The sequence below is a fragment of the Pseudomonas sp. MN1F genome, assembly GCF_009391885.1.
GTDB lineage: Bacteria > Pseudomonadota > Gammaproteobacteria > Pseudomonadales > Pseudomonadaceae > Aquipseudomonas.
In genome coordinates this window covers 166,983-224,653 of the sequence record NZ_VZII01000008.1, presented here as the reverse complement: position 1 = coordinate 224,653, position 57,671 = coordinate 166,983, and the positions used below count along the sequence as shown (strand labels likewise).

General features: G+C 63.2%; 48 protein-coding genes (2 of these 48 cut by a window edge). 28 read left to right on the top strand and 20 right to left on the bottom strand.

What is annotated here, in order from left to right:
* Window positions 1-367, bottom strand: partial view of an efflux RND transporter periplasmic adaptor subunit gene (locus F6X59_RS05655; RefSeq protein ID WP_152955208.1) — the start only. 803 nt of this gene lie to the left of the window's left edge; only the first 367 of its 1,170 coding nucleotides appear in the window; its start codon is at window positions 365-367; its stop codon lies off the left edge, out of view.
* A gap of 183 nt (window positions 368-550) precedes the next feature.
* On the opposite strand from F6X59_RS05655, the gene F6X59_RS05650 reads away from it, so the two are divergent.
* Both F6X59_RS05650 and F6X59_RS05645 read left to right on the top strand, forming a co-directional pair.
* Window positions 551-1,252 carry a response regulator transcription factor gene (locus tag F6X59_RS05650; protein WP_060507321.1) on the top strand — a complete coding sequence of 234 codons (702 nt, stop codon included), beginning with the start codon at window positions 551-553 and terminating at the stop codon, window positions 1,250-1,252.
* A gap of 6 nt (window positions 1,253-1,258) precedes the next feature.
* Window positions 1,259-2,557, top strand: a complete 1,299-nt coding sequence (locus F6X59_RS05645) for an ATP-binding protein (protein ID WP_152955205.1) — start codon at window positions 1,259-1,261, stop codon at window positions 2,555-2,557.
* Here the strand turns inward: F6X59_RS05645 and F6X59_RS05640 are convergent.
* Genes F6X59_RS05640 through wecB form a run of 5 tightly spaced genes read right to left on the bottom strand, consistent with a single transcriptional unit; the run spans window position 2,460 to window position 10,829 of the window.
* Entirely contained in the window at window positions 2,460-3,623 is a 1,164-nt protein-coding gene (locus F6X59_RS05640; protein ID WP_152955203.1) for a GGDEF domain-containing protein, read from the bottom strand. The genes F6X59_RS05645 and F6X59_RS05640 overlap by 98 nt on opposite strands.
* 42 nt (window positions 3,624-3,665) lie before the next feature.
* Complete coding sequence (locus F6X59_RS05635; protein ID WP_152955201.1) at window positions 3,666-4,505, bottom strand: DUF4434 family protein; 840 nt, start codon at window positions 4,503-4,505, stop codon at window positions 3,666-3,668.
* Complete coding sequence (locus tag F6X59_RS05630) at window positions 4,505-7,507, bottom strand: phage receptor (RefSeq protein ID WP_152955199.1); 3,003 nt, start codon at window positions 7,505-7,507, stop codon at window positions 4,505-4,507. The genes F6X59_RS05635 and F6X59_RS05630 overlap by 1 nt, the downstream gene beginning before the upstream one ends.
* Window positions 7,504-9,678 carry a cyclic di-3',5'-guanylate-activated glycosyltransferase NrfB gene (gene nrfB / locus F6X59_RS05625; protein ID WP_152955197.1) on the bottom strand — a complete coding sequence of 725 codons (2,175 nt, stop codon included), beginning with the start codon at window positions 9,676-9,678 and terminating at the stop codon, window positions 7,504-7,506. The genes F6X59_RS05630 and nrfB overlap by 4 nt, the downstream gene beginning before the upstream one ends.
* Entirely contained in the window at window positions 9,675-10,829 is a 1,155-nt protein-coding gene (wecB, locus tag F6X59_RS05620; protein WP_152955195.1) for a non-hydrolyzing UDP-N-acetylglucosamine 2-epimerase, read from the bottom strand. Before wecB ends, nrfB begins: the two co-directional genes overlap by 4 nt.
* A gap of 268 nt (window positions 10,830-11,097) precedes the next feature.
* Between wecB and F6X59_RS05615 the strand changes: the two genes are divergently transcribed.
* From F6X59_RS05615 to yiaY, 3 genes are all read left to right on the top strand, one after another.
* On the top strand, window positions 11,098-11,529 hold the full coding sequence (locus F6X59_RS05615; protein WP_152955194.1) for a PACE efflux transporter: 432 nt from the start codon (window positions 11,098-11,100) through the stop codon (window positions 11,527-11,529).
* 183 nt (window positions 11,530-11,712) lie between these two features.
* The gene (gene ilvA / locus F6X59_RS05610; protein WP_152955192.1) at window positions 11,713-13,275 is read left to right on the top strand and encodes a threonine ammonia-lyase, biosynthetic; all 1,563 of its coding nucleotides are present in this window, start codon (window positions 11,713-11,715) and stop codon (window positions 13,273-13,275) included.
* 78 nt (window positions 13,276-13,353) lie between these two features.
* Complete coding sequence (yiaY, locus tag F6X59_RS05605; RefSeq protein WP_152955190.1) at window positions 13,354-14,502, top strand: L-threonine dehydrogenase; 1,149 nt, start codon at window positions 13,354-13,356, stop codon at window positions 14,500-14,502.
* Window positions 14,503-14,570: 68 nt separating this feature from the next.
* Here yiaY and F6X59_RS05600 read toward each other — a convergent pair whose 3' ends face one another.
* The 3 genes from F6X59_RS05600 to F6X59_RS05590 form a co-directional block, all read right to left on the bottom strand.
* Window positions 14,571-15,758: a hypothetical protein gene (locus tag F6X59_RS05600; RefSeq protein ID WP_152955188.1), complete on the bottom strand. Its 1,188-nt coding sequence runs from the start codon at window positions 15,756-15,758 to the stop codon at window positions 14,571-14,573.
* 63 nt (window positions 15,759-15,821) lie between these two features.
* Window positions 15,822-16,289, bottom strand: coding sequence for a VOC family protein (locus tag F6X59_RS05595; RefSeq protein WP_152955186.1), 468 nt, complete (start codon window positions 16,287-16,289; stop codon window positions 15,822-15,824).
* Between the two features lie 110 nt (window positions 16,290-16,399).
* Entirely contained in the window at window positions 16,400-18,019 is a 1,620-nt protein-coding gene (locus tag F6X59_RS05590) for an NADP-dependent glyceraldehyde-3-phosphate dehydrogenase (protein WP_152955184.1), read from the bottom strand.
* A 159-nt stretch (window positions 18,020-18,178) separates the two neighbouring features.
* Here F6X59_RS05590 and F6X59_RS05585 point away from each other — a divergent pair, with 159 nt between their 5' ends.
* Complete coding sequence (locus tag F6X59_RS05585) at window positions 18,179-19,759, top strand: bifunctional diguanylate cyclase/phosphodiesterase (protein WP_256669080.1); 1,581 nt, start codon at window positions 18,179-18,181, stop codon at window positions 19,757-19,759.
* A gap of 12 nt (window positions 19,760-19,771) precedes the next feature.
* On the opposite strand, the gene F6X59_RS05580 is transcribed toward F6X59_RS05585, so the two are convergent.
* On the bottom strand, window positions 19,772-23,368 hold the full coding sequence (locus F6X59_RS05580) for a leucine-rich repeat domain-containing protein (RefSeq protein ID WP_152955180.1): 3,597 nt from the start codon (window positions 23,366-23,368) through the stop codon (window positions 19,772-19,774).
* 344 nt (window positions 23,369-23,712) lie between these two features.
* Between F6X59_RS05580 and F6X59_RS05575 the strand changes: the two genes are divergently transcribed.
* From F6X59_RS05575 to F6X59_RS05550, 7 genes are all read left to right on the top strand, one after another.
* Window positions 23,713-24,870: a hypothetical protein gene (locus tag F6X59_RS05575; RefSeq protein WP_152955334.1), complete on the top strand. Its 1,158-nt coding sequence runs from the start codon at window positions 23,713-23,715 to the stop codon at window positions 24,868-24,870.
* Window positions 24,871-24,944: 74 nt separating this feature from the next.
* On the top strand, window positions 24,945-26,063 hold the full coding sequence (locus tag F6X59_RS05570; protein ID WP_152955178.1) for a glycosyltransferase family 61 protein: 1,119 nt from the start codon (window positions 24,945-24,947) through the stop codon (window positions 26,061-26,063).
* A gap of 235 nt (window positions 26,064-26,298) precedes the next feature.
* The gene (eppA, locus tag F6X59_RS28345) at window positions 26,299-26,475 is read left to right on the top strand and encodes an EPS-associated small membrane protein EppA (RefSeq protein WP_178120038.1); all 177 of its coding nucleotides are present in this window, start codon (window positions 26,299-26,301) and stop codon (window positions 26,473-26,475) included.
* Between the two features lie 286 nt (window positions 26,476-26,761).
* Window positions 26,762-27,307 (top strand): polysaccharide biosynthesis/export family protein, encoded by a 546-nt coding sequence (locus tag F6X59_RS05565; protein ID WP_152955175.1) that lies wholly within the window; start codon window positions 26,762-26,764, stop codon window positions 27,305-27,307.
* Between the two features lie 25 nt (window positions 27,308-27,332).
* On the top strand, window positions 27,333-28,451 hold the full coding sequence (locus F6X59_RS05560) for a hypothetical protein (protein WP_372240310.1): 1,119 nt from the start codon (window positions 27,333-27,335) through the stop codon (window positions 28,449-28,451).
* Window positions 28,452-28,471: 20 nt separating this feature from the next.
* Window positions 28,472-30,037 carry a Wzz/FepE/Etk N-terminal domain-containing protein gene (locus F6X59_RS05555; protein ID WP_152955173.1) on the top strand — a complete coding sequence of 522 codons (1,566 nt, stop codon included), beginning with the start codon at window positions 28,472-28,474 and terminating at the stop codon, window positions 30,035-30,037.
* 11 nt (window positions 30,038-30,048) lie between these two features.
* The gene (locus F6X59_RS05550; RefSeq protein WP_152955171.1) at window positions 30,049-30,855 is read left to right on the top strand and encodes a CpsD/CapB family tyrosine-protein kinase; all 807 of its coding nucleotides are present in this window, start codon (window positions 30,049-30,051) and stop codon (window positions 30,853-30,855) included.
* A gap of 43 nt (window positions 30,856-30,898) precedes the next feature.
* Here F6X59_RS05550 and galE read toward each other — a convergent pair whose 3' ends face one another.
* From galE to F6X59_RS05535, 3 genes are all read right to left on the bottom strand, one after another.
* The gene (gene galE / locus F6X59_RS05545) at window positions 30,899-31,861 is read right to left on the bottom strand and encodes a UDP-glucose 4-epimerase GalE (protein ID WP_152955169.1); all 963 of its coding nucleotides are present in this window, start codon (window positions 31,859-31,861) and stop codon (window positions 30,899-30,901) included.
* Between the two features lie 75 nt (window positions 31,862-31,936).
* Complete coding sequence (locus tag F6X59_RS05540) at window positions 31,937-34,537, bottom strand: cellulase family glycosylhydrolase (RefSeq protein WP_152955167.1); 2,601 nt, start codon at window positions 34,535-34,537, stop codon at window positions 31,937-31,939.
* Between the two features lie 4 nt (window positions 34,538-34,541).
* On the bottom strand, window positions 34,542-36,068 hold the full coding sequence (locus F6X59_RS05535; RefSeq protein WP_152955165.1) for an O-antigen ligase family protein: 1,527 nt from the start codon (window positions 36,066-36,068) through the stop codon (window positions 34,542-34,544).
* A 293-nt stretch (window positions 36,069-36,361) separates the two neighbouring features.
* On the opposite strand from F6X59_RS05535, the gene F6X59_RS05530 reads away from it, so the two are divergent.
* From F6X59_RS05530 to F6X59_RS05475, 12 genes are all read left to right on the top strand, one after another.
* Window positions 36,362-36,562, top strand: coding sequence for a hypothetical protein (locus F6X59_RS05530; protein WP_152955163.1), 201 nt, complete (start codon window positions 36,362-36,364; stop codon window positions 36,560-36,562).
* Window positions 36,559-38,025: an FAD-dependent oxidoreductase gene (locus F6X59_RS05525; RefSeq protein ID WP_152955161.1), complete on the top strand. Its 1,467-nt coding sequence runs from the start codon at window positions 36,559-36,561 to the stop codon at window positions 38,023-38,025. Before F6X59_RS05530 ends, F6X59_RS05525 begins: the two co-directional genes overlap by 4 nt.
* Window positions 38,026-38,146: 121 nt before the next feature.
* Window positions 38,147-38,764: an acyltransferase gene (locus F6X59_RS05520; RefSeq protein WP_152955159.1), complete on the top strand. Its 618-nt coding sequence runs from the start codon at window positions 38,147-38,149 to the stop codon at window positions 38,762-38,764.
* Complete coding sequence (locus F6X59_RS05515) at window positions 38,757-39,713, top strand: glycosyltransferase family 2 protein (protein ID WP_152955157.1); 957 nt, start codon at window positions 38,757-38,759, stop codon at window positions 39,711-39,713. The genes F6X59_RS05520 and F6X59_RS05515 overlap by 8 nt, the downstream gene beginning before the upstream one ends.
* An 8-nt stretch (window positions 39,714-39,721) precedes the next feature.
* Window positions 39,722-40,246, top strand: a complete 525-nt coding sequence (locus F6X59_RS05510; protein ID WP_152955155.1) for a serine O-acetyltransferase — start codon at window positions 39,722-39,724, stop codon at window positions 40,244-40,246.
* A 28-nt stretch (window positions 40,247-40,274) separates the two neighbouring features.
* Window positions 40,275-41,252 carry a glycosyltransferase family 2 protein gene (locus F6X59_RS05505; RefSeq protein ID WP_152955152.1) on the top strand — a complete coding sequence of 326 codons (978 nt, stop codon included), beginning with the start codon at window positions 40,275-40,277 and terminating at the stop codon, window positions 41,250-41,252.
* 7 nt (window positions 41,253-41,259) lie between these two features.
* Complete coding sequence (locus tag F6X59_RS05500) at window positions 41,260-42,207, top strand: DUF535 family protein (protein ID WP_152955151.1); 948 nt, start codon at window positions 41,260-41,262, stop codon at window positions 42,205-42,207.
* A 22-nt stretch (window positions 42,208-42,229) separates the two neighbouring features.
* Entirely contained in the window at window positions 42,230-43,435 is a 1,206-nt protein-coding gene (locus F6X59_RS05495) for a glycosyltransferase family 4 protein (RefSeq protein ID WP_152955149.1), read from the top strand.
* Entirely contained in the window at window positions 43,429-44,616 is a 1,188-nt protein-coding gene (locus tag F6X59_RS05490; protein WP_152955147.1) for a glycosyltransferase family 2 protein, read from the top strand. Before F6X59_RS05495 ends, F6X59_RS05490 begins: the two co-directional genes overlap by 7 nt.
* Entirely contained in the window at window positions 44,616-45,365 is a 750-nt protein-coding gene (locus tag F6X59_RS05485; protein WP_152955145.1) for a WecB/TagA/CpsF family glycosyltransferase, read from the top strand. The genes F6X59_RS05490 and F6X59_RS05485 overlap by 1 nt, the downstream gene beginning before the upstream one ends.
* A 196-nt stretch (window positions 45,366-45,561) precedes the next feature.
* Complete coding sequence (locus F6X59_RS05480; protein ID WP_152955142.1) at window positions 45,562-46,983, top strand: undecaprenyl-phosphate glucose phosphotransferase; 1,422 nt, start codon at window positions 45,562-45,564, stop codon at window positions 46,981-46,983.
* 251 nt (window positions 46,984-47,234) lie between these two features.
* Complete coding sequence (locus tag F6X59_RS05475; RefSeq protein ID WP_372240309.1) at window positions 47,235-48,680, top strand: phosphoethanolamine transferase; 1,446 nt, start codon at window positions 47,235-47,237, stop codon at window positions 48,678-48,680.
* On the opposite strand, the gene F6X59_RS05470 is transcribed toward F6X59_RS05475, so the two are convergent.
* Entirely contained in the window at window positions 48,681-49,625 is a 945-nt protein-coding gene (locus F6X59_RS05470) for a LysR substrate-binding domain-containing protein (protein ID WP_152955138.1), read from the bottom strand. It lies immediately after the preceding gene.
* Between the two features lie 146 nt (window positions 49,626-49,771).
* On the opposite strand from F6X59_RS05470, the gene F6X59_RS05465 reads away from it, so the two are divergent.
* Window positions 49,772-51,148 (top strand): L-serine ammonia-lyase, encoded by a 1,377-nt coding sequence (locus F6X59_RS05465; protein ID WP_152955136.1) that lies wholly within the window; start codon window positions 49,772-49,774, stop codon window positions 51,146-51,148.
* A gap of 48 nt (window positions 51,149-51,196) precedes the next feature.
* On the opposite strand, the gene F6X59_RS05460 is transcribed toward F6X59_RS05465, so the two are convergent.
* The 3 genes from F6X59_RS05460 to F6X59_RS05450 form a co-directional block, all read right to left on the bottom strand.
* Window positions 51,197-51,652: a DUF1842 domain-containing protein gene (locus F6X59_RS05460; protein WP_152955134.1), complete on the bottom strand. Its 456-nt coding sequence runs from the start codon at window positions 51,650-51,652 to the stop codon at window positions 51,197-51,199.
* Between the two features lie 19 nt (window positions 51,653-51,671).
* A complete protein-coding gene (locus tag F6X59_RS05455; RefSeq protein WP_152955132.1) occupies window positions 51,672-52,253 on the bottom strand; it encodes a DUF1842 domain-containing protein in 582 nt (193 codons plus the stop codon).
* Window positions 52,254-52,502: 249 nt separating this feature from the next.
* Window positions 52,503-53,180 (bottom strand): DUF3313 domain-containing protein, encoded by a 678-nt coding sequence (locus tag F6X59_RS05450; protein WP_152955130.1) that lies wholly within the window; start codon window positions 53,178-53,180, stop codon window positions 52,503-52,505.
* Between the two features lie 200 nt (window positions 53,181-53,380).
* Here F6X59_RS05450 and F6X59_RS05445 point away from each other — a divergent pair, with 200 nt between their 5' ends.
* On the top strand, window positions 53,381-53,764 hold the full coding sequence (locus tag F6X59_RS05445; RefSeq protein WP_152955128.1) for a type II toxin-antitoxin system RelE/ParE family toxin: 384 nt from the start codon (window positions 53,381-53,383) through the stop codon (window positions 53,762-53,764).
* On the top strand, window positions 53,745-54,050 hold the full coding sequence (locus F6X59_RS05440; RefSeq protein WP_159410229.1) for a DNA-binding transcriptional regulator: 306 nt from the start codon (window positions 53,745-53,747) through the stop codon (window positions 54,048-54,050). Before F6X59_RS05445 ends, F6X59_RS05440 begins: the two co-directional genes overlap by 20 nt.
* Before the next feature lie 135 nt (window positions 54,051-54,185).
* Here F6X59_RS05440 and F6X59_RS05435 read toward each other — a convergent pair whose 3' ends face one another.
* The 3 genes from F6X59_RS05435 to F6X59_RS05425 form a co-directional block, all read right to left on the bottom strand.
* Window positions 54,186-55,481, bottom strand: coding sequence for an FAD-binding oxidoreductase (locus tag F6X59_RS05435; RefSeq protein ID WP_152955126.1), 1,296 nt, complete (start codon window positions 55,479-55,481; stop codon window positions 54,186-54,188).
* 14 nt (window positions 55,482-55,495) lie between these two features.
* Complete coding sequence (locus F6X59_RS05430; protein WP_152955124.1) at window positions 55,496-56,584, bottom strand: polyamine ABC transporter substrate-binding protein; 1,089 nt, start codon at window positions 56,582-56,584, stop codon at window positions 55,496-55,498.
* Window positions 56,585-56,650: 66 nt separating this feature from the next.
* Window positions 56,651-57,671: the 3' portion of a glutamine synthetase family protein gene (locus F6X59_RS05425; RefSeq protein ID WP_152955123.1), read on the bottom strand. It continues 338 nt past the right edge of the window; only the last 1,021 of its 1,359 coding nucleotides appear in the window; its start codon lies beyond the right edge, outside the window; it ends in the stop codon at window positions 56,651-56,653.

Below are 57,671 nucleotides of genomic sequence, written 5' to 3'. Positions count from 1 at the left end.
GGGCCTGGTACAGCGTGGCTTCGGCCTTGGCCAGGGTTGCGCGGGCGCTGTCGTGGTCGGCCTTGAACGGCGCCGGGTCGATGAGGAACAGCACATCGCCCTGTTTGACGTCGCTGCCTTCGCGATAGACGCGCTTGAGCACCACGCCTGCGACCCGGGCACGCACCTCTGCCGTGCGCGGGGCGAGGATGCGCCCGCTCAGCTCGGTACTGATGGCCAGGGGCTGCAGTTGCAGGGTTTCTACCCGCACTTGCGGCGTGGGTTGTTGTTCGTCCTGCTCGGCCGAATCGTCGCAACCGGCCAGGGGCAGTGCGAGAAGCGCCACGAGCGCCACGGGGCGCAGGCGCGGGGGGAGGGTAATAGGCATGCGGATCTTCCGATGATGACCCTGCCTATGCTAAGGCAACCGTTCCTCGGATGGCTGTTAACAGCTGTAGGACCTGTGTGAAAAAGTGTTAAGAACAGTCCTACCGGTTTGTAGGTTTCTATATTCTGCGAGTACCTGTTCCGGCCTCATCGCGGATGAATCCGCTCCTACAAGCAAAACTCTATGCCCAACATTCTTTTGGTCGAAGACGACAGTGCGCTGTCCGAGCTGATCGCCAGTTACCTGCAACGCAACGATTTCCATGTGCGGGTGATTGCCCGTGGCGACCATGTGCTGGACGCTTTCCGGCAGGACAACCCCGATTTGGTGATTCTCGACCTGATGCTCCCCGGTATCGATGGCCTGCAACTGTGCCGCCTGCTGCGCCAGGAATCGCAGAGCCTGCCGATCCTGATGCTGACCGCCCGCGACGATAGCCATGACCAGGTGCTGGGCCTGGAGATGGGCGCCGACGACTACGTGACCAAACCCTGCGAGCCCCGCGTACTGCTGGCCCGCGTGCGCACCCTGCTGCGCCGCAGCAGCGTCAACGAACCGCGCCTGGACAACCACCAGATCCTCATCGGTGGCCTGCGCATCGACCTCGCCGAGCGCCTGGTCAGCTGGCGTGGCGAAGAGGTGGAACTGTCCAGCGGCGAATACAACCTGCTGGTGGTGCTGGCGCGCAACGCCGGTGTGGTGCTCAGCCGTGACCGCATCCTCCAGCAGCTGCGCGGTATCGAGTTCAACGGTACTGACCGCTCGGTGGACGTGGCCATTTCCAAGCTGCGCCGCAAGTTCGACGACAGTGCCGGCGAGGCGCGCAAGATCAAGACCGTGTGGGGCAAGGGTTACCTGTTCAGCCGTGTCGAGTGGGAGTGCTGACGCGCCATGCTGAAGATTCTGGTGCGCCTGTATCTGGTGATCATCGTCGCTTACGCCGGGGCGTTGCTGTTGATTCCGGACGCCATCGTCGGCCTGTTCCACGACCGCTTCATGGCCTACAACCTGGACCAGGCCAAAGGTGTGCAGTCGCTGATCGTCCGCCAGTTCCGCCAGGTGCCAGAAGCGCAATGGCCAGCGGTGGAGCAGGACCTGGCCAGGGCCTTCGCGCCCTTGGAGGTGAAACTGCTGCGCAGCGAAAAGGCCGGCCTGAGCCCGCAGGAACAGGCGCGCCTGGAGCACGGCCTGTACGCCGTGCGCATCGGTGACTGGGGCTATTACCAAACCGTGCTGGCGCCCCTGGACAAGGATTGGCTGGTGAGCCTGCACGCACCGCCGGACCCGCTGGACATCAACGTGTTGTCCTGGGGCGTGACCGTGCTGATCGGCGCAGCCATGCTCGGCTGCCTGCTGCTGTGGGTATGGCCGCACTGGCGCGACCTGGAGCGCCTGAAAGAGACCGCCCGGCGCCTGGGCCAGGGGCGGATGGCCGAGCGTACGCACATCTCGCCGCACTCGAACATCGGCGAACTGGCCGGCGTGTTCGACACCATGGCCAGCGACCTCGAACGCCATGTCAATCAGCAGCGTGAGCTGCTCAACGCGGTCTCCCATGAGCTGCGTACACCACTGACCCGGCTGGATTTTGGCCTGGTGCTGCTGTTCGACGAAGTGCCCCCGAGCAGCCGCAAACGCCTGCTGGAACTGGTCGGGCATGTGCGCGAACTGGATGAGCTGGTGCTCGAACTGCTGTCGTACAGCCGGCTGTACAACGCCGACCAGGCCCGTGAGCGGGTCGAGGTGTCGTTGCTGGAGCTGGTCGACAGCGTGCTGGGCGGCTTTGCCGAAGAGCTCGATGCTCGGGGTATCCAGTGGGAGGTACAGGCCGAGGACAATCTGCCACGCTTTGTGCTGGACCCGCGCCTGACCGCCCGGGCCGTGCAGAACCTGGTGCGCAATGCCATGCGCTATTGCGATCAAAGCCTGTTGCTGAGGATGCGTCTGGAAGCGGACGGTGCCTGCCTGTTGACCGTGGAAGATGACGGCATCGGGATCCCGGCCGAGGAACGTGAGCGGATCTTCCAGCCGTTCTACCGCCTGGACCGCAGCCGCGACCGCAATACCGGCGGCTTTGGTCTGGGCCTGGCGATCAGCCGCCGGGCGATCGAGGGGCAGGGTGGGACACTGACCGTGGCGCAGTCGGCGCTGGGTGGGGCGCAGTTCCGGATTCGGCTGCCAGCTGGCTAGTCCACAGCACGAAGCGGTCCTTGCCACTGTGCTTGGCTTCGTACAGCGCCTGGTCGGCGTGTATCAGCGCCATGCTCAGTGTGTCACCGCGGTCTACCCTGGCCAGGCCGATGCTGATGGTTACCGGCGGTACGCCAAGATCGTCGCGCACGCGCTTGCACAGTGCCGCCACGCATCGCTCGGCAGCCTGCTGATCCAGCCCGGCGAAGAAGATGGCGAACTCCTCGCCACCCAGCCGGGCAAATTCGTGCCCAGCCCCCCCTGCCTTGATATGCAGCGCTACCCGCTTGAGCACCTCATCGCCCACGTCATGCCCGAAGCGGTCGTTGACCCGCTTGAAGTTGTCGATGTCGATCATCGCGAGGTACTGGCCAGGGGTGGCCAGGCGCAACTGGTGCTCGGCGTTGGTCATGAACGAGCGGCGGTTGGGTATTTCGGTCAGGGCGTCGAAGTAAGCCTGCTCCAGCAATACCTTGGACAGGTAGAAGTTGTGCAGCTTGGCCTGGCGCATCTGCAGATAGCTGTAGATCACCAGCCCGCTGAGGAACAGCGCGTAGCTCAGCAGCATGGCACCTTCGAGCTGATCGACGTCAATGCGGGTGTGGTAGAAGGGGCTGAGCATGGCCCAGGTGATGACCATGGCGCAAAAGAACGACCAGCGCCGCACCGGCAGCACCGACACGGCATACAGCACGGTCGACACGCCGAGCACCAGCCACACCGGGCGCAAGGGTTCGGGAATGCCTTCGATCACCAGGCGCATGCCCAAGGTGATGACGGCGATGAACAGCAGGTTGAGCACATCGAAATGGTGGCTGCGCCGGGTGAAGCGCAGCACCACGGTGAGGCAGCAGAGCAAGGCTATGAACAGGTAGGACAGCCAGGTGAAGCCCTGGCCACCGAGGAAGCTGACGATCAGGTCGAAGACCAGCCAGATGGCGATGCTGATGCAGAACACCAGCATGCAGAACGGGCGCATGGATTCGAATTCGTGCTGGCGGAATTCGGCGCGCAAGGCAGCGGGGGCGACCTGCTTGCGCACGTGCGCTTCGATGGTTTTGAACATCGGGGGGCTCCTGGGAGTACTGCATGGCCGGTACAGGCCGTCTCAATTCTGTGGCAGAACACCCCGGGCCCAAGGCCGGTAGCGCAGCGCAAACACCGCTTCGGCATGGCACCCTGCATTCAGCTTCGGCTCTGCAGGTTCAGCCCGGAACGTCTGCCCCGCTGCACTTACCTGGCGAAACGCCTCGCGCACCACTCCCACCCGGCACGGCAGCGCCTGTTCGTAGCGCTGGCGCACCAGTGCTGGCAACCGCCCGGTCCCGGCGCCGTCCTGCCACCACACAGTCAAGCCCAACCCGGCCAGTTGATCCAGCCAGGCGCCATGGACCCGCGGTGCCAGCTTGCCTGCGCTGAACGCGCTGATGTGCAGCGGCTTGTCCAGCCGCCGGTTGAAGGCCTGCAACTGGTTGTACAACGCCTCGCGGCGACTGGCATCGCGAAAGTGCAGGTCGTCCAGCTCCATGGGCAGGTACCAGCCGGCGACGGGCAGTTGCCAGCCTTTGCGAACCTGCTGGTACTGGCCCAGCGAACGGCCCAGTTGCGACTTCCAGTAATTGCCCAGGCCGTCACCGTCGAGTTCGTCGATGCGCTGGTAGTAGGCCGGGTCCAGGTACAGCCCGAGCACCAGTTCCAGGCCTTGGGCGTGGGCCTCGCGCAGGCTGTTGGCCAGCCAGCCCTGGGCACCGCCGAAATCACTGTCGCCATAGGCACTCCACTGCACGATCAGGGTCTTGCCGCCTTGCGCCTTGGTGGCGCGCCACAGTTGCTGCCATTGCCCCGGGGTCACGGCGGCATCGCGGTTCAGCGGCTGGTAGAACAGGCGCTGGTCGGCCAGGGCCGGCAGGCAAAGGGCGAGCATGCAGATTGCCAGGAGCGTACGCATCAGAAGGTCATCTCCGCGCCAACCAGCACGCCATTGGCGCTCTTGTAGAGGTTGCCACCCAGCGACTGCTGGTATTCGGCACGCACTTTCAGTGAGCCGCGGTAGGCGTTGTAGCGGTCGTCGTCGAACCACCACTGCCAGCGCACACCAACCCCGGCGCGGGCGTCCTGGCGCCAGTCGTTGCTCGGGTCCTGGCTGGAGAACTCGAAGAAGCCGTAAGGCATCAGCGTTTGTGGCGAGTGGCCGGGCAGTTTCCAGGCATGGCCCTGCTGGTAGCGCGACAGCCAGGCGTGGTCGCCAGCGCGGGTCCACCAGGCGGCATCGAGGTAGAGGAAGCGCTCGTTCCAGTCGTCCTGGTCGACTCGCCAGTCGTTGCGCCAGTCGCCCTGGTCGAGGAACGAGGCGGTGGCGCGCAGCAGCAGGTCGTTGCTCGATTCGGCGTGCTGGCGCAGGTCGCCCCAGTTACCGCCGACCTTGGCCGGGCTCAGCAGTTCGCCAAGGCTCAGGCCGCTGTAGTGGTCGTCGTCGATCTGCCGTTGGTGGTACAGCTCGGCATACAGGTTGAGGTTGGCCTGGCCGAGCGGCTTGTAGCGCAGGCCGACGCCGGTGCCCATGCTTTGCGCATAGTCCGTGCGGCTCTGGCCGCCGAACAGTACCCGGCCGTAGACCGACAGGGTACTGCCGTTGCGGCTGGGTTCCTCGCCCAGGGCGTGGTCCCACATGGCCAGCTGCACGTTCTGCGATTGCGCGCGCCGTGAGGTGCCGCTGCGCTCGCCGTTGTCGAGGAACTTGTCGTTGGTCGAGGTGCCTGCCGGCGACCAGGTGCTGGCCAAGGTGATGGTGTCGCGCCGTGACAGGCTTTCGTGGGCGCGGCGCTGGCGGTACTTGCGGGCTTCGAGGCTGCCGTACTCGTCATCGGCATCGACCAGATTCTCTTCAACGTCGAGCACCCGGCGCAGCTCGCGGCGGGCAGCGGCGCTGTTCTCGGCTTCGTCGTAGCGCAGTGCGAGGGTCTCGCCCAGGCGATAGTCCTCGGGAAAATCGTGGGTGGCGCGTTCCAGATAAGGGATCGACTGGCGGCGCTGGGCTTTGTCTGACGAGCCGGCCAGGCGCATGCCGTAATCGGCACGATAACGCGGCTGGTCGGGCGCCAGGCGCACGGCTTCGGCCAGCCAGGCGCTGCTCTGTGCGTTGTCGCCGGCCAGCTGTGCGGTGCTGGCGGCGGCGTAGTAGTGGTCGGCGCGCGGGTTGTGTGCCAGCGCCTGGCGCTGGAAGCCCAGCGCCACTTGCAGGTCGCCCTGAGCTTGCGCGATGGCGGCCCCCAGTGCCCAGTCATCGGCGCTGTTGTGTGCGGCGGCGTCCCAGTAGCGGCGGGCGGCGTCGGCATCGCCGGCATTCAAGGCCCCGCGTGCGGCGGTCAGGCGGGCGTTGTCGTTCCAGGCGCTGGCCGGCAGGTTGCGCCAGATCGGCTGGGCCGCTTCGGAATCACCAGCGGCTTCCAGCGCATAGGCCAGGGGCAGGCGGTTGCCACGGTCACCCAGACGTTCGGCGGCCTGGTAATACACCACCGCCTCACCGGGTTGATCGGGCATGGCGCAGCGGCCCAGGGCGCGGTACTGGCCGGCTTCGCTCGGGTTCGCCGGGATGGCCCGGCGCACGGCGTCGCACTGGCCGTTTTCAGCCAGCCGGCCGAGCAACTGGGCGCGGGTATTGGCGTCGACCCTGGGGATCAGCCCGAGCATGCGCTGGCTGTTCAGCGGGCCATCGTTGCGCGCATAGATAGTGCCCAGGCGCTGCAGCAGGGAAGCTGTCAGGCGCCCTTGGCGACGGTCATAGGCCTGTTCCAGCAAGGTGCGGGCGTGTTCGCCCTGGCCTTGTTGCAGCAGGAGGAATGTGGCTTGCTCAAGCGCCGCCAGGTCCCCGCTCTGGCGGTAGCGTCTTTCCCATTCGGCGGCCGTGCGGGGTTGGGGCGGCTGCACCGGGTCGCCATACAGGCGCTGCTTGAGCACCGCATAGGCTCGCGGGTCTGCGTTGGCCGGGCAGTCCTTGAACTGTTCGCGGGCGACGTCCGGGTCACGGCGTGACAACCAGTCGACGGTCTCCAGGCAAGGCCGCTGCAGCGCGTTGCTCAGGCGCCGTACCAGTGGCGCGTCATCACCTTCACGGGCCAGCTCCCACAACTGCTGGCGTTGCTCAGGTTGCTGCAACTGCTCGGTGGGCAGTTTTTCCAACCAGCGCTGCGCCAGCTGGTTGTGACCGACGGCGATGGCCCGATTGGCCATGGCCAGGCGGGTCTGGTTGGCCACTTCAGGGGAGGGCGCGCTTTGCAGCAGCTGTTCCAGGCCTTTTTCGTCGACTTGCTGGACATAGGCATTGGCCAGGCGCTGCCAGTCTTCGGGCGGCAGTTGGCCCTTGTCAGCCAACGGTTGCAGCTGGTCGATGGTTTCCTTCCAGTTGCGCAGCTGCTCGGCGAAGTTGGCGCGAGCCAGGCGCAAAACCTGGCCATCGTCGCGCGGCGGCAGCTGGTTGAGCCATTCCAGGGCCTTGCCGGCGCCGCCAAACTTGGCCAGGCTCAGGCTGTAGGCCTGCCACAGGCGCACGTGCCGGGCGCCATCGGTGCTGGCCAGCCAGCTTTCCACCTGGCTGGCCGCGGGCGGGTCCTGCTCGATCCAGGTCAGGCGCAGCTCCTGCAAGGCGTTGGCATATTCGGGGCCATTGCCAAGCTGCTCGGCGATGGCCTCGGCGTCCTTGTAGCGGCGCTGGTGGGCCAGGGCCTCGACCAACAGCGTACGGGCTTCATCGTTGTTCGGTACCCGGCTGAGTACATGGCGGGTCAGGCGTTCGACTTCGGCCCAGTTGTCCTTCTTCGCTTCGCGGTAGCTGCGTTCCATGAACGGGTAGCTGGTGAAACGCTGGAACTCGGTCATGGGGGCTGCCTGGGTCGCCAGCGCGGTGGAACACAGCAACAGCCCGGAAAGGGTGAGGGAAAGACGCGGCTTCATGCCACCTCCCGGGTCAGGTCAAAGGCAGCCTGCTGTTCGCTGGCCTGTTCGGCGAGGGCCTGTTGCAGCACCTCTTCGGTAATGATGCCGCGGGCGATCAGGTGCTCGCCAAGGCTCTGCTGCTCGGGGTCGAAATCGATCAGTGCCTGGTTGAACAGGGTGACCGGGACCATGCCGCGTACCTGCAGGAGGGCGCCCAGCATGACCTGGTGGTGGCTGACCCGCTCGATCAGATCGGCATCATCCTGGTGGCGCTCCAGCACCGCGAGCATGTCGTGGGTTTCGGGCGTCTGCCAGGGGCTTGGGTAGTGATAGCGCAGGCCCAGAGTGACCCGGCCCTGGGGCGCCAGGCGGCAGCTGACCGGGCGTTTCAGTTGGCGGCTGATCACCCCCAGCGACACCTGGCTGACCGGGCTTTCGCTGGCCAGCACCAGGGTGTTGCCGTCTTCGGCGACCGGCAGCACGCCATAGTGGGTGGCCAGCCGGCGAGGCAACTGGGCAATCAGGTGCGGGTCGAGCTTGAACGGGTTGAGCGGTGCCCAGGGCAGGTCGAGCTGTTCAGCCAACGTTTGCACAAGCTGCTCGCTGGTCAGCCAGCCCCGCAGCAGCAGCTCGCGGCCCAGGCGCCGGCGGACCGGGCTGGTGATCGCCTGCTCCAGCTGTTCTTCGGTGATGTAGCCCTTTTCCACCAGACGATGGCCCAGCGGTGTACGCGCCGGTGAAGCCAGGGCAGGGAATTCGTGGGTGGTCTTGTCCCACGCCACCCGCCGCGAATCGCCCATCTCCATGACCTGGCGCAGGGCACGCAGGTTGGCGAAGAAGTTGACGAAGTTGCTCCACATCATCCGCGGTGCCGACAGCAGGCCTTCGAAGATGCCGTAGTAGCGGGTGACGAACCAGCCGCGCTGGAACAGGCGGTTGACCAGCATCAGGCCGTTGAGCCAGAGCAGGGTGGTGAGCAGCCGGCTGTCGCTGAGGATCGACATGAAGCGCCAGGAGTCGGGGGCGATCACGGTCACCAGCCACATGGCCAGCAGCACCAGCAGCAACAGGTTGACCAAAAAGCTCAGCAGGTAGGCGAACAGGCCCCGGCGGTCGCGCCAAAGGAAGTAGTTGAGCGCGCCGGTGCGGCTCCAGCCGAGGTTGCTGGTGCCCTGGAAGACGATGCCGACGATCCACCGCGACTTCTGCCGGATGGCGTGCTGCCAGTCGCGCGGGAAGTGCTCGCGCACGCAGATCACCTGGGCGAACTCGCGGCTCATGCCCGGTCGCCACTCGTGCTTGAGGGCCAGCGCCGGGTCGGTGATGGAGTAACGGGCGAAAATGCACTTCATGCCCTTTTGCTTCAGGCGAAAACCGATGTCGTAGTCTTCGGTCAGGCTCTGCACGTCGAAGGCGATGCCATCGCCATCTTCGAGCAGGGCGCTGATGGCGCGGCGGCTGAAGCAAGTGCCAACGCCGGCACTGGGCACCTGGCCGGTCAGTGCTTCGCGCACGATCACGTCCTTGCCGTGGTTCTCGGCGAACTCGTCGACGTAGTGCCCGGCGGTGAAGCCCTTCCATTCCGGCGCGTAGGGGTATACCGGGATCTGGATCATGTCCTTGTTCGGCAACAGGTAGTTGAACAGGCGCAGCTCCATGGGCGAGATCACGTCTTCGGCGTCATGCAGGATGAACCCGGCGAACTCGATGCGGGCATCGTCCTGGAAGCGCAGGATGGCGTCGATGATGTTGTTCAGGCAGTCGGCCTTGCTGGTGGGGCCGGGGCGGGCGCAGACCACCTTGTGCACGTTCGGGTAATGCAGGCACACGGCGTCGACGTCGGCCTGGGTCTGCGGGTCATTGGGGTAGGTGCCAACGAAGATCTGGTAGTTCTCGTAGTCGATGGTCGAGGCCGCCAGGCGCGCCATCTCGCCGACCACGCCCACTTCGTTCCAGGCCGGGACCATGATCGCCAGGGGCTTTTCCGCGACTTCGAACAGGCGTTTCTCGTCGGCCTTTTCGTGTTTGTCGTAGATGCGAAAGCGCCGGATCAGTTTGCGGCTCCAGTAGCACAGGTCGATGAACAGGTCGTCGAGGCCGAGCAGGAACATCAGCGAGGCGAGGATGATCGCCAGGACCTTGAGGCCGTACAGCACATAGGTGAGGTAGTCGATGAAGGCCAGGCTCATGCGTCATCTCGCGGGTTGGCAGTTTCTGCAAACCAGCGCGTCAGGCGCTCGGCGATGCGCTCGCTGGCGTGGCCGTCACCAAACGGGGTATAGACCCGCGCCATGCGTGCGTAGGCCGCAGGGTCGTCGAGCAGCTGGCTGGTTTCCTCGACGATGCGTTCGGTCAGGGTGCCCACCAGCTTGACCGTGCCGCCCTTGAGCACGGCGGGGCGTTCGGTGACCTTGCGCAGCACCAGCACCGGCTTGCCCAGTGCCGGGGCTTCTTCCTGTACGCCACCGGAGTCGGTGAGGATGACCTGGGCGCGGTTCATCAGCCAGACGAAGTGTGGGTAGTCCTGAGGGGCGATCAGGTGGATGTTGCTGCGGTTCGACAGCACGCCATACACGGCCTTCTGCACTTGCGGGTTGAGGTGCACGGGGTAGACGAACTGCACGTCGGGGTAGCGTTCGGCCAACTGCGCGAGGGCCAGGCAGATGCGCTCGAAGCCGGGGCCGAAGTTCTCCCGGCGGTGGCCGGTGATCAGCACCATGCGCTGCTCTGGCCGCAGCGTGCTCAGCGGTGAGTCGGCGGCCGGCTGCCATTGCCGTTCGGCCAGGTGGTCGCGCATCCACAGCAGGGCGTCGATGACGGTGTTGCCAGTGACTTCGATATGCTCCGCTGGCACGCCTTCGCGGATCAGGTTGGCGTCCGAGTCACGGGTCGGGGTGAAGTGCAGGTCGGCGAGCACCCCGGTCAGGCGCCGGTTGGCTTCCTCGGGCCAGGGCTGCTGCAGGTTGCCGGTACGCAGGCCGGCTTCGACATGGCCAATGGGAATGTGCCGGTGGAAGGCCGCGAGGCTGGCGATGAAGCTGGTGGTGGTGTCGCCATGGACCAGCACGATGTCGGGCTTGACCTGGTCATAGGCCCGGTCGAGCTTGTCCAGCAGGTCCCGGGCCAGGCCATTGAGGGTCTGGTTCTGGGTCATCACCTTGAGGTCCTGGTCGACGCTCAGGCCAAAGGCGGTCAGCACCTGCTCGAGCATCTCACGGTGCTGGCCGGTGGAGCAGATGTGCAGGTTGACCTCGGGCCAGGTGCGCAGCACGCGGGCCAGCGGGGCCATCTTGATTGCTTCGGGGCGGGTGCCGAACACCATCATGACGCAATACGCCATCGTCTTGTTCCTCGTTCAATTCCCTGGACGAAGTTGTAGGACATGCCGCTGCTTGCAAGTGATAGATACAAGCAGTCGCATGCGGGGTTGTCCAATAGCTGACAGGTGTTCGTCGTGACAGGTTCATCGTTTGTGAGATCGAGCGCTGCGCGGGCGGCGCTCGATCTGCGCACCACCGCAAAACCCAAGACAGGCACCTGTGCGAACAACCTTTTTCTTCAGGCATTCATCTTGTACTTTGGTAGGTCGTTTCTCGAAGGAGCTTCACATGCAAGGCAAGGCGCGCAAGATCGTCCAGGCCATTCTCTACGAAGCCATCGCCGTGGCTTGCGTGGCGCCGGCGCTGGAGCTGGCGTTCGGGGCCGGGATGGCGCAGTCGACGGTGCTCTCGGTGCTGATGTCGGGCATCGCCATGAGCTGGAACATGGCTTACAACTGGGCTTTCGAGCGCTGGGAGGCACGCCAGCACAAGCGCGAGCGCACCCTGCTGCGCCGGGGGCTGCACGCGCTGGGCTTCGAGGGCGGGCTGGTGCTGATCCTGCTGCCATTGGTGGCCTATTGGCTGGAGGTCAGCCTGTGGGCGGCGTTGCTCACCAACATGGCCCTGTTCGTGTTCTTCTTCGTCTATGCCTTTGTGTTCCAGTGGGGCTTCGACAAGGTGTTCGACGTGCCGCTGTCGGCGCAACAAGCAAAGTGTTGACTTGGCCAAGCCAGGCGGGATAACGTCCTAACCCATGAAAACCTTCCCGCACGTGAACGCCATTATTATTACCGCCATTATCAGCTTGGCGGGCTAGCGCGTACGTGCACCGAACCCGCCCTGGAGGCGGGTTTCTTCTCTCTGACTCCTGGGCAACGTGAAAAAGCCAAGGAGTTGCAATCGATGACCAGCCTCAACGTCAGCCCTCGTACCCCGTCCACCGCGCAGCAATTGTTGTCGGAACAGGTGCGCCGCATTCTGTCCGCGCCGGTGTACGACCTGGCCATCGAGACGCCCTTGCAAGCTGCCCCCGCGCTGTCTGCCAGCCTCGGCAACCAGGTGCTGCTCAAGCGCGAAGACCTGCAGCCAACCTTCTCGTTCAAGATCCGCGGTGCCTATACCCGGTTGTCGCGCCTGACCACGGCCCAGCGCGAACGCGGCGTGATCACCGCCTCGGCAGGCAACCATGCCCAGGGCGTGGCCCTGGCGGCGGCGCACCTGGGCATGAAGGCGACCATCGTCATGCCCACCACCACGCCATCGCTCAAGGTCGAAGGGGTGCGCTCGCGGGGTGGCCATGTGGTGCTGCACGGCGAAAGCTTCCCTCATGCGCTGGCCCACGCGCTGAAACTGGCCGACAGCGACGGCGCAACCTTCGTACCGCCGTTCGACGACCCGGACGTGATCGCCGGCCAGGGCACCGTGGGCATGGAGATCCTGCGCCAGCAGCCGGGTGCGTTGGACGCGATCTTCGTGCCGGTTGGCGGTGGCGGGCTGATTGCGGGCATTGCTGCCTACGTCAAGTACCTGCGCCCCGAGGTCAAGGTGATTGGTGTCGAACCGGAAGACTCCAACTGCCTGCAGGCTGCCATGGCGGCCGGCGAGCGGGTGATCCTGCCGCAGGTCGGCACCTTCGCCGATGGCGTGGCGGTGGCGCAGATCGGCGCCCATTGCTTCGAGCTGTGCCGGCATTTTGTCGATGAAGTGGTGACCGTCAGCAGCGATGAACTGTGCGCGGCGATCAAGGACATCTACGATAATACCCGCTCGATCACTGAACCCTCCGGTGCCCTGGCCGTGGCCGGAATCAAGAAGTACGTGGCCCGCGAGGGCGTGCAGGGGCAGACCCTGGTGGCCATCGATTCCGGGGCCAACGTCAACTTCGACCGCCTGCGCCATGTGGCCGAGCGTGCCGAGTTGGGCGAGCAGCGCGAGGCGATCATCGCCGTGACCATTCCCGAGCAGCCTGGCAGCTTCCGGGCCTTCTGCCAGGCCTTGGGCAAGCGGCAGATCACCGAGTTCAACTACCGCTATTACCCGGGCAAGGAGGCGCGCCTGTTCGTTGGCGTGCAGACCCACCCGGTGCACGACCCGCGCGAGCAACTGCTGGCCAGCCTGCGCGGGCAGGGCTACAGCGTGCTCGACCTGACCGACAACGAGCTGGCCAAGCTGCACGTGCGTCACACCGTGGGTGGGCATGCAGCGCCAGGGGCCGATGAGCGGGTGCTGCGCTTCGAATTCCCCGAGCGGCCAGGGGCGCTGCTGGGCTTTCTGGAGCGGCTGGGCAAGCACTGGAACATCAGCCTGTTCCATTACCGCAACCATGGCGCGGCGCAAGCGCGGGTGTTCGCGGCGCTGGAAGTGCCGGCCGAGGAGCAGGCCAGCCTGCCCCAGGCGCTGGATGAGATGGGCTACCGCTACTGGGACGAAACCGCTAATCCGGCTTACCAGCTGTTCCTTGGCTAACGTTGCTCTGGATCAACATCCGCTGCATTGAACGAGCGGATCCTCGCTGGCAGACAGACCCACCAGGAGGATCCGGTCATGAGCAGCACCTTCTTCATCCCGCCCGTCAACATCATGGGCATCGACTGCCTTGACGAGGCCATGACCGCAATTGCCGGTTATGGCCTGCGCAAGGCGCTGATCGTTACCGACCAGGGCCTGGCCAAGGCCGGTGTCGCCGCTCGCATCGGGCGCATGCTGGCCTTGCAGGATATCGACTCGGTGGTGTTCGACGGCGCCAAGCCCAACCCCAGCATCGCCAACGTCGAGGCGGGCCTTGCCGTGTTGCTGCGTGAGCGCTGCGACTGCGTGGTGTCGCTGGGCGGTGGTTCGCCCCATGACTGTGCCAAGGGCATTGCCCTGTGCGCCACCAACGGTGGGCATATCCGCGACTACGAGGGCGTCGACCGCTCGCGCAAGCCGCAGCTGCCGCTGATCGCCATCAACACCACGGCGGGCACGGCCAGTGAAATGACCCGCTTCTGCATCATCACCGACGAGAGCCGCCATGTGAAAATGGCCATTGTCGACCGTAACGTCACGCCGATTCTCTCGGTCAACGACCCGGCGCTGATGGTTGCCATGCCCAAGGGGCTGACGGCGGCCACCGGCATGGATGCCTTGACCCACGCCATCGAGGCCTATGTGTCGACGGCGGCTACGCCGATCACCGACGCCTGCGCGCTCAAGGCCATCAGCCTGATCAGCGAGAACCTGCGCCAGGCGGTGAACGACGGCAACGACCTGCAGGCGCGGGAGAACATGGCCTACGCGCAGTTCCTGGCCGGCATGGCGTTCAACAATGCCTCGCTGGGCTACGTGCATGCGATGGCGCACCAGCTGGGCGGTTACTACGACTTGCCGCATGGCGTGTGCAATGCCGTGCTGCTGCCGCATGTGCAGCGTTTCAACGCCAAGGTCTGCGCTGCGCGCCTGCGCGATGTGGCCAAGGCCATGGGTATCAAGGTGTGTGGCCTGGATGCGGAGCAGGGCGCGGGGGCGGCGATTTCGGCCATCGAGCACTTGGCTGCGGCTGTGGGTATTCCGGCGGGGTTGGCGGAGCTGGGGGCCAAGCTTGAGGATGTTGGCATCCTGGCAGAGAACGCCTTGAAGGATGCCTGTGGGCTGACCAACCCGCGGCCGGCCAGCCAGGAAGAGATCGAGGGGATTTTCCGGGCGGCATTCTGATAGACGAGGATGTGTGGCTGTAACGGCCTGCTTCGCGGCTGAGTACCGCGAAGCAGGCGTCGCGGTACTCAGCGCTCACGCATGAAAAACCCGGCCACATACTTGCGGAAGGTCTCCAGGCTCTTGAAGTCCGCATAGCGCTTGAAGTTCTCGGCATCGGGCTCCGGCCCGATCGGCTGCTCCAGCAACGACACTGACAGCACCCGGTCCTGATCCGAGGTCAGCACCAGCTCATCCATCACCTGCCCACCGATCACCGGGCGGCGCATCAGCACCTTGACCCCTTTGCTGGCCATCCAGTCGATCAGCGACACCAGCGCCTTGAGTGGCTCGCGCTCTTCGTCGCGGTACACCGGGAACAGGTGCGCGCGCGACAGCACCGGCACGCTGGCCACGTGGATCAGCTCATAGAAGTGGCTGCCCGCCGTGGTCGGTGAGTACAGGGCCAGCGCCAGCAGCGGGCCTGACGCCCGGCTGCCGCCCCAGTACAGATGGTGCCCCTGGAAATCGAAGCCGTCCTCGCTGCGGTTGTTGAACAGCTTGCGCCCCTTGATCTGGTCGACGCAGTCCAGCAGCAGGCCATGGCGACGGTGGTTGCCGAACACCGTGGCTTCGCGCAAGCGGGACTTGAGCATCATCATGTGCTTCATGTCCAGGCGGGTTTCCAGGTAGTTGCTGGCCGGCACCCGTTCCAGCAACGGGTAGCGGCTGGCGACACTGCGCAGCTCGGCGAACTGGCCGGTGAGCTCTTTCTTCAGGTGGGTGGCATAGAGGTTCAGGCCGCTGGTCTCGATCCAGGTCAGCAGCAGCGACAACAGGCGCTGCTGCTCGCGGCGTTCACTGCCGTCGCCCCCGCCAGTAGCGCTTTCGCTGGTGCTGCGGTAATCACCGATCAGGCGCAGCGGGGTGTCCGGAGCCAGCCAGGCGGCGGGCACAGCTGGCTCGTCTTCTCGCTCGCTGGCTTCGCGCTCGTCCTTGGTGAACGGGCAGCCGGGCGCATGTTCGGCCGTGCCCGGGTTGTTCTTCAGAAACAGCGTGCCGGTGCTGCCATTGAGGGTGACATTGAGCACCGGCAAGGCATCCTTGCGGCAATCGCAGGCCAGCCACTGGTTGGCGCTGCGCACCTTCATCAGCAGCTGGTTGGCCTGCAGCAGGCGTGGCCCGGCGAGGCTGCCAGTGGCGAAACCGACCAGCAGTTCCTCTTCGGCCGGGGTCAGGCTGCGCACCTGCGCGGCGGTTTTGTCGATGATTCGCATGAGGCAGCTCCAAGCTACGAGCCTCAAGCTTCAAGCAAACGCGCCGCGCTTTCAACTTGTCGCTCAGCTGCCGCCGAACATCTTGGCAGCACGGGCGCGGATTTCGTCGGGGCTGAGGTCTTCCTTGTGGGTAGAGACGAACCACATATTGCCGAACGGGTCTTTCAGCGAGCCGCTGCGGTCGCCGTAGAACTGGTCCTTGACCTCGTGCAACTGCGTGGCGCCCGCCGCAATGGCCTGGGCATAGACCTTGTCGCAGTCCTCGACATACAGGTGCAGGCCCACCGCAGCGCCTGCGAGTTTCTGGCTGGCGGTCAGGCCGCCTTCCATGTCGCACGGGTCGGCGAGCATCAGCGAGGAATCGCCGATACGCAGTTCGGCGTGGCCGACCCGGCCATCGGGGCCTTCAAGGCGGAACATTTCCGTGGCGCCAAAGGCCTGCTTGTAGAACTCGATGGCCTTGGCGGCGTCGTTGATGGCCAGATACGGGGTGATGCTGTGCTGGCCTTCGGGGATGGGTTTGACAGCCATGTGCGAGTCTCCTTTGCAAGGGGCGCCGAGGGGCGCCCTGATGCTTAGAGTCGTCTGCGCAGAGGGAAAATCGACAGCAAGGCTAGAACGATTCTCTATAAGCACGGCTGTCAGAAGATGTAGTCGGTGGTCAGGAAGCTCGATTGGCGGTTACGGATGATTTCGCTGATCAACTCCTTGTTGGCTTCCTGGAAGCGGGTCGCGACCAGGGTGCGGATGGAGAACACGCGCAAGGCATCGTGCACCGACAGGGTACCTTCGGCGCTGTTCTTGCGGCCGTTGAACGGGTAGGTGTCCGGGCCGCGCTGGCACTGGGCATTGAGGTTGATGCGCCCGACCTGGTTGGCAAAGATGTCGACCAGGCTGCCGATGGTGGCCGGGTCGTTGCCGAACAGGCTCAGCTGCTGGCCGTAGTCCGAATCGAGCACGTAGTCGATCACGCTCTGCAGGTCGCGATAAGGCACCACCGGCACCAGCGGGCCGAACTGTTCCTCGTGGTACACGCGCATGTCGCGGTTCACCGGGTAGAGCAGGGCGGGGTAGAAGAACGAACCGCGGCTGAGCCCACCACCTTCATTGAGCACCCGTGCACCCTTCGCCTTGGCGTCGGCCACCAGCTGGTCGAGGTAGTCGACCTTGCCCGGCTCCGGCAGTGGGGTCAGCGCAACGCCAGGCTCCCAGGGCATGCCTGGCTTGAGCGCGGCGAGCTTGCGCTGGAACTTGTCGAGGAAGGCGTCGACCACGTCTTCGTGCACGAACAGGATCTTCAACGCCGTGCAGCGCTGGCCATTGAACGACAATGCGCCGGTGACGGCCTCTTCCACGGCATTGTCCAGGTCCACCTGTGGCAGGACGATGCCCGGATTTTTTGCATCCAGGCCCAGGGCTGCCCTCAGCCGGTGCGGGCGCGGGTGCAGTTTTTTCAGGTCGCTGGCCGCCTTGTGGGTACCGATGAAGGCGAACACATCGACCTTGCCGCTGGCCATCAGTGCGCTGACCGTCTCGCGGCCACGGCCATAGATGACGTTGATCACGCCCGGCGGGAAACTGTCGCGGAACGCTTCGAGCAGTGGGCGGATCAGCAGCACGCCGAACTTGGCCGGCTTGAACACCACGGTGTTGCCCATGATCAGCGCCGGGATCAGCGTGGTGAAGGTTTCATTGAGCGGATAGTTGTAGGGGCCCATGCACAGCGCCACACCCAGCGGTGCACGGCGGATCTGGCCAAGGGTGCCCTGTTCCAGCTCGAAACGGCTGGAGCGACGGTCGAGGTCCTTGAGGGCATTGATGGTGTCGACGATGTAGTCGCAGGTGCGGTCGAACTCCTTTTCCGAATCCTTGAGGTTCTTGCCGATTTCCCACATCAGCAGCTTGACCACGGCGCTACGCTGTTCACGCATGCGCGCCAGAAACGCTTCGACATGCTCGATGCGCTCGGCTACCCGCATTGTTGGCCAGGCGCCTTGACCTTTGTCGTAGGCGTTTACCGCCGCGTCCAGCGCGGTGAGGGCGGTGTCGGCGTCGAGCAAGGGGGCACTGCCGAGCACGACCTGGCGCTCGCCGTCCGCTTCCTTCAGCCAGACCGGGCTGCGCACCGTGGCCAGTGGCCCGTCCCAGCGCCTGAGTTCACCGTTCACCAGGTAGTCGCGTTGTTCCAGCGGCGCCCCCAGGCGCCAGGTTTCAGGAATGTTGTCGGCGGTTGGAAACAGCGAATCGAGCAGATGTTCCATGGGTACTGCACCTCACATGTCTGGACGGGTGAAACGCTTCAGCAGCGAGCATGCACCCTGGGCAAGAAAAACACCAGTCTGGCTCAATATTGCGCGCACCGCGCCGATACAGGGGCAATCGCCGACACCTGCAGGCTTATGACCTCGACCAATTCCCCGATGACCCACGAACCGACACCGACCACCGGCACGCTGCGTCGCGCCCTTCGCCGCTTGTTGCCGGTCGGCGTTTCCCTGGCCGGTATCGGCGTGTCCATGGCGCTTGGCCATGTGGACATCCAGCGCCAGCAAAGCCAGCAGGACGCAAGCCTGTTCCATTCGCCGCTGTTCTGGTTTGCCCTGACTTGCAGCGGCCTGCTCAGCCTGTTCATTGCCCAGATCAACCGCAAGCAGCGCCAGTTGCAGCAGCGTAACCGCGAACTGCAGCGTTCGCAGGCGCAGCTGGAACGCCTGGCGCATTACGACACCATCACCGGCTTGCCCAACCGGGTGCTGTTCCAGCAGCAGTTGGCCGAGGCCACTGCCGAAGGCCATGGCCTGGCCGTGCTGCTGCTGGATATCGACGGTTTCAAGCAGGTCAACGACAGCCTGGGCCACGCCATGGGTGACCTGCTGCTGCAGCAGGCGACCGCGCGCTTCCTGCAGGAACTCGACACCAGCGACCGGGTATGCCGGCTGGGCGGCGATGAATTCGTGTTCATGCTGCAGGGCACCCAGGGCCAGGTCAGCCACCAGTTGCGCGAACTGCTGCGCTGCCTGCAGCGGCCGTTCGACCTCAACGGCAATGCCGCACTGGTGAGCGGCAGCATCGGCCTGGCCTGGTGCCCGCAACATGGCGCAGACGTCGGCAGCCTGTTGCGCCATGCCGACACCGCCATGTATGCGGCCAAGGAGGGTGGCCGCAACGCCTGGCGCCCCTATCACCCGGACATGACGGCACGGCTGCACCAGCGCCTGGAGCTGGAGCGCAACTTGCGCCGGGCGTTGCAGGATAACGAGTTCGAGTTGTGGTACCAGCCGAAGGTCGACCTGTTCAGCGGTCAACTGGAAGGTGTCGAGGCTTTGCTGCGCTGGCGCGATCCGGAACATGGCCTGATTCCGCCTGGCGAGTTCATCCCGCTGGCCGAACGTACCGGCCTGATCATTCCCTTGGGCGAGCGCGTTCTTGATCTTGCCTGTGCACAGATGGCCGCCTGGCGCGCCGCCGATTGCCTGCCAGGCCCGCTCGCGGTCAACGTGGCGGCGCTGCAGATCGAGCGCAGCGACTATGTCTCGAGCCTGGCGATGGCGCTGGAACGGTACGGCCTGGCACCTAACCTGCTGGAAGTGGAAATCACCGAGAGCCTGCTGATGGAAAGCCAGCAACAGGCCTGTGCGGCCCTGGCCCAGCTGCAAGCCATGGGCGTGGCCACGGCGGTGGACGACTTCGGCACCGGTTATTCGTCGCTGGCGTACCTGCGTGCCTTGCCCATCGACCACCTGAAGATCGACCGGGCGTTCATCAAGGACCTGCCGGATGACGACGATGCGGTAGCCATCGCCCGGGCGATCATCGACCTGGGGCATGCGTTGGGCTATCGCATCACTGCCGAAGGGATCGAGACCCAGCAGCAGTATGACTTCCTGCGCAATGCCGGCTGTGACCAGGGCCAGGGTTACCTGCTGGGGCGGCCGATGCCGGCCGCCGAGTTGCAGAAGTGGGTGGCGCGCAACCCGCTCAGGGCGCAAATGCCGCGTTAGTGGCCGGGCACTTTACAGTGCGAGATCGAACAGTTCATGAGCCGGGCGCTCTAGTGCCTGCTGGCGTAGCGGCAGGTTCTGGTCGATCACCGCCAGGCGGCGCCAGAATTCTGCGTGGGCGCGTCTAGGGTGTGATGTGAAAGGTTCAAGGTCGAGCAGCGGCCTGAGGTCTCGTCGATACTGCAGCGGCAGACGTTGCCAGAGCGCCTGTTCAGCGGGGCCAGTGTTGTGGAAAAAATCATCATAGTCGCTGTTGTCTACCAACAGATCGACATCATGCGCTGCGTTGTAGGCCTCGACTTCGTCGAGCATGCGTGGGCTGAGCCATTGGCTTTCAAGGCGCATCGCCCGGGCGACCGGCTGTGGCACCAGAAAGTCGGCAGGTAGCTGTTGCAGCTGGTTGCCGGCCAGGTCGATGGCCACAGGCGTGCTGGTGATGCTGCCCAGCCCGTGCGGCAATTCGGTCAGTGCGCAGTTGTCGAGGAACACTGTGAACAGGCGAGGCATCAGGCTCAGGTCGGGCGCGCGTAGCAAAGGGTTGCCCCCCAGGTCCAGCACGCCCAGGTGGGTGAACTGGTCGAGCATCTGCTGGGCACTGTCATCCCAGGTGATGCGATTGTGGTCGAGGTCCAGCCATGCCAGCGCTTGGGGATTGGCCAGGCGAGGCAAGTGATTGAAGCGGCAATGGCTCAGCAGCAAGCGCTTGAGCCTGGGGAAGCGTTCGTAGAACTCGGCGGGTAATTGGCTCAGGTTGCGATTACCTTTGAGCGACACGTGTTCGATGTGGGTGAAATCGTCAGGCAGGGCCAGGCTGGCCAGGTCGCGGTCTTCCAGGTCAAGGCGTGAAAGGTCCAGGCTGTAGACCACGACGTTCTGGCCCAGTGGCAGGCGGGACAGGCGTCGCCAGGCATTGATGATGGGGGCGATGGCCTCCTGACGACGATGCGGGTATTGCGGGTCGGGGCGCGCCCATTCGCCGAGGTCACGGCGCAGGGTCTCCAGGCGTTGCTCGAGATTACGCATCTCCAGCGTGGGGGAGCGCCCTTGGCGTTGCCAGTCGTCCATGGCACGGAGGAAATCCTGATCGGTCGCCGTGGGGTAGAGTCGGCGATAACGGGTTGCCAGCGGGGCTTGCAGATAGGGCCCACTGGGGACTGCTTCGCGACCACCTTGCAGCCCTGCGCGGCCAATCCGACGCCGTGCGCCCGTACCCCAGAGGCGCTGAAGCAGTTCGCTGCGACGGGGCTCGGTCCAGGCCAGCACACGCTGACGCAGGGTGTTGCCATCAGTGGTCGAGAAACCCAGCGTGTTGCGCCAGGCAGTTGGCAGTGCCTGTTCGATGGCCCGGCACAGGTCCTGATCCTGGGGCGCCGGGGCAGGGCGTTCGCCCAGGTCGGCCTCATAACCCTCGGTGGACTTGATGACGCGGCAGATCCGGCTGGCCAGGTGCTTACCGCTGCTGTCGAGCAGCGGGCCTTGTGGGCTGCCAGCGCGCAGTTCAAGGCGCAGATCGGCAGGCCATTCGGGGAGGTCATCGAGGTAGCTGAACAACAGCCGTTCACTGTCGGTTGTACCCTGCAAGGGTACTATCAGCTCTTCCAGCGCGCGTACCAGTGGCCATTCGCGGTGCTGTTGCACAAGCGCTTCGCCCTGGAGCGGCTCGCCCCGCGTACCTGTCGCAATGCGTTTCAAGGTGTCGAGCATCAGCGCAGGCGCTGGCTGCCCTTCAAGGTGCACCTGGCGCAAGCGGGCCGCGTCGACACCGCAGATGCGCCCAGCCAGCTCCAGTTGCTCCGGGGTATAGGCCGCGTAAGCTTCGCCCAGCCGTTTTGCCAGCACCGCGAATGGCCACGCCTGTGGCTGCTCATGGGCAGCGCGCCATGCGCCCTGACCGTTATGCTCCAGTGGCGGTTGGTAAGCGTCGGCTGCATCGGGATGGACGATCCGCCATTGCTGGATGTCGGCATCAAATCGGTGTTGGTAAAGTTGCCCGTCCATGCGCAGGTAATGACTGCCTTCATGCAGGTATTGGCCTTGCGTATTGGGTTGCAGCCCTTCTGGCAGTGTCTGTGGGCTGCGGTAGGCTTCAAGGTCCGGCTGCCACAGGCGATAGCGGCCATCGCTGCAGCGAACTTCCTCCAGGCGCGCCAGCAAGGGACTTTTGAGCAGCTTCGGCACGAGCTGACCGGCCGTTGCCAGACCGCCAATCAAGGCCAGGTTCAGGCCGACGGTTTCCAGGTGCTGCAAGCCCAGGTGGCGGTCGCCTTCGAGCCAGTCTTCATAGCCCTCGTAGACTTCACCCAGTAACTGGCAGGCGGTGACAGCCAGCATCAGGGTACCCACTGCCGGGATGAAGAAACCTGCGACGTTGAGCACGTCCAGGCCAAGGTTTTCCCACTGTTCGAGGCGCTGGGCGCGGGCCTGGGCGTCGGCAACGGCAGTGGGCACTGCAAGCTGTTCGGCTTCGCTTTTCAGGCGGGCCAGGTACAGGTCCTGATAGACGCCGAAGGGTTCGCCGGTGATGGCCTGGAGGGTAGGGTGCAGGTCGGCCGGGCTGGCGTTGTCCAGGTTCTGTTGCAGCAAGTCGAGGAAGCGTGGCTGGTCGGCCTGGCTCAGGTAGGCCCGGAAGCGCTGACGGTTTTCTGGCTGCCGCAGCAGGGTCGCCAGCACCTGATTGACCCCGTCCAGGCCGGTGCAGGCGTGCAGGGCAGGGGTATTGCCGGGCAAGTGCAGCAACCAGTTGCTGTTGCCGGCATCGATCAGCATCACTTCGTGCAGCACGATGCCGAACAGGGCCAGTTGCCAACACGGCACAGTGCCGTTCTGCAGGAGTCGGCCGACCTGATCGCGTGCCGTGCCGTTCAGTTCGTGGCGTAAATAGGCCAGGTCCGCTGCCAGGCGCAAGCGGTCCTGTTGCACGGCAATGGCCTGTGCGCGCACCTGAGGCGCAGCGAAGCATTGCTGCAGATGAGCCTGGTAGGCCGCACCCATGTCGAGTTCGCGGCAGCATTGCGCAAATGCCTCAGGGGTGAGTGCGAGGCGCTCGACCTGATACTGCTCCGACGCCAGCGCAATCTGCGCGGTCGGCGTCTGCGGGCCAGTCACTACCCTGCCGTGCACCGTGATGGGCGTCACCTGGATTGCGCCACTGAGGGCGATGGCGCTTTCGGCGGTGAATGACTCGTCATCGGCAAAGTTCTGCAAGGCGGCCTGCAGCAGATTGTCACGACGATGACGGTACAGGAAGCGGGCTACGCTCCAGTTCCAGTTGCGTTCGACACGCAGCAGCTCGCTGCCGCGCAGCGGTGCCGTGAAGCCGAGTTCGGCCAGGCGTGCCTGCAGTTTCGGTTCGGCAAACTCGGTGATCTGCTTCAGCCCCGTGAGCGAACGTGCCAGCCTGGCTTGTGAGCGCAGCAGGCGAGTGTGGCTGGCCTGTACGGCTTCCCGCAGGTCGGGCGCGGCGTTGTTGTACCAATCCTGGTCGAATGCATCGAGGCGCTGGCTTTGATGCAAGGCTTGCCAGTGCAAGGGATAGGCATGATGGGTCCATGCGGGCAGTTGCGCTGTGATCAGGTCTTCCTGGGGCAAGGCGCTGGCGTGGTTGGCCATATCGAGGCTCCTTCGTTGAAAGGGGCCATCAGGCGGTATTTGCAAGCGCATGCGGTGGTAGTGGGGTAGCGCAACTTTGAATGCGTTGAAACACGGTTGATATATAGCGAAAGCAATACTTGAAGCGCCCCCGCGCGAGGAAATTTGGCGCCATTAATTACGCTATAATGCTGTCAAAATGCCGCTTGCCAAGCAGCGCTCCTGCATCTTAAATTGTTACTGAATATGAAGGCGGCATCCGAAGTTGATAGTTTATAAATCAACACGTTATGCAGGCTTTCAAGCTCCGCTTTATTGTTTTCCTTTCAGCCCCGTTGACAATATCAAAGGACGTCGAAGAAGACATGAAAGAGAACTTGGCGGCTGTGGCGCGAAAAGTGATCTCGCCTTCCATGCGCTACGAGATACGAACCGTTTCAAGCAAGTTACGCGAGCTGCTGGCCCGTACCTGCTTCTGGCGCTGGGAAATCTCGCGTTTCCGGCTGCAGCAGGCCAGCCCTTACGAAATCCTCTACATCGGCAGGAAGCATCAGCGCGAAATGGCCAAGTTGCTGATTGGCGGCAAGGGCCAGCAACAAGCGGCCGAAGCTGGCGAGGAGGCGGCTCCCGCGACGAACCGTCATGTGGTGGTGGTGAGCGAGATGCCGACATCCGGCGCGTTGACGGTACCCCACTACCTGAGCGCCGTGGTGCCGCTGGGGCGTTCGCTGGACGACATCACGGCCCGCTACGACAGTGAACTGCGCCGCAGCATTCGCAAGAACCGCCCGCTCTACCAGATGCGCCAGACAATCGCCGATGACGAGATCGCCATGGCCGATCAACAGCTGCTACGGCCCTATGCCAGTGCCAGGCAGGGCATCCATGCGGCGCAGTTTCCAACCGACGAAGTGTTTCGTCTGGCCAAGGGCGTGGGGCGCCTTGATCTGATTACTTGCGGCGACGAGGTGATCGGCTGCCATCTGGGCTGCGAGATCACGCGCGACGGCAAACGCTATTGGAGCACCCTGCGTTTCGGTTATTGCGAAGCCGTGTTCTCAGACCCGAAAAGGCTGCGCGAGGTCAACTCGATCACCACCTTCATGGCGCTCGAGTGGGCCTTGGCCCACGGTTATGACTATTACGATATCGGCCTTTGCCTGGCGCGGCCGGATGACGGCCTGCTGAAGTGGAAGCGCCGGCGTGGTGGTGATATCGATGCCTTGGGCAACCATGCCTACCTGTTTGTCCGCCTACCTCGCACGGGGACCGCGCAGTTCCTCTGGGATACACCGTTGTTCGCCGTCGAGGGCAACAAATTGACGCTTCACCTGGGGCTGCCGGAAGGGCCCAGCGATGAGGAAGTTGCCAGCCGTTATCACGAAATGGTCTTTGGTGGCCTGCACAAGATCTACCTCTATGGCGCCAGGAGCAGTAACGAGTCATTCCTGCAAACCCTGCGCAGCCGTTACGCCACGCTACAGTCCCCGCCCATGATGGAAAGGGTTGTCGTTTCCAGCTGAACCGACTTCAAGGCATGCCTGGAGTGCGTGCCTTGCCTCAGACCAGAGACTGGTCACATCGGGAGGGGCGTTTCATGGGCAGTGGTATTTCGAACTTCAGTGGCTCTTCGGTTGCCAGCCAGAACACCTGGACCCTGGCGGCCTATCAGCACATCGCGCGCAAGCGCCTGGCACGCAAGGCTGATATCGATATCAAGCGCGTCGCCGAGAAAGTCTGGGATATCGCACCCGGTGAAACAACCGTCTCGCCCCCGGCGTTCTATTTGCCTGACCAGCTGGAGCGGGTAACGGGCTGGGAGGCGAAGCGTTTCTATCCGTATGTACATCCTGCGCGCACCATGGAAGGCGGAATCACCGTCGAACAGGGGCCGACACGTGGCTACCTGCTCAAGGATGTCTGGCTGATCGACGGGGCGTTGTACAAAGGCAATGCCAGCCATTGGCTGTCGTTGAAACCGAGCCGCTTTCCCGGCATCACGGTGGATCACGAAATCGACCGTGGGGCCATCTACTGCACCCAGAACGGCAATACCTGGTTCGGTACCTGGTTGATGGAAGACTGCCCGACCTACGCCCTGGCCTGCGAAGAAGGTGTGCCGGTGACCACGGCGCCGTCGGCGCGCTACCCGCTGTTCACTCAAGGGCCGGCGTACGAGCGCTGGCTGGGCATGCAGCCGCTGCGCACGCGTGGCGCGTTCTTCCGCGAACTGGTGTTGTTCGACGACCTCAGCAACAACCGCAGCAGGTATTCACGTTACCGCGCCATGGGTGACAAGTTGTTGTCGCATGTTGACCCGTCGCCGCACCCGGGGGTGTTCATCCTGCGTGGCAGCGATGGCGACTTGCGCCTGATGCGCAATGAGCTCGAAGTCGCCTCGCACCTGCAGAAACACCGCGGTTTTCGCGTCATCGACCCGATGAAAACCGATGTGCCAGGTATCGTCGCCGCCTGTGCGGGGGCGAGGACGGTGATTGGCGTTGAGGGCAGCCAGCTGGTGCATGGGGTCAATGTCCTGCAGCCCGGTGGTTCGATACTGGCGCTGCAGCCGCCGAACCGGTTTGTGAGCTACTACAAATACCTGACGGATCGCGACCATCAGCACTTCGGTTTCGTGGTCGGGACGCCGCAAGGTGAAGGCTTCACCATTGATATCGATGAAGTGGAGCGAACGCTGGATCTGTTCCCTCATTGAACCTCGTATCGTCGGCAACCCACTGCCAGGTATTGCGCCACAACGCAGTCCTGGCAGGTCGCCGAACCCAGCAAATTCAGGCTGGCGGCATTTTGACGAGGCCAGCCACTCCCCATTGAGATTTATTATGGTGTCGGATCATTGACGTAATGTCATTGTGCCCATAAGCTCAAATCAACAGCGATCCAGTCTTCCGCCAAATTAATAACAACGTTCCTCTTTGAAGGTGGCGAATATGCGCTCGACTTTGCTCATCAAGTCTTTCTTCTTATTGATTTTATTGACTGGAGCAGCGCGAGCGGCGGATTCTTACTTGTCCGAAAATACCATTGTCCCGCTGTCCACGGCGGGCTGGTTGTTCGCATCTGCCGTGATCGGTTTCATCGCGGTGGCCAACAGAAAGAAGATCTAAGTTGTTTCATTTTTATCGCGATGCCAATGCGTTGACGCTAAAGTGTGGACGTTTACGTTTTTTGGGGTGGGCAATGCTTGTCTATTTTACAGCTGTTGCTATATTCCAGTAGCCAGCGCCCTCGGCGCAAACGGCGGCAAAAAAGGTAGGCAGGGCGGCATCGCGGTAAAGGGCCTCAGGATGGGTGAGGCCGTCGCAGCAAACAGGCTGCGAAGCGGAGCGAGAGGTTCGTCGTTGTACTCATTCAGTGCTCTTAACCTGGGCCGACTGGCCGGAGGGATCCCTCATGGTACGTTTGCTGATGTCCGTTCTCTGCGCCCTGGTGGCATGGTCTGGCACCGCCGCCGCCGACACTACCTCTTCTACCTACCTGTTAAGCCCCGGTGACAAGGTCATGATCTCGGTCTGGCAGGAAGACACCCTGCGTCAGGAAACCGTGGTCCTTCCCGATGGCAGTATCACCTTCCCGTTGGCGGGTCGCGTGGATGTCGCCGGCCTTGAAGCCACCGCCGTGGCGAAAAAAATCGAGACCGCACTGAAACCTTACCTGGCCCAGCCGAATGTCAGTGTGGTCGTCACCAGTACCGCTGGTAATCTGGTATATGTTCAAGGCAAAGTGATCAAGCCCGGCCCGGTGCCGATGGCAGGCCCTACGGCGGTGCTTCAGGCCCTGAGCATGTCGGGTGGAATGGACAAATTCGCCGACGAAAGTGCCATCAAGGTCATCCGCGGCCAAAAGGTCATGCCGGTGCGTTACAAGGATCTGGTTTCTGGGCGTGACATGTCCACCAACTTCCAACTTCAGGCTGGCGATACGCTGGTCGTACCCTGACTCTCCTAATAATTAAGAACGACTTGTGCCTATCAATAAAACGACGAGTGTTGTAACGGCAATCATGATGATGCCGTTCTCCGGGGTGGTTGATGCCGCCAGCTGGCAGTCTTCAGTCGAGGTTCCCACGACTGTCGAGTACGACAGCAACCCATTGCTCCTGACCTCCAAGGAGAAAGGTGTGACGCGTACGATCATTGCGCCTGATTACACCCTGGTGGGTCAGTTCGATCGTGACCAGTTGCGCATGGGCGTGGGTATGCATGTGCTGCGCTCGTCCGACCGCTCGGTGATGGATGACCGTGAAGACCCGAACCTCAGCCTGGGCTGGCAGCGCGAAACCGAAAGCGGCGGCTTTGGCCTGCTGGCGCAGTACGATGAAAGCTCGACGCTTTCCGGCGCGGTGCAGGACACCGGTGTGGTGACCACCACTGACGGCACCCAGAAGATGTCCAGGCTCACGGGCAACTGGAGCAGCGCGGTCACCGAGCGCAGTACCCTGGCCAACGAACTGCGCTACTCCCATGCCACTTACGACATCAGTACGCTGACCGGTTACGACGAGTACGCCAACGATTTCACCTGGACGTACGCCTTTAGCGAACGCACCGACATCATCACCGGTTTCGAGGCGCGGCGTTACGAACCGGACAGCAGCACCACGGCCATCGCCACCAACAGCTACGTCCCCAGCATTGGCCTGAAGTACCAGTTCTCCGACAGCCTGGTCGGCGCCATGCATGTTGGCGTCAACCAGACTGACGGTGCCGGTACCCAGCGCCGTGGTGAAGGCGGCGCATCGCTGACCTACCGTGGCTCGCGTCACGAGGCCAGCTTCAGTGCCGACCGCTCCACCATGTCCAACGCCCAGGGCGGTGCAGCCGAGATGGACATGGTGCGTGGCAGCTGGAGCTACCTGCTCACTGAAACCACCCGGGTCGGCGCAGACGCCTGGTGGCAGGACAGCAAAGGGCAGAACCCCAACACCATGCAGACCTACAGCGTGTGGGCCAGCCGGGCGTTTTCGCCGGCCTGGGACCTGCGCTTTTCGTTGCTGTACAAGGAGCGTCAACAAAGCGGCCTGCCCAATGCCGACGCTACTATCGCGGGTTTGACGCTGACGTATAGATACCCCGACATCTGAACTCCGGATTGGTGGCCACTATGAAATCTGAGTACGAGCTTTCTATCAAAGATTACATCGCCATCATCAAGGACCGAGCCTTGTTGCTGGCGATCGTCATAGTGGTCGTGGTGGCCGCCACCATCGGGGTGGCGATCAGTGTGCCGCCGATCTATCAATCGACCGGGACCATCCTGGTGGAATCGCAGCAGATCTCCCCGGACCTGGTCTCGGCCGGCAACAACACCTTTGCCGATGAGCGTATCGAGGTCATCCGCCAGCGGGTGATGACCCGCGAGAACCTGGCGCGGATCATCGAGAAGTACAACCTGTTCGCTGACCGCGGCAGCCGCTTCAGCGAAACCGACAAGATCGAGCAGATGCGCAGTGCGATCGTGGTCGCCACGCTCAGCACGTACGTCAAGGGGCGCGGCGAGGCCACCGTGGCCTTTACCGTATCCTACGAGGACAAACGCGCGGACGTAGCCAAGGAAGTGGCAGACGAACTGGTGTCGCTGTTCCTCAACGAGAACATGAAGCAGCGTACCGAACGCGCTACCGAAACCACCGAGTTCCTCTCCCAGGAAGCTGACAAGCTCGGCGCCGAGCTGGCCGACCTGGAAAACAAGCTGGCGGACTTCAAGCAGGCGCATTCCAATGCCTTGCCTGAAAACCAGCAGTTGCGCATGAGCATGTTGTCGCGCGCGGAACTGGAGTTCCGTGAGGTGGACCGTGACTACAAGGCTGCGCAGGAAGAACTGCGTTATCTGGAACTGGAACTGGCGGCGGCCAACTCCGGCGTGCCGACCCAGGCGGCCAATGGCAGGGCCGTTGCCCCAGACCCTCAGGATCTGCCAGGGCTGAAGGCCGAATACGCCCGACTGCTGACCAAATACACCGAAGCGCACCCGGACGTGGTGGCGATCAAACGCAAGATCGACGCGCTCAAGGCAGCGGGTAACCAGGGCATTGCCGTAGCGGCTGGCGGCAACCTCGACGCCGCACGCGTACGGACCAAGATGGCTGCTGCGCAGTCGCGCATCGCCTCGCTGGCCGATCAGAAGCGCCAGCTGACCACCAAGATCGAAGGCTATGAGGCCGATATCCTCGAGGCGCCGCAAGTCGAGCGCGGCCTGGTGACGCTACTGCGTGACCATGACAACGCACGCAAGAAATACGAAGAAATCCGCAACAAGCAGATGGGCGCGAAGATCACCGAAAGCCTCGAGCAGGAAAACAAGGCCGAGCGCTTCGTGTTGCTGGAGCCGCCGCTGATGCCGGAAAAACCGGTCAAGCCCAACCGCAAGAAAATCGTCGCCCTTGGCCTGGTACTGGCCCCGGCCGCTGGCGGTGGCCTGGTGATGCTGCTGGAAATGCTCAATCAGCGCGTACGCGGTGTCGGAGCCCTGGAAAGCGTGCTGGGCCGGCGCGTACTGGTGGCGGTGCCGTTTATCTCGACCAAGGCGGACAAGGCCAGGCGCAAAAGGCTGTTGTCGATGATGATCAGTGTCGGTTTGCTGCTGGTTGCTATCCTGTTGGTGGGCGTCCACATGTTTTACATGCCTTTGGACCTCCTGCTTTTCAAAGCTATGGCTCGGTTTGAATAGGGAGCGCAGCGATGGACAGAAGTACGCCGGCTATTGGTAAGAACATTCACCAGGTTTCGCCAGCCACATCAGAGACGGCGCAGGTGCCTTCGGTCATGCCGAAGTCTGGTGAACTCGGGCAGTTCGATTACGTTCAGACCAAGGTGGTGCCGCTGAATGCGGAACACCTGGAGCGTAACCGGATTGTTTCGTTCAACAAGAACTCGAACATGAGCGGGGCGATCGACTTGCTGCGCACCCAGGTGCTGCAGGCCATGGAGGACAATGGCTGGCGCACGCTGGCGATCACCTCGCCAACGCCCGAGGCGGGCAAGACGGTACTGGCCGTCAACCTGGCCATGAGCATCGCCCATCACACCAACAAGACTGCCTTGCTGGTGGACTTCGACCTGCGCCGCCCACGGGTTGGCAGCAGCCTCGGCTTGCCGATGGAGAAGGCGCTGAACGACGTGCTCAACGGCAAGGCCTGGCTCGAAGAGGCGCTGGTCAACCCGACACTGCCACGCTTTGTCGTGCTGCCGACCCGCGAGCCGGTACCGATGTCCACCGAGGTGCTGTCATCGGCCAAGGTGAACACCTTGATCGGCGAGCTGCGCGACCGCTATGACTCGCGGATCTGCATCTTCGACTTGCCGCCACTGCTGAGTTCGGACGACGCGATCACCGTGCTGCCGAAGTTCGACTGCGTGCTGCTGGTGGTGGCCAATGGCATGAACAGCAAGAAGGATATCGAGGATTGCCTGTATCACCTGGCTTCATCGAACCTGGTGGGGGCGGTGTTGAACAAGGCGGATGAGCAGCCGCGAACTTACTACTGAGGGTTGGCCCCTTCGCGCCGAGCCGGTGCGAAGGGGCTGGCTGTCATTTCCAGGGATACTTCAGCTCCCACTCCCACGCATGGTTCACGATCACCTCCAGTGAACTGAACGCAGGCTGCCAGCCCAGCATTGACCTGGCTTTTTCAGCATCTGCCACCAGCCGGGGCGGGTCGCCAGCGCGGCGTGGCGCTTCGATGACATTGATCTGCCGCCCGGTCACCGCGCGTGCAGTATCGATCACTTCCTGCACCGAAAACCCCAGCCCGTTACCCAGGTTGAACGCCGTGGTCGCGCCGCCGGCCAGCAGGTACTCCACGGCCAGCGCGTGTGCCGACGCCAGGTCGGCAACGTGGACATAGTCACGGATGCAAGTACCATCGGGGGTGTCGTAGTCATGGCCGAACACGGTCACGGCCTCGCGACGCCCAGAGGCGGCCTGCAGGATCAGTGGAATCAGGTGGGTTTCCGGCTCATGGCATTCGCCCAGCTCGCCGTCCGGGTCAGCACCTGCCGCATTGAAATAACGCAAGCTCACCGAACGCAACCCATACGCCCGGTCGAAGTCTTCGAGCATCTGTTCCACCATCCATTTGGTGCGCCCGTAGGGGTTGATCGGCACCTTGGGGTGTTGCTCGTCGATGGGCACATATTGAGGGTCGCCGTATACGGCGGCACTGGAGGAGAAGATCAGCCGCTTGATGCCCGCCCGGACCATGGCCTCCAACAGGCTCAGGGTCGCGCAGACGTTGTTCAGGTAATACTTGTCGGGGTCGGCCACCGATTCGCCGACCTGGATGAACGAGGCGAAGTGGAACACCGCATCGAAGTGATAGTCGCTGAACAGGGCGTCCAGCGCGTGGCCGTCGGCGATGTCCAGGCATACCCATTCGATGCCGGGCGCCGGCGCCTCAAGGTCTGCCACCACCACCTCATGGCCGGCACGCAGCAGGTGCTTGACCATGTGTGAGCCGATATAACCTGCACCACCGACAACCAAGTACTTCATCCAATCCTCCTGGAGCAGACGCAGCGTCGAATGCCTGGAATACAGGGCTTCAATGACTGTAGATGGCGATATGCCCTATTTCAAGAACAGCCAGTTGGCCATGTGCTGGCCATCGAAGGTGATCAGGTAGCGCCCATCCTTGTAGCTCGCGGGCAGGGCATTTTCCTGGCCATCGCTGCTGCGGCTGTAGAGTTTCAGGCCCGCTGGCGCCTTGATGCTCAGGCTGCCTTCGAGCGGTTCGACACGGAAGGGGGTGACGTCCTCGGGCCTGGGGATGGCGCGGCTGCCCAGTGAAACGAGCAGGCTGCGCGACTGGGCGAGCGGCTTGCTGTCCAGGCTCTGCACCACGACGCTGGCATAGCCGGTTTTCAGCTGGACCTGGATATCGCCCACGCTGAGCGATTGGCCCCCCAGCCAGCCAGTCGCCGCTTGCGTCATGGGCGTATTGATGGTGTAGAGACCTTGCTGCCAGTTGTGGCGCAGCTCGCCGCTGTCGCTGACGGCTTCGCTGGCGCCGGCATCGATCAGGGGCTGCCCTGGGTCTTTCAGCACCTGCGCGTCGGCGGGCAGCGCGGCGGCCTGCAGCCACGGCAACTCCGGGGTTTGCGGCATGGCGATCTGCAGGCGGCCTTTCTCCATGGCGGTGCGCAACATCACCGAGTTGGCCGGTGAGATGTCCTGGTTGAACAGGGTCGCTGCCGTGGGTGCGAAGACGTAGCGGGTCTTGGCCTGGTGCACGTCCTGGCGCCGATAGAGCAGGGCGGCGGCGGGGAGGGTGGCGATCAGCCCCGGGTCGTTGTAGGCATTCCAGTTGTCGGCCCGGCGCCACTGTTCGAAGAACGCCTGCTGGCTGTAGGCGTATTGCATGATCGCGTCCCAGCCCTGGTGGCTGCCGGTGCCGGCCACGTAAAGTGGCAAGGTGTGGCGGTCGGGCAGGGGGAAGGGTTCGGCGTTCCACTCGGTAACGGTCATCGGCTTGCCCAGTACCTGGGCCGCGCCCAGCCAGTTGATCATGCCGTCGCTGCTCAGCGGGTTCTTCTCCAGCTGGCCGAGGCCGCCGTAGCTGTGCGCGTCGACCACGTCACCCGCAGTCAGCGCAGGCAGCGAGGACAGGCCATTGAGGCCCCAGGTGCTGGTGGTGGCGATCGGTACCTTGACCCCCAGCGTGCGCAGGTAGCCGATCATGTCGGCATAGAAGCGCTGCTCCAGGTCGTTGAGGAACAGCTTCGACGGGCCGTGCTCCCAGGCGCGCCAGGTCTTGTCCGCCGGCAAGTCGTGGCGCTGGGCGAAGGCCTTGGCCTGGTCCATGTACAGCCGGCTGTGCTTGGGCACGTCCTTGTCGGGCAGCAGCGCGTTGCCGAAGTGGTGGGTGACGTCGTTCTCGTTGGTGATCAGCACGGCGGCAATCGCCGGGTCGTCCTTGTAGGCCAGCCCGGTGTAGCTGTTCACGTGGGTCAGGTATTGCTCGGCAAAGCGCTTCAAGGCCTGCTGCATGGTCACGTTGACGAACAGGTAGCCCTTGAGGCCGGCGACCGTATGGTCCTTGGGCAGCTCGTCGAAGCCATAGATGTTGTCGGCGGCAGTGAGCGGCCGCGACACATGCAGGTCGAGCCAGACATAGATGCCTTCGTCCTTGAGGCTCTTGATCCACTGGTCGATCTTTTTCAGCGACTCGGCGCTGAGCTGCTGGGTGTCCTTGATCTTCAGCAAGTCACCGAAGATGTTGGGGGTCACCCAAGGGGAGTCGTGGTGGTGCAGGCGCACGAGGTTGAAGCCCAGGGCTGACAAGCGCTTGGCCTGCAGCTTGATTTCCTCGTCAGGCGTACGGAACAGCGCATAGGCCGACAGGTTGGTGCCCCAGAAGCGTACCGGGGTGCCGTCGGCGAACACCAGCTGTTCACCATCGGCCTTGACGAAGCCGCGCTTGCCAGCCGGTTTCTCCGCTGCGTTGAGGAACGACAGGTCGACCGGTGAAGTGCGCCAGTCGAGCTGGTCATCGGGCCATGCCGTGGGGTCGGTCATGCCAAAGCGTTCGGTGGCGGTCTGGCCGATGGTGATATCCCCGGTCACGCTCAGCTGTGCCTTGATCTGCTGTTGCCCAGGCTTGATCGGGTCGGTGTAGAAGAAAGTGCGCACCTGGTCGGTGTTGCCGCGTTCGAAATAGACCTTGGCCAGCGGTGGATCGAAGCGCATTTCCACGTGTGGCCCTTGTGGGTTCTTGCCCCACGCCCAGCCGCGGTTATCGGGCAACAGCACCGGGTCGCCCATTTCTCCGGCAATCAGCGTGGGGTCGAAGCGCCAGACGATACCGCCGCCCATCACATCGCTCTGCCTGCTGTGCGCCTGCAGGTCGAAGTCCCAGGTGAGGGTTTGCGCCTGGGGCTTGTGGATGTTTGCCTTGAGGTCGAAGTCCAGGTCCTTGTTGGTGCCGGTCAGCGTGTAACGGTAGGGCCCATCGACCTTGAGCGTCGGATAGAACCCGGTCCAGCCCCAGTTCGCGCCCCAGAAGTCGAAGCTGGGCACGAAGGCCAGGCCACCCCCATGGGTCAGCGTGGGCAGGCCGTTCTGTTCGTCGACACGCACGACCCAGTCGGATGCCCAGGCGCCCATTGGCAATGCCAGCAGGCCGACCAGTAGCGATGTGCGGGTCCATGTACACAGGGCAAGACTGGGCATTGAGCTACCTCGGTTGAAGGCTGATGGTGGTCACCTGACGGGTCTCTTCAGTGGCTTGTCGGCGCATCATCTGCAGGTAGGCGACGCTGAGCCCGGCAATTGACCAGTACACGATCGGGATGACGGTGATGCTGCTGACGGTGAAAATGGTGACCAGGATCCCCAGCAAGGTCGCCAGCAACACCCGCCCCAGCAGGCGATACGGGTCGGCGTTGTCGCTGATCGCGCGCATCGCCCTGTGGATGCCCAGCAAAATGCAGGCGAAAAAGCCCAGAAACAGCCCCAGCCCCACCAGGCCGATGCGCAGGGCCAGGCCGACGTAGGTGTTGACGATGTCGATGATGCCTTCGCCCTGGATCATCGATTGCATTTCCGGGGTGCTGCGGTAATCGAAGGAGCCGAACAGCGGGTTGCGCTGGATGACGATCCACGAATTGTCGAGCAGGCGTTGGCGGTAGGTGATGTTCTCCGTGTCCACCTTGCCGATGAAGGGCAGCAGGTCGAGTATCTTGTCGCCACCGGGCATGACACTCAGCAACGGTATGCTCAACACGCCGGCCAGGGCCAGTAACGCCAGGCGCGACACGGCGTGCCTGCCCAGCGCAATGAACACCACCACGATCACGCCTGCGCCGATCCACGGGCCGCGCGAGAGCGGGGCAAACAGCCCGGCGGCCAGCAGCAGAGCACCCATGTAGCGGTGCGCAGGCCGTTGCACGAAGTGCTGCACGAACAGGAACAGACCGATGGCCACGGCCATCACGTAGCCGAGCACGATGGCCTGCCCGGTGGTGACGCTGGCACGCAACGAGCCACCACGGCTCAGGTAGGCTTTCATGTCCCATTGCAGGCCCAGGGCATCGATCAGGGCGTTGTACAGCAGCCAGTGACGGACATACTCGGCAACCCCGAGCAGCGCCAGGAGGAAGCCAACCAGGACGAACGCGAGCATGGCGTCCTTGAAGTCACTGAGTTCACGCAAGCCTCGGCTGGCCACGTAATAGGGCAGGAACACATCGATGTACAGGCTCAGCACCTGGCGCAGCGTGTCGGTAACGGTGGTTTCGCGCAGCGCCAGCGCGCTGGTCAGCACCAGGCTGGCCAACAGCAGTTTATCGGGCAGCAGGCGGCCGAAGCGAATGCTGTCGCTTTGCTTGCGCAGCACCAGCGCTGCTGGCAGCAGTACGCACAAGGTCAGGACGCGTTGGTGGTTGATGTCGAACAGGTAGTTGATCACGCCAAAACCGGGTATTTCGGTCATCGCTGGTGGGATCAGGAACAGCAACAGGAAAAACAGCGCCAGCGGGTTGTGCTCGCGGCGCCTGGCGACCAGCAGGATGACCGTGGCGGCGCCGGCATACAGCCAGAAGCTGTGGGCAAAAAATGCCGCCAGGGTCAGGACAAACCACACGTTGCGGCGTCGCTTGAAGTCCGCCAGGGGGATCAGGTCCGTTGCCGGACGCCGGGCCATGAAGAAAACCACACTGGCCACAAGCAAAATGACGACCAGGGCTCTTAAATGTTCAGGCATGGGTTGTAGGCACCTATCCCTCGGTGGACTGGATGAAGGCTAGCATCGTGGCTAAATGAAACTATAGTGACTTCTAGCCATTCGGTCAGAGATTGAAGTCATGCAGTCGATTGAAGTTGTGGCGAAGCGAAGCTTTCAGCACAGGCGCGTGGCACTGGTTGTGCCTATGATTGCGACAGGGGCACGCTGTGCCGCGCTGTCGACGTGCTTTTTCGATTGACCCTGATGGTCGCCCGACAAGGCCCGCAGCAGAGCGCGGGGCATAAAAAAATCAATGGTATGGGGCTGTGATCATGGGGAAGCTGCAGTTTTGTACTCCCTTGCTTGGGCGCAGGGGCTTTGTTCGCAGTTGTGTCTTGTTGAGTGCCGGGGCGGCCGTGTTCGGTGTCTGCGCCAATGCCAATGCATCGCGTAAACCTGAGCCAAAAGGCGGCTTCGTCATCATCAATGGCTGGGTATTGCCGGTTGGCTACTTCCAGGACGCACGTTCATGATCAAGGACTACGAGGCCGACAAGTCCCTACGTGACATTTACGACTTCTGCATCCTCGGTGCAGGCCCGGCGGGGATCACGCTGGCCTTGCGCCTGGCCGATGCCGGGTGGAGCGTGGCCTTGCTCGAAGGTGGCGGGCGTGAGTACACACCGCGCTCGCAGGCGCTGTACAAGTGCACCTCCACTGGCCTCGAACTGTATCCTGGGGAAGCCCGCCTGCGTTACCTGGGCGGCACCTCCAATCACTGGATGGGGCGCTGCCGGCCCTTCACGGCTTCCGATTTTGCCGTGCCGCCGCCGGTCGACATGCCCGGTTGGCCGATCCCCTACGCTGAAATCGAGCGCTATCTGCCGGGTGCCATGGAGATCGTCGATCTGCCCCAGGGCGCGGAGTTTCGCGCGGTGAATCCGGGCCTGAAAGGTGGCGATTTCGATGCCGACCGGTTCCTGCTCAGCCCGCCAACACGTTTTGCGCAGAAATACGCCGCGGCGCTCGACGAAACGCCTGGGCTGGATGTGTTCATCAACTGCAACTGCGTCGACCTCCTGTTCGATCAGGCCCACGGCCAATTGAAAGCTGTTCAGGTGTCCGATTACGACGGCAAGCGTCAGCCGGTCACCGCGCGCAACTACATCTTGGCCATGGGCGCCATTGAAAACGCCAGGCAGCTGCTCAACAGCCAGTCGTTGGCGGAGGCGGGCGTCGTGCGCAAGGACGGCCTGGTCGGTCGGTGCTTCATGGAGCACCTGAATATCGACATGGGCAAGTTCATCCTGCGCAGCGGGGAGGACGCCGAGCCGCGTCAATACTTCACCACCGATGCCTTCGTCGCCGAATACCACGCCGGCAAGGGCAATGTTCTGGCGTCTGTGCTGGAGGATGTGCGGACCTACGGCCGCACGGCCGAAGTGAAGCACTTCCTGGAAAACCTGGCCTGTGAAATGGGCGTGGCCAGCAAGATCGAATTCGTGGCCAAGTTCAGCTGCCCGGGCGATGGCGTGATCACCACGCTGATCGAGCAGTTCCCCAACGTTCAGAGTCGTATCTCGTTGCTCGACGAAAAGGACGACCTGGGCGTGGCCAAGGTCAATGTCAACTGGGTGTTGAGCGCCGAGGACCGGCACACCATCAAGTGCATCGGCAACGAACTGGCCAAGCAGTTCGCCGAAATGGGCCTGGGTTTCATCAAGCTCAGCGATTACGTCTACGACACCAGCCTGCCGCTGGTGTTGTCGCCGCATGCGCATCACATGGGCACTACGCGGATGGCGGCCGCGGCCAAGGACGGCGTGGTCGATATCAACTGCAAGGTGTTTGGCACCGAAAACCTCTATATCGCCGGCAGCAGCGTGTTCGCCACCGGCGGGGCTTCGAACCCGACAATGCCACTGCTGCAATTCGCCTTGAGGCTGGCCGACCACCTCAACGAGAAGATGCGCGCGGCAAAGGGGGCGGCAGCCTGAGCTCGTTGAACTGAAGTCGCGGTGTGTAAGGGTTGAGTGCAACAGGGTCAGCACCCACAAGAACGAGACCGTGTTCGCCTCAGGGACAGTCCAGGATCGCTTGAATTGCGAGGCTTGCCATATGTTTGGATGGATACGCAGTGCAGTGGCGCATTATGCCAACACCACCGGGCGGGGCGTTACGGCCTACCTGAAACTGTGCAAACCCACACCGAGGCAGTGGGGCGAATTTCAGTGCCGATGGGGCAAGTTCTATTCGGTGGGCAGCAATTTTCACATGAATGTCGGTTGCAACGTGACCGACCCGGCCCTGGTACGCATCGGCAATAACGTCGGCTTGTCCGATTGCACACTGATCGGCCATGACGGCGTGGTGGCGCTGATCGAAATCTGCTACGGCGGGAAGCTGGACTCGGTCGGTTTCATCGACGTCAAGGACAACAGTTTTGTCGGCCATGGCGCGATCGTCATGCCACGGGTGACCATCGGGCCTGATTCGGTGGTGGCTGCCGGCGCTGTGGTGACCAAGGACGTTGCGCCAGGGACGGTGGTCGGCGGCAACCCGGCCAAGTTCCTCTGTACCACTGAAGACCTGATCAAGCGGGTCGAGGAGCGCTGCAACACCTACCCCTGGATAGACCTGATCAAGCAGCGCAAAGGCTCCTACGACCCGTCGCTGGAGTCCACCTTGGCGATGCACCGGCGTCGCTATTTCTTCGGGGACGGCAGCAATGGATAAGAAGCCTGTCGATGTGATGGTGGTCAACTTCAACACCGCGGCGTTGCTGCAGCCGATGTTCGATGCACTGCGCGCCGCAGGCGGTGAGGCGTTGGCCAGCTACCTGGTGGTGGACAACGCCTCGGTCGACGACTCTGTGGAGCGCCTGGGCAAGGTCTGCCCGCAAGCCTTGTTGCTGAGCAACACGCGCAATGTCGGGTTCGGCCGCGCCAACAATCAGTTGCTGGCGCACCTGCAGGGCAAGTACGCGCTGCTGCTCAACACCGACGCCTTCGTGGCCGCCGACAGCCTGCAGAAAACCGTCGATTACATGGAAGCACACCCGGAGTGCGGCATTCTCGGGGTGCGCCTGGTGGGCCGGGACGGTGATCTGCAACCCAGTTGCCGCTATTTCCCGACACCCTTGAACGTGTTCGTCGGGCGCACCGGGCTCGGGCGTTTCTTCCCGGGCCTGAAAATGGTCGATGAAATGGACTGGGACCACGCCTCGGTGCGTGAGTGTGACTGGCTGCCGGGTTGCTTTTACCTGGTGCGCCGGGAAGTGCTCGACCAGGTGGGCCTGTTCGACCCGCGTTACTTCCTCTATTACGAGGAGGTGGACCATTGCAAGCGGGTGAAGGCAGCCGGCTGGAAAGTGGTGTACTTCCCCGACACCACCGTGGTGCACATTGGCGGTGAAAGCTCCAAGTCGGTGGCCGAACTGGAAGCGGCGAGCCGGCAGATATCCGGTTACCAGATCGAGAGCGAACTGCTGTATTTCCGCAAGCATCACGGTGTAACGGGGCTGGCCTTGCACATGCTGCTGGTGAGCCTGGGCGACCTGGTGCTGGCGCTCAAGGCATTGCTCAAAGGCCGCGGCCTGGCTGCGATCAAGGTGTGCTGGCGGCACACCCGCGCCACCTGGTCGCTGTTGTTCAAGACCCAGTTTGCCAGCCAACCCACACGGTAGGTGAAAGCATGTTCGATAACATCCGTGCAGACTTGCGCGCTCATGGTGGTGATTGGGGCGCCCAGGGGTTCTGGGTGCTGGTGGTCTATCGTTTTGGCCGCTGGCGCTATGGCGTGCGCCCGGCCTTGCTGCGCAAAGTGTGCTCCTTCGTCTACAAGGTGCTGTTCAAGTTCGTGCAGATCATCACCGGGGTCGAGTTGCCCTGCGAGGTGGTGATTGGCCGCAACTTCGTCATCGACCACTTCGGCGGCATCGTCATCAGCGGCTATGCCCGTTTTGGCGATGACTGCCGGATCCGCAACGGCGTGGTGGTGGGCCTGAAAAATGTCGACGAACCGATCGCCCCGGTGTTCGGCAACAACGTGGACATCGGCGCCGGGGCCAAGGTGCTGGGCAATATACGCATCGGTAACAACGTGGCGATAGGCTCGAACGCGGTGGTGCTGACCGATGTGCCGGACAACTCCCTGGCAGTGGGGGTGCCCGCGACCATCAAGACACGCAAGCACAGCGACGCGATGCAGTACACCTGACCTAGCCCGAAGCTGACGAGTGAGGCCCATGGAGACAGGCATTGGAGTGGTGGTGATCGGCCGCAATGAAGGCCAGCGCCTGGAGCGCTGCCTGGTGTCCCTGATGGGGCGTGCGGACCAACTGGTGTATGTGGATTCCGGCTCCTCCGACGGCTCGGTACAGCTGGCGAATCGTCTGGGCGTTGAAGTGGTGGCGCTGGACATGACCCAACCCTTTACCGCGGCACGTGCGCGTAACGAGGGCTTTGCCTGCCTGCAAGGCATTGTGCCCGGCATCCGCCATGTGCAGTTCGTTGACGGCGACTGTGAAGTGGATGCCGGCTGGCTGGGCAAGGCCCAGGCGTTTCTTGACCAGCACCCGGACGTGGCAGTGGTGTGCGGGCGCCGCCGCGAACGCTTCCCGCAGCGCTCGGTGTACAACCTGCTCTGCGACCTGGAATGGGACACGCCAGTGGGGGAGGCCAAGGCCTGCGGGGGCGATGCGCTGATGCGTGTCGACGCCTTCATGGCGGTGTCCGGTTTTCGCCCTGACCTGATTGCCGGCGAGGAGCCGGAGCTGTGCGTGCGCTTGCGTGCAGGTGGCTGGAAGGTCTGGCGCCTGCCCGATGAAATGACCCTGCACGATGCCGCCATGACCCGCTTCGGGCAATGGTGGCGGCGTAGTCTGCGTGCCGGTTATGCCTATGCCGAAGGCGCTTACCTGCATGGGCAGACGCCGGAACGCCATTGGCTGCGTGAATCGCGGCGCGCCTGGTTGTGGGGCCTGCAGCTGCCACTGGCGATCCTGGCGGTGAGCCTGTTGTCGGGCGGTTGGGGGCTGTGGTTGTTGCTGGTCTATCCGTTGCAGACCGTGCGCCTGGCACGCCGGGGCGGGCGCTCGACGCGGGAGAACTGGTGGCAGGCGGTGTTCCTGGTGCTGGGCAAGTTCCCGGAAATGCTCGGCCAAGTGAAGTTCCTGCTGAACAGGTATGCGGCCGGCAAGGCGCTGCTGATCGAGTACAAATGACATGACGATGACGTTCAGATCGCTGGCCAAGAGCGTGCTCACCCTGCAGCCCGGCTATTCGCTGCGCGCGCTCAACAACAAGTTCAAGTTGACGGTATCGATGGCGCGGGAGTGGTCCGGCTTGCAGGCCTTCGCCCAGCGCATGTCGCGGGCGCTGGGCCAGGACCGCTTCGAGCGGCTGGGCGTCGACTGCATTGGCGTCGTTCAGTGGCCCTACATCAGCAAGTGCTGGAGTGCCCCGCAGCGGCTCGAAGCGGTGGCGTCGCACTATGAAGTGGTCGCTGCGCACTGTGCCCCGTTGCTGCTGTTGCGGCGTGACGAGCAGCGGCAGCTGTGCGACCTGTCGGTGTACTCCAGCGGTTGCCGCCTGGTGCTCGACCGGCCGATCTGGTTTCAGCGCGAAGGGGAACTGGTGATCAACCTGTTCCAGGGCGATCTGCGTGTGGCCTCGCTCGCCTTTACCTTGTGCCGTGACGCTGCCGACCTGTGCTTGTTTATCGGCGCAGTGCAGGGCATCCACAAGGGCGTGGACAGCGAGACCTCGCTGACCATCTACCGCGACCTGACCAAGGATTTCGAAGGCCTGCGCCCCAGAAGCCTGTTGATCGAGGCGATAAAGTGCGTGGCAAGAACGGTGGGTGCCGTGCGGATCTATGCGGTGGGGGATGAGTACCGCCACCATCGCCATCCCTATTTTGGCGCCGACAAGCACCAGGACCTGGCGGCCAACTACGATGTGATCTGGCAGGAAAATGGCGCTGGGCCATCGGACCGCGAGGACTTTTTCACCATCCCCCTGGCGCCCGCGCAACGCGCGGCAGAGGAAGTCGCGGCGAAGAAACGGGCCATGTACCGCAGGCGCCATGCGTTGCTGGATGACGTGTTTGGCCAGATACAGGCCACCTTGGCCGGCAGCCCTGTGCAGCAGGGCACGGCAGACCTGGCCCTTCAGTAAACGAACATAGATTCGGGGCACTATGCGTATTGCTTATTTCATCAATCAGTATCCCAAGGTCAGTCACAGTTTCATTCGCCGCGAAATACTGGCGCTGGAGCGCCAGGGCATCGAGGTTCAACGCATCGCCTTGCGTGGCTGGGATGCCGACCTGCACGACGCCGAAGACCTGGCTGAACGGGACAAGACCCGTTACGTGCTGCAGGAGGGGTTGAGGGGCTTGCTCAAGCCGTTGTGCGAGGTTGCGCGGGCACAACCGAAGCGGTTTCTTGGCGCACTGCGCCTGGCGCTTCGCCTGGGCTGGCGCGCTGATCGCCCATGGCCTTACCACCTGGTCTACCTGGCCGAAGCGTGCCGGGTGGTGCAATGGTTGCAGGCATCCGCAGCGGAACATGTGCACGCGCATTTTGGCACCAACTCGACCGAGGTGGTGATGCTGGCCAATGCCCTCGGCGGGCCGGCCTACAGCTTCACCGTGCATGGGCCGGAAGAGTTCGACAAGGCGCAGCTCCTGCACCTGGGCGAGAAGGTGCGCCGGGCTGCGTTCGTGGCTGCCGTCAGCTCCTTCGGTCGCAGCCAGTTGTATCGCTGGGTGGCGCATGAGCACTGGGGCAAGGTCAAGGTCGTGCATTGTGGCCTGGAGCGCAGTTTCCACGAGGGGGCTTTGCTTGCGCCGCCCGCTGCGCCCCGGCTGGTTTGCGTGGGGCGCTTGTGCGAGCAGAAAGGCCAGTTGCTGCTGATCGAGGCGGCACGCGCGTTGGCGAGCCGGGGCGTGGACTTCGAGCTGGTACTGGCCGGCGATGGTGAGTTGCGTGGCCCGATCGAGGCACTGATCGCCCGGCATGGCTTGCAGGCGCAGGTGCGCATCACCGGCTGGATCAGCAGTGCGCAGGTGCGGGAGGAAATCCTCGCCGCGCGTGCCTTGGTGCTGCCCAGCTTTGCCGAGGGTTTGCCGGTGGTCATCATGGAGGCCATGGCGCTGCGTCGGCCGGTGCTTACCACCTACGTGGCAGGCATTCCCGAACTGGTCCGCCAGGGTGAGAACGGCTGGTTGTTCCCGGCTGGCTGCGTCGAGGCGTTGACCGAGGCCATGCTCGACTGCCTGCAGCAACCGGTGGAGGTTCTGCAACACATGGGCGAGGCTGCTTACCAGCGCGTGCTCAAGCGCCATGACATCGATACTGAAGCCGCCAGGCTGGTCAGCCATTTCAAGGTGGCGACATGCTGACCCTGTTGAGCGGGGTGCTGGGCCTGGCGGTGCTGCTGGTCCTGTTGCCGACCCTGGTGCTGTTCACCCAGGTGGTGCTCGCCTGCCTGCCTGCGCCTGTGCGGGTCGCCCGGCAAGGTGCTCGTGCGCGGGTGGCGGTGCTGGTGCCCGCGCACAACGAGGCATCGCTGATCGCCTCCACACTTGCCAGCATCAGGCCGCAATTGCGTGGGGGCGACCAGTTGCTGGTGGTCGCCGACAACTGCACCGACCAGACCGCGAGCCTGGCCCGTGCGGCGGGTGCACAAGTGGTCGAGCGCCAGGATCACCAGCGTCGGGGCAAGGGCTACGCACTGGACTTCGGCGTGCAGCACCTGCGCCAGTCGCCCCCCGAGGTGCTGATCATCATCGACGCAGACTGCCAGGTCGGCGCGGGTGCGATTGAGCACTTGGCGCGCTGTTGTGTCGACAACGCCCGGCCCGCGCAAGCGCTGTATCTGATGCATGCACCTGCCGGTGCAGGGCTGAAGGTGCAGGTAGCGGCGTTTGCCTGGCGGGTGAAGAACCTGGTTCGCCCGCGTGGCTGGGCACGGGCGGGTTTGCCCTGCCAGTTGATGGGGGCGGGCATGGCCTTTGCCTGGCAAGACGTGTCGGCCGTCAACCTGGCAACCGGGCACCTGGTCGAAGACCTGAAGCTGGGCCTGGAGTGCGCCGCGCTGGGCAAACCGCCGCTGTTCTGCCCGGACGCTGTGGTCAACAGTCACTTCCCCACCAGCCAGGAAGGCCTGAGCATTCAGCGCAAGCGCTGGGAACATGGCCACCTGGGGGTGGTGCTGGCCGAGGGGCCCGCGCTGCTTGGGCGCGCGTTGTTGCGGCGTAACTGGCCGCTGCTGGGCATGGCCATGGACCTGCTGGTGCCGCCGCTGGCCTTGCTGTCCTTGCTGCTGATGGTGCTTTTTGTGGTCACCTGGCTAGCGTTTGGAGTATTCGGCGTGCTGATGCCAGCGCTGCTTGCCACGCTGGCCCTGGGCCTGCTGGGCGCCGCCGTCGTGCTGGCGTGGGCGCGCTTTGCACGGGAGCTGATCCCGTTTTCGGTACTGATGTACGCGCCGTTCTATGCCGCGAGGAAAATCCCGCTGTACCTGGGGTTCCTGCTCAAGCGCCAGGTGGACTGGGTGCGTTCGAAACGGGATGACAGCTGATGCGAGAGTGGGCCTGGTTGCAACGCTGGAAGACGGTCATGGGCAAGCTGCGCCTGGTCCAGGACGCAACGGACGAGCAACGCCTGCTCGCCTCGCTGTGTTCACCGCAGCGGGCTACCGTGCTGGGTTTCGTCAACGCCCATGCCTTGAACCTGGTCGCCGCCAAGGCTGATTACGGCCAGGCACTGGCGGCCGCTGACGTGCTGCTGCGCGACGGTGCCGGCATGGCGATATTGCTGCGGCGCCTGGGGCTGGCCCCCGGGCTCAACATGAATGGCACGGACTTCATCCCCAAGCTGCTGGCGGCCTTCGAGGGCAGGCGCGTGGCATTCTGGGGGACGCGCGAGCCGTTCCTGGCCGAGGCCGCGCAACGTTGCCAAGCGCAGTATGGCGTGCACGTGGTGTCACGGCACGATGGTTTTGCCGAGGTCGACACGTACCTTGGCCTGGCCCAGGCACAACAGCCCGCGCTGATCGTGCTGGGCATGGGGATGCCCAAGCAGGAACAGGTGGCCGTTCGGCTGGCGGCGCTCGACAGCCCCTGCCTGATCGTGTGTGGCGGCGCCATTGTCGACTTTCTGGGAGGCAAGGTAACGCGGGCACCCCACTGGGTGCGGCGGCTGAACGGTGAGTGGGTTTTCCGCTTGCTCAAGGAGCCCAAGCGCCTGTTTACACGTTATGTGGTTGGCAATCCGTTGTTCCTCTTGCGTGCGCTGCTGTATGCCAGAGCGCCTGTGCATCGGGGGTAGTCGTGAAGCTTGATGCTGCCTGTCGGCGCGCTTGATCTGCCCCGCAGCAAACGCCGGGTGCTGCTACAGTGATATCAATCGACGCTACGCGCCGAGCTGCAAATTTTCAAAGGTTTTTCAGGTACCTGAGGTGAGTTTCCATCGCTACGTTGTGATGGTCAGGCAATTGCCACGCACAGATCAGTGAGGCCTTACGATGGTTTTCGAACCCAGAAGCAGTCGGTCGTTGCTCCAGCGAAGAAGTAGCGTCAGCAACGCTGTTCAAGCGGGCCTTGATGGGATTGCCGTCACCAGTGTGGCGTGGTACCTGATCTACGACCAGTTCGGCTACATCACCTCAGACTACGTGATCATGCTGCTGCTGCTGATCGGTGCGCTGGCAGTCATTTATGACCACTACGCCATCTACCGCAGCAATGTGGGGCTCTCGGTAAAGGCCTTCAGGCTGTTCAAGGCCTGGTCGGCGACGTTCTGTTTCCTGGTGGTGATCGCGTTCCTGACCAAACAGAGCGAAACCTATTCACGGCTGCTGGTCGTGCAACTGTTTGTCATTGGCTATATCGTCCAGTTGTTCCTGCACGTGGCCATGCGCGAATTGCAGAAGCGCTTCACTGCCCATGCGCGGCTGGATAACGCGCTGATCATCGGCAATGGCGACCTGGCCAACTTCCTGTATCAGAAGATCAGCAACAACCCGTGGTTCGGTGAGCGGGTGATGGGCTGCATCTGGGTCGACCAGGAAGAAGATCAGGCCCGCGAGACGCAAGATGCAAAGTCGCGCCTGCCGGTGTTGGGCAGCATTGCCGACCTCGACGAGATCATCGCCCAGCATGGCATCCGCACGGTCTACCTGGTTACGCCCCTTGGGGGGTCTGCGGTCATTCAGGATGTCTACCTCAAGTTGCTCGACAAGTGCATCGCGGTCAATTGGGTACCGGACATCTTCTCGCTGCGGCTGATCAATCACAGCGTGCGCGAAATTGCCGGGATTCCGGTGCTGACCCTGTCGGAAACGCCACTGACCGGGACCAGCCTGTTCCTGAAAAACCTTGAGGACCGCGTGCTGGCCGCGCTCATCCTGTTGTGCGCCTCGCCGGTGTTGCTGGCGGTCGCGGTGATCATCAAGTTGGACAGCCCTGGGCCGGTGTTCTTCCGTCAGGACCGCACGGGCTGGACCGGGGAATCGTTCCGTATCTGGAAGTTCCGCAGCATGCATGTGCATCAGCCGGAAAACGGTGTGGTCGAACAGGCGCAGCGCAATGACCCGCGGCTGACCCGGGTCGGGGCATTCATCCGGCGCACCAGCCTCGATGAGCTGCCGCAACTGTTCAACGTGCTGACCGGCGACATGTCGCTGGTCGGCCCGCGGCCCCATGCCTTGCAGCACGACAACTTGTATTCACCGGACATCGTCGATTACTTCGCCCGCCACAACATCAAGCCTGGCATGACCGGCCTGGCGCAGGTGCGCGGGTATCGGGGTGAAACCAAGGACATCGAGCAGATGATCCAGCGGGTCAATTCGGACATCGAGTACATCAACAACTGGTCGTTGTGGCTCGACTTCGTGATCCTGGTGCGAACGGTCAATGCCTTCACCGGCAAGCAGGCTTATTGATGCCTGCATGAAAGGCGGCGTAAAGGGGAGGGGGCATGAGCAACTTGCCAGCGAGAAGGGCGGGTGCCGTCGGGCTGTTGAAAGCCGAGTGGCCCTCGCTATTACTTTGGGCATTTTTGTTGTCGCCGCTGTTCGCCAGGCTGTTGGCGGATTGCCAATGCGCGAAAGTCGACTTGCTGGTTTTGTACACCTTTGCCATATCATTCTTGTGGCTGCTGGCAATCCGCTTCGTATCCGCCAATCAGTTCAAGGTGCATCTGCTGCTGTTGCCCTTCTATCTGCTGGCGAGCATCGACCTGTTCGTCGTGCTGAACTTCGGTTCGCGGCTGACGGCGGCGTATCTGTTCATTGCCTTGACCAACTACAAGGAAGCGACCGACTTTCTGGCCACCTACTGGCGTTCTATCGCCGGCACACTGGCCCTGTTCGCACTCTGCTACGGGGTGGGGCTGGCCGGGCTGCATGGGCGTCGCCTGTACCGCAACAAGGCCATCCATGTGCTGGCGCTGGGGGGATTGCTGCTGGGCTATGGCGCTTATTTTTACAAGACCGTCAAGGCCAACTCACTGGGTAAAGGTGCAGTGCTCGACCTGGTGGCGAAAGACCAGAGCACGCCGGTAGGCTACCTGTCGCAGATCGGCCTGACGGCGACCTTGTATGTGGAGTCCAAGGGGTACATCAAGCAGCGCCTGGAGTCGGAGGTGAAGATCACCAGCATCTCTGACCAGGCCGACATCGAGACATTGGTGTTCGTCATTGGTGAATCTTCGCGCCCGCACAACTGGTCGTTGTACGGCTACCACAACAGGACCACGCCCCACCTCGATCAGCAGCCGGGGCTGTTCAAGTTCAACCGCATGTGCACCACCGCGCCCTACACCTCGGTTGCCGTGCCTTCGCTGCTGAGCCTGGAACCCATCCGCGACTGGGATCTGATCGCTTCGAACAAGTCGTTGGTAGGGATCTTCCGTGCGGCCGGTTACGACACGTACTGGCTGTCCTCGCAGGAGGTTGACAGCTTTGGCGGGATCATTCCGCAGATCGCCGCAGAAGCTCAATACCGCCAGTACCTGGAGCGCAGCTATGACGGTGCGCTGATACCGGCGTTGCAGAACGTGCTGGGCAAGGCCAATGGGCAGCGGCAGGCGATATTCATCCATATCAAGGGCAGCCACTTCGAATACGCCCGGCGTTTCCCAAGTGACTTTGCCCAGTTCAAGCCTGCCAGCGACAGCCAGAAAGACCGGATCACGGCCGATTACGACAACTCGGTGCTGTATACCGACTGGCTGCTGTCCTCGATCATGCAGCAACTGACGGCCAGCCAGAAGAAAGCGCTGCTGGTCTACTCGTCAGACCATGGCGAGAACCTGCTGGATGACAGCCGGGCACTGCTGGGCCATGGCATGGGTAATGAATACGACCTGTCGACCTCGGCGTTTGTCTGGTCCAGCGGCAACCTCTCGCCGGAGCAGTCGGGCAAATTGGAGAAGCTCAAGGCCAGGGAGGACCAGCAGGTCAGCATCGCCTCGCTGCCGCACACGCTGCTGAACATGGCTGGGATATCGATGCCAGGCTATGACAGCACCCAGGACTTGCTCAGCGATGACTACAAGAGCTCGGAGTGCCCGCATCTGCTCGGTACCGGCTATGTGCCGTCGTTCAACTTCGACATCAAGCACATTGCCGCCGAGTGATCAGGCAGGCAGCGCCATCGGGTGCAAGGTGCGGAAACCTTGCGCTTCCTCCACCAGCCAGTCATGCACTGCACGGGCGCCGGGCTGGTTCAACCCGCCCGGCGGGTAGTGCACCATGTAGCGCTTGTGGTTGGCGATGGGGTGGCCGAACGGCACGATCAAGGCGCCGCGCTCAAGCTCGTCATTGAGCAGCGTACGCCGCGCAATGGCCACGCCGATGCCGGCGATCGCCGCTTCGATGGTCAGGTGGTTGCGGTTGAAGGTATGCCCTCGGCGCACGTCCAGCCCGCTGGCGCCGATGCCCTCCAGGTAGAACTCCCACTCCGCGTATTCCGAGCTGCCGCGCCAGGCGGTGATGTCGTGCAGCAGCGGGTAATGCGCCAGGTCTGCCGGGCCATGCAGCGGTGGGCGGCCACGCAGCAGCGCGGGTGAACAGACCGGGAAGATCTGCTCGTCCAGCAAGGGGGTCGACAGCATGCCGGGGTAACTGCCGTCGTTGAGGTCGATGGCCAGGTCGAAGTCGCCGGGGTGCAGGGCCTGGGCGCTGTCTTCGGCGACCAGGCGCAGCTCGATGTCCGGGTAGCGCTGCTGGAAGCGCGGCAATCGAGGGGTGAGCCACTTGGCCAGAAACGACGGGATCGACCGCAGGCGCAGGGTGCCGCGGATTTCCCCGGCATCCAGGCGCAACAGTTCAGCCTCGATGCTGCCATAGGCCTCGGTCACCGTCTGCGCCAGGCGCTGGCCTTCGGCACTCAGCTCCACGCCGCGCGCCCGGCGCAGGAACAGTTTGTAGCCCAGGCGTTCTTCGAGCTGGCGCATCTGCTGGCTGACCGCACCAGGGGTGATGTGCAGTTCTTCGGCGCAGCGGGTGAACGACAGGTGCCGCGCCGCGCAGGAGAAGACATGCAGCCAGACGAACATCTGGCCATTGAGTTGTCGTCGCATTGTTTAGTACTACTAAAGCCTTGCTTAGGAAGTTTCGTTGGTCATCTGGCAGTGAGCGCGGCAGTATCGCGCAAATTGGCAATACCGCTCAATTTTCTCAGACAACCGTGCGGCGGCGTTCAGCGCCGACACGGTCAGGCATTAGCATGGCTATCAGTGTTTTCGACCTTTTCAAGATTGGCATCGGCCCATCCAGCTCCCACACCGTAGGCCCGATGCGGGCGGCGGCGAGCTTTGCCCAGGCGTTGCGCGAGCGAGGCCTGCTGGCGCAGGTGCAGCGCATCGAAGTGCGGCTGTATGGCTCGCTTTCAGCCACCGGGGTAGGCCATGCCACTGATCGCGCCTGCCTGCTCGGCCTGATGGGGCAGTGGCCGGATCGCATCGACCCGGCCACCATCGAGCCGCGCATCAACCAACTGCTGCAGGAGCAGTGCCTGATGCTCGACGGCAGCCACCCGCTGGTGTTCCAGTATGCCCGCGACATGCTGCTATTGGACGAGAGCCTGCCGTATCACCCCAATGCCATGGCCCTGGAGGCCATGGGCGGGCAGGGCAGCCTGTTCCAGCAGACCTACTATTCCATCGGTGGTGGCTTCATCGTCGAGCAGAGCGAGCTTGACGCACCGCAAGCCGAAGCCAATGCCGTTCACCTGCCGTACGAATTTTCCAGCGGCGCCGAACTGCTGGCCCTGTGCAAGGCCAACCAGCTGAGCGTGGCTCAACTGATGATGGCCAACGAGTGCGCCTGGCGCCCGGAAGCCGAGGTGCGTGAAGGCCTGTTGCGGATCTGGGCGGCGATGCGCGATTGCGTCGACAACGGCTTGCGCAACGAAGGCATCCTGCCGGGTGGGCTCAACGTCAGGCGACGTGCCGCGCGGCTGCACCGCAGCCTGCAGGAGGCCGGGCAGCCCAACGTGATCGGTTCGACCTTGAGCGCCATGGAGTGGGTCAACCTGTTTGCCTTGGCGGTCAACGAAGAGAATGCCGCCGGCGGGCGGATGGTCACCGCGCCTACCAACGGCGCCGCCGGCATTATCCCGGCTGTGTTGCACTACTACATGAAGTTCAACCCGAGCGCCTGTGACGACGATGTGGTGGCGTTTCTGCTGGCTGCTGCTGCGGTCGGCATCCTGTGCAAGAAGAATGCATCGATCTCCGGGGCTGAAGTCGGCTGCCAGGGCGAGGTCGGCTCGGCCTGCTCGATGGCCGCTGCCGGCCTGGCCGAAGTGCTGGGCGCCACACCACCGCAACTTGAAAACGCCGCCGAGATCGCCCTGGAGCATAACCTCGGGTTGACCTGCGACCCGGTCGGCGGGCTGGTCCAGGTGCCTTGCATCGAGCGCAATGCGATTGCCGCGGTGAAGGCGATCAATGCCGTGCAGATGGCGCTGCGGGGTGACGGCGAGCATTTCATCTCGCTCGACCGGGTGATCCGCACCATGCGCGACACCGGCGCCGACATGCATGCCAACTACAAGGAAACCTCGCGTGGTGGCCTGGCGGTAGCGTTCGTCGAGTGTTGATCGGCGTTTCGCCGGCAAGTGGCCTTGCCGGCGAACGCTGCTTGCGGGTTACACGCTTTCCAGTTGGCTGACGGCCGCCTTCAGCCGCTGGGCCAATTGCGGACGGCCCTGATGGGTCACATCCGGCGCCTTGCGCACTCGCCCATGCTGATCGACCCAGTGGCCGTTACTGAAGTAACGGTAGCTGGCCGAGCCGTTGCTCCAGCCGCTTTCCAGCAGGCCGTGCAGGTGGAAGGTCTGCGCGATCTGGCTGAGCGGCCCGCTGGGGCTGCCGTCCAGGCTCAAAACGATCGACGGCGCGCCGGCTGGCGCGAACTGCAGCTCGCTGTAGTCACCCCACACGTTGGCCTGGAATGGCTGCGACGGGTAGGTGGCCTGGCTGGCCCGGGCCTTGCCGGAGACCTTCTTGGTCACGGTGTTGACCAACAGGTCGAGGGTCAAGGTCGGAGCGCCGAGCAAACCGTTGCTGACGTTCAGGCGAACATGGAACAGTCCGATTGCCATGGTGTTTCTCCTTGCCTGCTCAGGCTTTTTTGGCGGCCTTGGTGGCCGGGGACTTGGTCGCTGCGAGGGCCTGGTCGAGGCCGCCGGTGGCCAACTGCTTGAGGTGCGCGAGATCGCCGTTGGCGATGGCGGCCTCAAGGGTGGCGTTGTGCAGCTCGCTGTGCAGGTCGACATTGGCCAGTTGCTGGATGCGCTGGCCTTCCAGTGTGACCGGGACGTTGTCCACGCTGACCCAGCGCTGGCCATTGAAGTACTCGTAATCGGCCACGCCGCGCTGCCAGCTCGGGTCGAGCAGCGCCCTGAACTTGAACTGCACCGGTGAGTTGGCATGCGGGCCACCCTGGTTGCCCTGGGCGGTGATCAGGATCCTGCCTTCGCTGGGCGGCTGGACGGTGAGGTAGGTGTAGCTGCCCCAGACGTCCAGGTGCAGGTCCAGCGGTGGGTTGATGGCCTGGGTGATCTGGGCTGCGCCGTTAAGGCTGCGGTCCGGGGTGTAGACCAGCAGGTCCAGTTGCAGGCGCGGGGCGCCAGCGGCGTTGTTGCCGATCTGGTAGGACACCGGGAACAGGCCTGCCGAAGGTGCGAGCAGTGAATCAGACATGATTGCCTCCATTGCATTCGATGAATGAAATACCGGAACACGGCTGCAAAGGCGGGCGGAAAAGGCGGGGAGAAGAGGGAGCCGGGCGGCGATGTTGCTTGCCCGGAGCGAGTGGCTGTTGTCAGCCAGCTTGTGCAACCAGTCCCTGGTCTGCGGTGCCGCCTGCCTGGCAGCCCGCTTGAGTAAAGCAGGGCTGCCAGGCAGTGATGGCGTTTTTGAACTGTCTCCGACGAGCGGAGCGGCTAAGGGTTACTTGCTCTTGTTCTTGAGGCTGATGAAGCTGGCGCGCATGTCCTTGGCCCAGCCGTCGAGCACGGGCTTGACGTCGTTCAGGGTCAGCTTGGTCTTGTCGTTTTCCAGTTCTTTGCCGGTGCCCTTGCGCACCACCTGGGCCAGTACCTTCTGGTTGCCGCCATCGAGGAAGGCTGCTTCGACACCGACATCCACTTCCTGGTCGCGGCCGCCCATGGCGGTGTTGACGCCCGCCGAAATCAGCGCGATCGGGATGAATTCGTAAGGCTTGAGGCTTTCATTGCTGGTAGAAACCGCAGTGATTGCCGGGCGGACCACGATGGTGCCTGGGCCGGGCGCCTTGGCCAGGGTCAGTACGCTGCCCATCTCACGGCGAAGGGCCTCGTTGAAGTAGCGAGTGATTTCACTCAGTGTCTGCTGGGAAATGACCGCCGTCGCTTGCGGCTTGGGGTAGAACTGGCTCGGCTCGATGAACACCTGCGTGTACTGGTTGACATTGACCTTGGGGTCGATCCAGCGCATCACCGGTGCACCGGATGGGCTTTTCACTTCCTGCAGGCGGCTGTAGTCCTTGAGGAAGCCGGAATAGTCCTTGGGGTCCACGCGGTTGCTGGAGCAGGCGGCCACAGCGAGCAAAGCGGCGCACAACAGGGTAACGCGAGGCAATGATTTCATAATGGTCTTGCATCCATGAAAGGTCGGCCAGAACAACGCTAGCAGGTGCTTGGCAGTTGGCCAGTGGGCCGGCGAAAAGTCGCTTCAAAACGAGTTGTGGCGTTGACTTTTCCTACGATTTGGCCGGAATGCGCCGTCTATGCAATCGTGGCGACCGTTGAAAAACTATGCCCGTAACGGGTATGGTTTGGAGGCCGCTCATGGAAGTTCTCAAGCGCAAGGATTTTGCGCGCTGGCAAGCCGGGCAGAAACTATCAGATGCGATGTTGTGCCAGGCGGTGAATGAAATGCGCAGAGGGCTGGTTGATGCCAGCCTCGGCGGTGAGTTGTTCAAGAAGCGTGTTGCAGGGCACGGTACCGGCAAGCGCGGTGGTTACCGGACACTGCTGTCTGCTCGTATCGGCAATCGCTATGTGTTTCTGCACGGGTTTGCCAAGAGCGACAAGGCCAACATCACGCCGGAAGAACAAAAAGCGTTGCGCTTCGCTGGTAGGGTTTTCCTGGAGCTTTGTCCTGTAGCGCTCAGGCGGGCATTGCAATCAGGTGTATTGATGGAGGTTTGCTGTGAGCAGCAAAATTGTTGAATCGTTGCGAGAGGATCTGGCCGTTCTTCATGAGGCCGGGGCTGTTGGCAAGGTTACCCTTCGGGATTTCGAAATGCTCTGTCCCGCTCCGGTGCGGGATTTCAGTGCGCTGGATATTCGCCAGCTTCGTGAGGCACTGAATTTCAGCCAGCCGGTGTTCGCACTGCATCTGCATACCAGCGCATCAACGGTGCGTAAATGGGAGCAGGGCGAGACACGTCCGGCAGGCCCTGCGCTGAAGTTACTAAATGTCATTGCAATCAAAGGGTTGCAGGCAATTCTTTAGGTAATTTATTTGATTTCGTATCTGTCAGAGTAAACGTATATAAATCAGGTGTTTACCATGCTTTCATAAGGCTGCTTGTAAAGTTGAGCCGTCGCGAGAAGGTCATTCCCGCGACAAGCTCGGCCTGACTCGCACTTAACCCAGGGCCTCCCGCAACCGGTACCACAACATCCCCAGCGCCAGCAGCGGCGAGCGCAGCGCCTTGCCGCCGGGGAACGTCAGGTGTGGCACCGCGCTGAACACATCCAGCCCCTGGCTCTGCCCCAGCGCGATGCCTTCGGCCAGCAACTTCGCCGTCCAGTGGGTCACGTTCAGCCCATGCCCGGAATAGCCCTGGGCATAGAAGACGTTAGGGTGCTGGCTCAACCGCCCCACTTGCGGGAAACGGTTGGCGGTGATGCCGATCATGCCGCCCCACTGGTAGTCGATGCGCACATCGGCCAGTTGCGGGAACACCTTGAGCACCTTCGGCCGCATATAGGCCGCGATATCCTTGGGGTCACGCCCTGAATAATGGCAGGCACCGCCAAACAGCAGGCGGCGGTCGGCAGTGAGGCGGTAGTAGTCCAGGCCGACCTTCTGGTCACACATGGCCATGTTCTGCGGGATCAGCCTGCTGGCCACTGCTTCGGGCAGCGGCTCGGTGGCCACCACGTAGCTGCCGGCCGGCAGCACTTTACCGCTCAGGCGTGGCTCCAGTTCGTCGAGGTGGGCATTGCAACCCAGCACCAGGCTCTGGGCCCGTACCTTGCCCCGTGCCGTGTGCAGGGTCACCGTGGGGCCATGCTCGATGCGCAGCACCGGGCTCTGCTCGAAGATGCGCACACCTAGGCCGTGGGCCACACGCGCTTCACCCTGCACCAGGTCGAGCGGGTGCAGATGGCCTGAGCCCATGTCCACCAGGCCGCCGGCATACTGGTCGCTGGCGACGATCTCATGTATGCCCTCGGGCCCGACCAGGCGGGTTTCGTGGCGGTAGCCAAGGCTGGCCAGGTCGTCCTGTTCAGCCTTGAAGGCAGCGAACTGTGCCGGGGTATTGGCCAGTTCGCAGAAGCCCCAGCGCAGGTCACAGGCAATCGCGTATTGCTCGATGCGGCGAGCCACCAGGGCCACCGAGTCGATGCCGGCCTGCTGCAGGTAGCGCACGCCGTCCTGGCCGACGTAGCGGGCAAAGCCGCTGACATCATGGCCGATGCCGCGGATCAGCTGGCCGCCGTTGCGCCCGCTGGCGCCCCAGCCGATGCGCCGGCCCTCCAGCAGCACTACAGAAAGCCCGCGCTCGGCCAGTTCCAGCGCGGTGTTGACCCCGGTCAGGCCACCGCCGACCACGCACACGTCAGCTGTCAGTTCACCCTCAAGGCAGGGGTAGGGCGTCGCGTTGCGCGCCGTGGCGGCGTAGTACGACGCGGTATGTTGGGTATCGAAAGGCATGGCGCGTTCTCGGTTCAACGGTTGGACTTGATCTTGCTCCAGGAGCGGGTCATGACGCGCATGATCTTCGGGCTCGGGGTGCTGGAGATGTACAGCTTGTCCAGCACCGCCTGGGGTGGGTAGATCTCGGGGTTGTCGACTAGCGACTTGTCCATGTAGGCCTGGGCATCCGGGTTGGCGTTGGCATAGCCGACCGTGGCGCTGACCTTGGCGATCACTTTCGGGTCGAGCAGGTAGTTGATGAACGCCAGGGCCTGCTCAGGGTTCTGGGCATCCTTGGGGATCGCCAGCAGGTCGAACCACAGGTTGCTGCCTTCCTTGGGAATGCTGTAGGCGATCTTGACGCCGTTCTTCGCTTCCACGGCCCGGTTGGCCGCCTGGAACACGTCGCCGGAATAGCCGAAGGCCACGCAGATATCACCATTGGCCAGGTCCGAGACGTACTTGGAGGAGTGGAAGTAAGTGATGTACGGGCGCAGTTCGAGCAGGCGCGCTTCGGCCTTGGCATAGTCGCCCGGTTTTTCGCTGCGTGGGTCCATGCCCAGGTAGTTGAGCATCGCCGGGAACAGCTCGTCGGGGGAGTCCATGAAGGCCACCCCGCATTGCTTGAGCTTCTTCAGGTTCTGCGGCTCGAACAGGGTGGCCCAGGAGTCGATATGGTCGACGCCCAGCGCGGCCTTGACCTTCTCGACGTTATAGCCGATGCCGTTGGTGCCCCACAGGTACGGCACTGCGTATTGGTTGCCGGGGTCATTCTGTTCAAGCTGCTTGAGCAGCTTCGGGTCCAGGTGCTGCCAGTTCGGCAGCTTGCTGCGGTCCAGCGGCAGGAATGCACCGGCCTGGGCCTGGCGGGCCAGGAAGTGGTTGGAAGGCACCACCACGTCGTAGCCGGTGCGGCCAGCGAGCAGCTTGCCTTCCAGGGTTTCGTTGGAGTCGAACACGTCATAGACGACCTTGATTCCGCTGCTGGCCTGGAAGTCGGCCAGGGTCGTGTCACCGATGTAGTCGGTCCAGTTGTACACGCTGACGCTGGGCGTGGCCTGTGCGGCGGCGCCGAACAGCAGGGCGAATGTGGCGGGGATCAGGGCTTGCAGATGACGCATGTCGACACCTCGTTGGTCTTGTTCTTTGAATTCGGTGCAAGGGGGCGCTTGGCGCCCCCCGAAGAATCACACGCTCAGCAGCAGGAACTCGCGCTCCCAGGAACTGATGACGCGCTTGAAGTTTTCATGCTCGGCGCGCTTGACCGCCACGTAGCCCTGAACGAACTGCTTGCCCAGGTAGCGCTGCACGGTCTGGCAATCTTCCATGTGCTGCAGGGCATCCTCGATGGTGATCGGCAGCCGCAGGTTGCGCCGTTCATAGGCACGGCCCTGGACCGGCGCGCTCGGCTCGATCTTCTCGATCATGCCCAGGTAACCGCACAGCAGGCTGGCGGCAATCGCCAGGTAAGGGTTGGCGTCGGCACCCGGCAGGCGGTTCTCCACCCGCATGGCATCGGGGCTGGAGGTCGGCACGCGCAGGCCGGCGGTGCGGTTTTCCTCGCCCCATTCGACGTTGACCGGTGCCGAGGTGTCCGGCAGGAAGCGGCGGAACGAGTTGACGTTCGGCGCGAACATCGGCAGCAGTTTGGGGATGTACTTCTGCAGGCCGCCAATGTGGTGCAGGAACAGTTCGCTCATGCTGCCATCGTCATTGGCGAACACCGGTTTGCCGGTGGCAATGTCGACCACGCTCTGGTGCAGGTGCATGGCGCTGCCCGGCTCGTCGGTGATCGGCTTGGCCATGAAGGTGGCGGTGACGTTGTGCTTGAGCGCGGCTTCACGCATGGTGCGCTTGAACACGGTGATCTGGTCGGCCAGGTCCAGCGCGTCGCCATGACGGAAGTTGATCTCCATCTGCGCCGGGCCGTCCTCGTGGATCAGCGTGTCCAGGTCCAGGCCCTGCAGCTCGCACCAGTCGTACACGTCTTCGAACAGCGGGTCGAATTCGTTGGCGGCGTCGATCGAGAACGACTGGCGTCCGCTTTCGGCGCGGCCCGAGCGGCCCAGCGGCACTTGCAGGGGCAAGTCCGGGTCTTCGCAACGCTGGGTCAGGTAGAACTCCATCTCTGGCGCGACGATCGGCTGCCAGCCCTTGTCGGCATACAGCTTGAGCACCTTCTTCAGCACGTTGCGTGGCGACAGCTCG

Coding starts and splice junctions, on each gene's coding strand:
- F6X59_RS05635 (WP_152955201.1), bottom strand. CDS start 4,505: ATGCGTACGCTCCTGGCAATCTGCATGCTCGCCCTTTGCCTGCCGGCC.
- F6X59_RS05500 (WP_152955151.1), top strand. CDS start 41,260: ATGACGTTCAGATCGCTGGCCAAGAGCGTGCTCACCCTGCAGCCCGGC.
- F6X59_RS05495 (WP_152955149.1), top strand. CDS start 42,230: ATGCGTATTGCTTATTTCATCAATCAGTATCCCAAGGTCAGTCACAGT.
- F6X59_RS05490 (WP_152955147.1), top strand. CDS start 43,429: ATGCTGACCCTGTTGAGCGGGGTGCTGGGCCTGGCGGTGCTGCTGGTC.
- wecB (WP_152955195.1), bottom strand. CDS start 10,829: ATGGCGTATTGCGTCATGATGGTGTTCGGCACCCGCCCCGAAGCAATC.
- F6X59_RS05555 (WP_152955173.1), top strand. CDS start 28,472: ATGAAATCTGAGTACGAGCTTTCTATCAAAGATTACATCGCCATCATC.
- F6X59_RS05430 (WP_152955124.1), bottom strand. CDS start 56,584: ATGCGTCATCTGCAAGCCCTGATCCCCGCCACATTCGCCCTGCTGTTC.
- F6X59_RS05510 (WP_152955155.1), top strand. CDS start 39,722: ATGTTCGATAACATCCGTGCAGACTTGCGCGCTCATGGTGGTGATTGG.
- F6X59_RS05485 (WP_152955145.1), top strand. CDS start 44,616: ATGCGAGAGTGGGCCTGGTTGCAACGCTGGAAGACGGTCATGGGCAAG.
- nrfB (WP_152955197.1), bottom strand. CDS start 9,678: ATGAGCCTGGCCTTCATCGACTACCTCACCTATGTGCTGTACGGCCTC.
- F6X59_RS05645 (WP_152955205.1), top strand. CDS start 1,259: ATGCTGAAGATTCTGGTGCGCCTGTATCTGGTGATCATCGTCGCTTAC.
- F6X59_RS05525 (WP_152955161.1), top strand. CDS start 36,559: ATGATCAAGGACTACGAGGCCGACAAGTCCCTACGTGACATTTACGAC.
- F6X59_RS05570 (WP_152955178.1), top strand. CDS start 24,945: ATGGGCAGTGGTATTTCGAACTTCAGTGGCTCTTCGGTTGCCAGCCAG.
- F6X59_RS05435 (WP_152955126.1), bottom strand. CDS start 55,481: ATGCCTTTCGATACCCAACATACCGCGTCGTACTACGCCGCCACGGCG.
- F6X59_RS05630 (WP_152955199.1), bottom strand. CDS start 7,507: ATGAAGCCGCGTCTTTCCCTCACCCTTTCCGGGCTGTTGCTGTGTTCC.
- F6X59_RS05520 (WP_152955159.1), top strand. CDS start 38,147: ATGTTTGGATGGATACGCAGTGCAGTGGCGCATTATGCCAACACCACC.
- ilvA (WP_152955192.1), top strand. CDS start 11,713: ATGACCAGCCTCAACGTCAGCCCTCGTACCCCGTCCACCGCGCAGCAA.
- galE (WP_152955169.1), bottom strand. CDS start 31,861: ATGAAGTACTTGGTTGTCGGTGGTGCAGGTTATATCGGCTCACACATG.
- F6X59_RS05535 (WP_152955165.1), bottom strand. CDS start 36,068: ATGCCTGAACATTTAAGAGCCCTGGTCGTCATTTTGCTTGTGGCCAGT.
- F6X59_RS05460 (WP_152955134.1), bottom strand. CDS start 51,652: ATGGCAATCGGACTGTTCCATGTTCGCCTGAACGTCAGCAACGGTTTG.
- F6X59_RS05575 (WP_152955334.1), top strand. CDS start 23,713: ATGAAAGAGAACTTGGCGGCTGTGGCGCGAAAAGTGATCTCGCCTTCC.
- F6X59_RS05540 (WP_152955167.1), bottom strand. CDS start 34,537: ATGCCCAGTCTTGCCCTGTGTACATGGACCCGCACATCGCTACTGGTC.
- F6X59_RS05455 (WP_152955132.1), bottom strand. CDS start 52,253: ATGTCTGATTCACTGCTCGCACCTTCGGCAGGCCTGTTCCCGGTGTCC.
- yiaY (WP_152955190.1), top strand. CDS start 13,354: ATGAGCAGCACCTTCTTCATCCCGCCCGTCAACATCATGGGCATCGAC.
- F6X59_RS05480 (WP_152955142.1), top strand. CDS start 45,562: ATGGTTTTCGAACCCAGAAGCAGTCGGTCGTTGCTCCAGCGAAGAAGT.
- F6X59_RS05640 (WP_152955203.1), bottom strand. CDS start 3,623: ATGTTCAAAACCATCGAAGCGCACGTGCGCAAGCAGGTCGCCCCCGCT.
- F6X59_RS05580 (WP_152955180.1), bottom strand. CDS start 23,368: ATGGCCAACCACGCCAGCGCCTTGCCCCAGGAAGACCTGATCACAGCG.
- F6X59_RS05470 (WP_152955138.1), bottom strand. CDS start 49,625: ATGCGACGACAACTCAATGGCCAGATGTTCGTCTGGCTGCATGTCTTC.
- F6X59_RS05585 (WP_256669080.1), top strand. CDS start 18,179: ATGACCCACGAACCGACACCGACCACCGGCACGCTGCGTCGCGCCCTT.
- F6X59_RS05590 (WP_152955184.1), bottom strand. CDS start 18,019: ATGGAACATCTGCTCGATTCGCTGTTTCCAACCGCCGACAACATTCCT.
- F6X59_RS05465 (WP_152955136.1), top strand. CDS start 49,772: ATGGCTATCAGTGTTTTCGACCTTTTCAAGATTGGCATCGGCCCATCC.
- F6X59_RS05615 (WP_152955194.1), top strand. CDS start 11,098: ATGCAAGGCAAGGCGCGCAAGATCGTCCAGGCCATTCTCTACGAAGCC.
- F6X59_RS05505 (WP_152955152.1), top strand. CDS start 40,275: ATGGAGACAGGCATTGGAGTGGTGGTGATCGGCCGCAATGAAGGCCAG.
- F6X59_RS05595 (WP_152955186.1), bottom strand. CDS start 16,289: ATGGCTGTCAAACCCATCCCCGAAGGCCAGCACAGCATCACCCCGTAT.
- F6X59_RS05650 (WP_060507321.1), top strand. CDS start 551: ATGCCCAACATTCTTTTGGTCGAAGACGACAGTGCGCTGTCCGAGCTG.
- F6X59_RS05450 (WP_152955130.1), bottom strand. CDS start 53,180: ATGAAATCATTGCCTCGCGTTACCCTGTTGTGCGCCGCTTTGCTCGCT.
- F6X59_RS05550 (WP_152955171.1), top strand. CDS start 30,049: ATGGACAGAAGTACGCCGGCTATTGGTAAGAACATTCACCAGGTTTCG.
- F6X59_RS05515 (WP_152955157.1), top strand. CDS start 38,757: ATGGATAAGAAGCCTGTCGATGTGATGGTGGTCAACTTCAACACCGCG.
- F6X59_RS05445 (WP_152955128.1), top strand. CDS start 53,381: ATGGAAGTTCTCAAGCGCAAGGATTTTGCGCGCTGGCAAGCCGGGCAG.
- F6X59_RS05530 (WP_152955163.1), top strand. CDS start 36,362: ATGGGGAAGCTGCAGTTTTGTACTCCCTTGCTTGGGCGCAGGGGCTTT.
- eppA (WP_178120038.1), top strand. CDS start 26,299: ATGCGCTCGACTTTGCTCATCAAGTCTTTCTTCTTATTGATTTTATTG.
- F6X59_RS05600 (WP_152955188.1), bottom strand. CDS start 15,758: ATGCGAATCATCGACAAAACCGCCGCGCAGGTGCGCAGCCTGACCCCG.
- F6X59_RS05565 (WP_152955175.1), top strand. CDS start 26,762: ATGGTACGTTTGCTGATGTCCGTTCTCTGCGCCCTGGTGGCATGGTCT.